This is a genomic window from Pseudomonas sp. P5_152, assembly GCF_033989915.1.
In the GTDB taxonomy this organism is placed as follows: Bacteria; Pseudomonadota; Gammaproteobacteria; order Pseudomonadales; family Pseudomonadaceae; genus Aquipseudomonas.
The window spans coordinates 2736259-2792857 of sequence record NZ_JASFAH010000002.1 but is presented as its reverse complement, the minus strand read 5'-3'; the positions used below and the strand labels follow the sequence as shown (position 1 = coordinate 2792857).

Here is a 56599-nt window from a genome sequence, read left to right as displayed (position 1 = left end):
CTTTGTCGTCATGCTGCCCGGCGACGGCGTCGAGCATGCGAACTTCGGCAATATCGTCCACGACCTGGTGCTGCTGCACAGCCTCGGGGTACGCCTGGTGCTGGTACACGGATCGCGCCCGCAAATCGAAACCCGCCTCGCCGCGCGCGGCCTGACCCCGCATTACCACCACGGGATGCGCATCACCGATGCCGCGACCCTGGAGTGTGTGATCGATGCCGTGGGCCAGTTGCGCATCGCCATCGAGGCGCGCCTGTCGATGGACATGGCGTCCTCGCCGATGCAGGGCTCGCGCCTGCGGGTAGCCAGCGGCAACCTGGTGACGGCACGGCCGATCGGCGTGCTCGAGGGGGTCGACTATCACCACACCGGCGAAGTGCGCCGGGTCGACCGCAAGGGCATCAACCGCCTGCTGGATGAGCGCTCCATCGTGCTGCTGTCACCGTTGGGCTACTCGCCCACCGGGGAAATCTTCAACCTGGCCTGCGAAGACGTCGCTACCCGCGCCGCCATTGACCTGGGGGCCGACAAGCTGCTGCTGTTCGGCGCCGAAACGGGGCTGATCGATGAACACGGTCGTCTGGTCCGTGAACTGCGCCCGCAACAGGTACCGGCTCACCTGTTACGCCTGGGTGCCAACTACCAGGCCGAACTGCTGGACGCTGCCGCGCAAGCCTGCAGCGCCGGTGTCGGTCGCAGCCACATCGTCAGTTATGCCGAAGATGGCGCGCTGCTCACTGAGCTGTTCACCCGTGATGGTGGCGGTACGCTGGTGGCCCAGGAGCAGTTCGAACTGCTGCGCGAGGCGGCCATCGAAGACGTCGGTGGTTTGCTGGATTTGATCAGCCCGCTGGAAGAGCAGGGGATCCTGGTGCGTCGCTCGCGCGAAGTGCTGGAACGCGAGATCGAGCAGTTCAGCGTGGTCGAGCGCGAAGGGATGATCATTGCCTGTGCGGCCTTGTATCAGATTGCCGACTCGGATGCCGGCGAGCTGGCGTGCCTGGCCGTGAACCCGGAATACCGGCACGGCCGGCGTGGCGATGAACTGCTGGAACGGATCGAAAGCCGGGCCCGCGCCCAAGGCCTCAAGACCCTGTTTGTCCTCACTACACGCACTGCGCACTGGTTCCGCGAGCGCGGTTTTGTGCCGAGCAGCGTTGAGCGCCTGCCGTCGGCGCGGGCCTCGCTGTACAACTACCAACGCAATTCGAAAATCTTCGAAAAAGCCCTCTGATCCCCCCGCTGATGCCCCGGCTTTTGTTGACAAAGGTCGGGGCTGACGAGCTGCCGTGTGCCCGAGTGAGAAAATATTTCAATCGATACACAAACTGTAACAATTCCCTTGGATGATGCGCGCTTCGCCCAATGAAGTCGCGTTTTTGATCGTGATTGACGATTGATTAAGGTCTATTCAAGCAAACGATCTAAGGGCACTCCGATAAATACCTTTTAGGAATTACACACTTTGTCGCTACCCTGCGTCGCTTCGGCGAGTGTGGATTTGCTATATTCCCGAATCGTATGAAAAACGATGAAATAATTCTTTTTGGGTTTATCAAAAATTCATTAACCTGAACAGACCGAATCATGCGGTTAGACCTTGGTCGTAGACATGCCTTGTTACGATTGACTTGGCGGTCACGCTCTGGCGCTAATCGCGCATCTGTGGATCCGGGGCATCAGACCCTGGACCAAGAAACACAAAAATTAGAAACGAGAGGAGTGAAACATGAACAAGTCCACCTTGGCCCTGGCAGTGGCCGTAGGGGTTGTCGCGCAGCAGGCAGGCGCCGCCGGTTTTATCGAAGACAGCAAGGCCACCCTGGGCCTGCGCAACTTCTACATCAACACCGATAACCGCGACAACAACACCAAAGCCGCTGGTGCACAGAACAAGCAGGAAGAATGGGGCCAAGGCTTCGATCTGCGCTTCACCTCGGGTTACACCCAGGGCACCGTGGGCTTCGGTCTGGATGCCATCGGCCTGGTGGGCGTGAAGCTGGACTCCGGCGGCGGCACCAACGGCGCCACCGCAACTTCCTACGGCGGCACTGTGTTCCCGAGCAAGTCCAACGGTGAAGCCGTGGACAACTTCTCGAGCCTGGGCCTGACCGCCAAGGCGAAGATCTCCCAGACCGAACTGAAACTCGGCACCCTGCAGCCAAAACTGCCGGTGATCGTGACCAACGACGGTCGCCTGCTGCCGCAAACCTTCCAGGGCGGCCAGATCACCACCAACGAGATCAAGGACCTGACCCTGGTCGGTGGTCAGATCGAGCACGCCAAAGGTCGTAACTCCAGCAACAACGAAGAACTGTCGATTGCTGGCGCCAACAGCCCAACTGCTTCGGGTCGCGACAGCAACAAGTTCATCTACGGCGGCGGTGACTACAAGATCACCAAGGACCTGACCGCACAGTACTACTACGGCAACCTGGACGATTTCTACAAGCAACACTTCCTGGGCCTGGTACACAACTGGGCAATCGGCCCGGGCGTGCTGAAGTCGGACTTCCGTTACTTCAACAGCCGCGATGACGGTGCCAACGGCAACGATCCGGCCTACTACACCACCGGTGACTACGGCACTGGCATCACCAAGGGCAAGGTCGACAACAACCTGTTCAGCGGCTTGCTGCTGTACACGGTATCCGGTCACACCTTCGGTGGCGGTTACCAGGTCAGCAACGGCGACAGCGATTTCCCTTGGCTGAACCAGGGTGACGGCTCGTCGGCTTACCTGACTACCGACATGCAGATTGCCAAGTTTGCCCGTGCTGGCGAACGTACCTGGCAAGCTCGCTACTCCTATGACTTCGCTCAAGTGGGCGCACCTGGCCTGACCGCGGGTATCGTCTACCTGCGTGGCGACGACATCGACACCTCGGGTAACGTCGGCACCAGCAAACCACAGACCAAAGTCAACGCCACTGGCGCCAGCGAGTGGGAACGCGACCTGACCGTGGCTTACGTGATTCCGCAGGGCCCGCTGAAGAACCTGGGTCTGACCTGGAAAAACGCCATGTGGCGCAACGACATCCCGGGTCAACGCGACCAGGATGAAAACCGCCTGATCGTCAGCTACTCGATCCCGCTGTTGTAACAGCGCTCGCCAGACTGATAAAAAAAGCCCCGCCAGGCATTGCGCCTGGCGGGGCTTTTGTTTGCCGGCAGACCCACCCCCGTGTGCCCGCCAGCTTCCCTCTTTACAGCAACTCAAGGCCTTCTCGAACCTTGGGCAGCAGCGTGGTCGCTGCGGGCGCGGGCGTCCAGTGAACAGATATTTAATATTCGTTACAGTTATAAATAAATCGATATTTATTCTTTTTAATTAGCAAAAATTCTAGGCACAGTGGGCTCATTCCGCACTCATCAGGAGCAGCACCATGAGCCTCAGACTGGGCGACATCGCCCCCGATTTCGAACAGGATTCCAGCGCCGGCACCATTCGCTTCCACGAGTGGCTGGGCGATAGCTGGGGCGTGCTTTTTTCCCATCCGGCGGACTTCACACCGGTGTGCACCACGGAGCTGGGGTTTACCGCCAAGCTCAAGGATCAATTTGCCCAGCGCGGGGTCAAGGCCATTGCCCTGTCTGTCGACCCGGTGGACTCACACCACCGCTGGATCGAAGACATCAACGAAACCCAGGACACCCTGGTCAACTTCCCGATCCTGGCGGACGCCGATCGCAAGGTCTCGGACCTCTACGACCTGATCCACCCGAACGCCAACGACACCCTGACCGTGCGCTCGCTGTTCGTGATCGACCCGAACAAGAAGGTTCGGCTGACCATCACCTATCCGGCCAGCACCGGGCGCAATTTCAACGAAATCCTGCGGGTGATCGACTCGCTGCAACTCACCGACCATTACAAGGTGGCCACGCCGGCCAACTGGCAGGACGGTGATGAAGTGGTGATTGTGCCCTCGCTCAAGGACGAAGCAGAGATCGCGCAGCGCTTTCCCAAAGGTTACCGCGCGGTGAAGCCGTACCTGCGCCTGACGCCGCAGCCTAATCGGTAATTCGCCAGCTCTCGTGGCGCGCCTTATAAACCCATCGCGGGCAAGCGGAACGCAATGCATCGCGCATAACCTGTGGGAGCGGGCTTGCCCGCGATGGGGCCGGACCGACCACCGCAAGCATCCGCGTGAACCAGAATCACAATGCAGGGGTTTTCAGGCCGTTTCGACGGCCTTTTTTTATGCCCGGGTAAAGGCAGTCTTGCATATTCATTTTGAGTATAAACAAATGAATAAATATGATTTATAGATATATGAATCACCTGTTAAGGTCACTTCAACACCGCGAGATCGCAAGCTGCGAATCGCCCACTACATGCAAGGAATCAAGGTAATGCTGGTCGTCTCACTCGGAGGAAGTCCCAGCCAACGCTCCCGCTCCGGAGTGCTGCTGGATCGCTCCCAGCGCTGGTTGCAACAACAGGGGGTGGAAGTGGTGAGTTACCAGGTACGGGACTTCCCGGCCGAAGACTTGCTGCATGCCCGCTTCGACAGCCCGAAGGTGATCGACCTGCTGCAACAGATTGCCAATGCCGATGGCCTGCTGATCGCCACGCCGGTCTACAAGGCGTCCTTTTCGGGCGCACTGAAAACCGTGCTGGACCTGCTGCCTGAGCGCGCCCTGAGCCACAAGGTGGTATTGCCAATGGCTACGGGCGGCAGTATCGCCCACATGCTGGCGGTGGATTACGCCCTCAAGCCGGTGCTGTCGGCGCTCAAGGCCCAGGAAATGCTGCACGGCATCTTTGCCGAAGACAATCAGATCGCCTATGGCGAAGGCAGTGCCCAGGCGAAGTTGGCACCGGAGTTGGAGCAACGGTTGAACGAGGCCCTGGAGCAGTTTTTCAGCGCCATGGCCCGCCGTCCGAAGCCGCTCGATCCACACCTGTTGAATGAACGTTTGTTGAGTGCTCGCTGGAGCATTTGAGCCCTACCCGAAGTTTGAAGTACTGGCCTTACTCGCCCGCTAACGGGCAAGCAGGTGCAGCCACAACCCCACTGCAAAAAGGAGAGCGCCATGCGCCCTGTCATTTTGCGTCGCGGTCTGGTCGCTCTGTTTGCTGCGGCTGTGTCCTTCGGCGCCATTACTCAAGCTCAGGCCGAGACGTTACGTATCGGCTATCAGAAATACGGCACCCTGGTGCTGCTCAAAGCCAAGGGCACCCTGGAGAAAAGCCTCGCCGCCCAAGGCGTCGACGTGCAATGGACCGAATTCCCCGGTGGCCCGCAACTGCTCGAAGGCTTGAACGTCGGCTCCATCGACTTCGGCGTGACCGGCGAAACCCCGCCAGTGTTCGCCCAGGCCGCCGGTGCCGATCTGCTCTATGTCGCCTACGAGCCGCCCGCTCCCCACAGTGAAGCGATCCTGGTGCCGAAGGACTCGGCGATCAAATCGGTACAGGACCTCAAAGGCAAGAAAGTCGTGCTCAACAAGGGCTCCAACGTGCACTACCTGCTGGTGCGCGCCCTGGAAGACGCCGGCCTCAAATACAGCGACATCCAGACCGTATTCCTGCCCCCAGCCGATGCCCGTGCGGCATTCGAGCGTGGCAGCGTCGACGCCTGGGTGATCTGGGACCCGTACCAGGCTGCCGCCGAACAGCAACTGCAGGCACGCACCCTGCGTGATGGCAAAGGCATCGTCGACAACCACCAATTCTACCTGGCCACCAAGCCTTACGCCGAGCAGCACCCGGCCGTGATCAAGACCCTGGTGGATGAAGTCCGTGCTGTCGGTGAGTGGTCCCAGGCCAACCCGGAGGATGTGACCAAGCAGGTGGCGCCACTGCTCGGCCTACCCGCCGACATCACCCTGACCTCGGTGAAACGCCAAGGCTACGGTGCGCACTTCCTGACGCCGGAAGTGGTCGCGGCGCAGCAGAAAATCGCCGACAGCTTCTACCAGCTCAAGTTGATCCCTAAACCCTTGAGCATCAAAGACGTGATCTGGACGCCGCCGGCGACCGTTGCCAAAACCCAGTAACCCGACTTTCCAAGGAGACCACTCCATGAGCCTTAATATTTTCTGGTTCCTGCCTACCCACGGCGACGGCCATTACCTTGGCACCGCCGAAGGCGCGCGCGCCGTTGACCATGGCTACCTGCAACAAGTCGCCCAGGCGGCGGATCGCCTGGGTTTCGGCGGGGTGTTGATCCCTACCGGACGCTCCTGCGAAGACTCGTGGCTGGTGGCGGCCTCGCTGATCCCGGTGACCCAGCGCCTGAAGTTCCTGGTCGCCCTACGCCCCGGGATCATTTCCCCGACGGTGGCGGCGCGTCAGGCGGCGACCCTGGATCGCTTGTCCGGGGGCCGGGCGTTGTTCAACCTGGTGACCGGCGGCGACCCGGAAGAGTTGGCGGGCGATGGCTTGTTCCTCAGCCACGAAGAGCGTTATCAGGCCAGCGTGGAATTCACCCGGATCTGGCGCCGCGTGCTGGAAGGTGAAACCGTCGATTACGACGGACAACACATCAGCGTCAGAGGCGCTAAATTGCTCTATCCGCCGATCCAGCAACCACGTCCACCGCTGTACTTCGGCGGCTCTTCCGAAGCGGCGCAGGACCTGGCGGCCGAGCAGGTCGAAATGGTCTTGACCTGGGGCGAGCCACCGGCCGCGGTTGCCGAGAAAATCGCGCAAGTGCGGGAGAAGGCAGCCAAGCTGGGCCGTACCGTACGCTTCGGCATTCGCCTGCACGTGATCGTGCGCGAAACCAATGACGAAGCCTGGCAGGCCGCCGACCGGCTGATTTCCCATCTGGATGACGACACTATCGCCCGGGCCCAGGCATCGTTGGCGCGCTTTGACTCGGTGGGCCAGCAACGCATGGCTGCGCTGCACGGTGGCAGTCGCGACAACCTGGAAGTCAGCCCGAACCTGTGGGCCGGTGTCGGCCTGGTCCGTGGCGGTGCCGGCACGGCGCTGGTCGGCGATGGCCCGACCGTGGCAGCACGGGTCAAGGAGTACGCGGACCTGGGCATCGACACCTTCATCTTCTCCGGTTATCCACACCTGGAAGAGTCGTACCGGGTGGCCGAACTGCTGTTCCCGCACCTCGACATCGAACGTCCCGAGTTGCCAAAAACGGGCGGTTACGTCAGTCCGTTCGGTGAAATGGTCGCCAACGACATTCTTCCCAAAGCCGCGTCCCAGAGCTGAGGCGCGCCATGAAGAAGCAAACCCTTATCCACAGTCTCGCGCCCTGGGCCCTGCCGGTGCTGTTGCTGGCGGTGTGGCAGTTGTCGGTGTCGGCGGGCTGGTTGTCGACGCGGATTCTGCCGGCTCCGATCGCGGTGATCGAGGCGGGCGTGAGCCTGGTGCAAAGCGGCGAAATCTGGAAACACCTGGCCATCAGCGGCTGGCGTGCTGGCCTCGGATTTGTCATCGGCGGTGGCATCGGCCTGGTGCTGGGTTTCATCACCGGTCTGTCAAAGTGGGGTGAACGCCTGCTCGACAGTTCGGTGCAGATGATCCGCAATGTGCCGCATCTGGCGCTGATTCCGCTGGTGATCCTGTGGTTCGGCATCGACGAGTCGGCGAAGATTTTCCTGGTGGCCCTGGGCACGTTGTTCCCGATCTACCTCAATACCTACCACGGCATTCGTAACGTCGACCCGGCGCTGGTGGAAATGGCGCGCAGCTATGGCTTGAGCGGTTTCAGCCTGTTTCGCCAGGTGATTCTGCCGGGTGCGTTGCCGTCGATTCTGGTGGGGGTGCGTTTTGCCCTGGGCTTCATGTGGTTGACGCTGATCGTGGCCGAAACCATCTCGGCCAGCTCCGGCATTGGCTACCTGGCGATGAATGCCCGGGAGTTCCTGCAGACCGACGTGGTGGTGCTGGCGATTGTGCTCTATGCGGTACTCGGCAAATTGGCCGACCTCGCGGCCCGAGGCCTGGAACGGGTGTGGCTGCGCTGGCATCCGGCCTATCAAGTGGCCAAGGGAGATGCAGCATGACGGCTCAACAACCGCCGCGCCTGCTGCGCGGGATTCCCCTGGTGGTGCGCAAGCTGCAAAAGACCTTTGGTGCGCGGCAAGTGCTGCGCGACATCGACCTGCATATTCCGGCCGGTCAGTTCGTCGCGGTGGTCGGTCGTAGCGGCTGCGGCAAAAGCACCTTGCTGCGCTTGCTCGCCGGCCTCGACCAGCCAACGGACGGACAATTGCTGGCGGGCTCGGCAGCGCTCAGCGAGGCCCGGGAGGACACCCGGCTGATGTTCCAGGAGGCGCGTTTGCTGCCCTGGAAAAAGGTCATCGACAACGTCGGTCTCGGCCTCAAGGGCAACTGGCGCCAGCAGGCCCTGGATGCCCTGGAAGCAGTGGGCCTGGCCGACCGCGCCGATGAATGGCCGGCGGCATTGTCCGGCGGGCAGAAACAACGGGTGGCCCTGGCCCGGGCACTGATCCACCAGCCGCGCCTGCTGTTGCTCGATGAGCCGCTGGGTGCCCTGGACGCCCTGACCCGGATTGAAATGCAGCAACTGATTGAGCGCCTGTGGCAGCAGCATGGTTTTACCGTGTTGCTGGTGACCCACGATGTCAGCGAAGCCGTGGCGATTGCCGACCGGGTGCTGCTGATCGAGGAGGGCGAGATTGGCCTGGACCTGCACGTCGAGTTGCCGCGCCCTCGGGTTCGCGGTTCACATCGACTGGCAGCGCTGGAAACCGAAGTGCTCAACCGAGTGTTGGCCCTGCCGGGCGTACCGCCCGAGCCGGAACCTGTTTCACCCTTGCCCACGCAATTGCGCTGGGCTCAATAACTCATCGTTCTTCCCACGACAGGAATCACCCTCATGACTATCAAAGCCATCAACGTTCGCAACCAGTTCAAAGGCACCATCAAGGAAATCGTCGAAGGCGATGTGTTGTCGGAAATCGACGTGCAAACCGCTTCCGGTATCGTCACCTCGGTGATCACCACCCGCTCGGTCAAGGAGCTGGAACTGGTGATCGGCAGCGAAGTGATCGCCTTCGTAAAGTCCACCGAGGTCTCGATCGCCAAGTTGTAAGCCGTGCGCTACGAACAACCCCGAAGGGTGTGAGCCCTTCGGGGTTTTTTTATGGGCTTGCTGGGGGATTACCAGCGCGTTTAGGCAGGTAAGGCGGCAGATACAACCCCAGGTACGCATCAAACACCCGCATCCCTTCCTCCGCCATGCGCGGGGTGATCTGCCCATGCTGCTGCACCGAGCGCGCATACACCCGATCACCCAGCTCCATGGCCAGGGCAAACACGTCGACGTCGGTGGGCAGCGCTGGCAGTGCAAAGTGCTGGTCGAAGAGGGTGTGCATCAGGTCGCCCAGTTCGAGGTCGTGCTGGCGGTCGGCCTGAGTGACTTCGGTGAGCCCGTGCTGGGCCAGGATCAACTGGCGGGCGGCGGCGTCTTCGCTGTAGATCTGCAGCATGCGTTGCTCGACCAGTCGCGACAGGTCACGCCAGCCACTGAGGGTGTCATGGTCGATAGGCGCTTGCAGGCAGGCGCGGAACGCGGCGTGGACGTCGGCCGTCAGGGCTTCGAGCAAGGCCGGGACGCTGGCGAAGAAATGGTAGACGGAGGAGGGCGGGATCTCCGCGCGCTCGGCGACACTGTAGATCGACAAACTGGCCACGCCTTCGGCGGCCAGCAGTGTGCGGGCGGCATCGAGGATCGAATCGATTCGCGCCTGGCTGCGGGCGCGGGGTTTACGAAGAGTGGCGGGCCGGGTCATTGAAGTCTCCTGCAGGGCAGGGGGCATTGTACGAGTCGGGTTGTGTGTTGTCTCGTCGGCCGCCATCGCGAGCAAGGATCTGCTACGCACGCAGTATCCGGGTGCTAAACAAGGCCCTGTGGGAGCGAGCTTGCTCGCGATGGCGGCGCTCCGACGATTCGCCAAAGGCGGCCATAAAAAAACGCCATCGGCCAATTAGGCACGATGGCGTTTTTTTTACTGCAACCGCTTACACGGTATGCAGGTACCAGTTGTACTCGAGGTCGGAGATGGAGTGTTCGAACTCCTCCAGCTCGCTCTCTTTACAGGCCACGAAGATATCGATGTATTTCGGATCGATGTACCTGGCCATGACTTCGCTGTCGTCCAGCTCGCGCAATGCATCGCGCAGGTTGTTCGGCAGGCTCTGCTCGTTCTGCTCGTAGCTGTTGCCTTCCACTGGTGCGCCAGGCTCGATCTTGTTGACCAGGCCGTGGTGCACGCCTGCCAGGACCGAAGCCATCAGCAGGTACGGGTTGGCATCGGCGCCGGCCACACGGTGTTCGATGCGCACGGCATCGGAGGAACCGGTTGGCACACGAATCGCCACGGTGCGGTTGTCCAGGCCCCAGCACGGCGAGTTCGGCACGTAGAACTGTGCGCCGAAACGACGGTAGGAGTTGACGTTCGGGCAGAGGAAAGCCATCTGCGCCGGTAGGGTCTCGAGCACACCGCCGATCGCGTGACGCAGTGCGGCGTTCTGCTCGGGATCCTCACTGGCAAAAATATTCTTGCCGTCTTTATCAAGGATCGAGATGTGGACGTGCAGACCGTTACCCGCCTGGCCTGGGTAAGGCTTGGCCATGAAGGTGGTGTCCATCTCATGGTCGTAGGCGATGTTCTTGATCAGACGCTTGAGCAGTACCGCGTAGTCGCAGGCCTTGATCGGGTCGGCAACGTGGTGCAGGTTGACTTCGAACTGCGCCGGAGCACTTTCCTTGACGATGGCGTCAGCCGGGATACCTTGCTCCTTCGCACCTTCCAGGATGTCCTGGAGGCAGTCGACGTATTCGTCGAGGTCGTCGATCAGGTAGACCTGTGTCGAGTGCGGGCGTTTGCCGGAAACCGGCGAGCGAGGGGGTTGCGGGCGACCGTTCACGTTCTCCTGGTCGATCAGGTAGAACTCCAGTTCGAAGGCGGCGCAGATAGTCAGGCCCATTTCGTCAAACTTGCGCACTACATTGGCCAGTACTTCACGCGGGTCGGCGAAGAATGGCTCACCTTCGAGTTCGTGCATGGTCATCAACAGTTGCGCGGTAGGGCGCTTTTGCCAAGGCTCATTGCACAGGGTGTCGGGGATTGGATAGCAGATTCGGTCAGCATCGCCGATGTCCAGGCCCAGGCCGGTGCTTTCCACCGTCGAACCATTGATATCCAGAGCAAATAGAGAGGCCGGCAGGTTGATGCCTTTCTCGTAAACCTTGTGGAGACTGGTGCGTTCGATGCGCTTGCCGCGCACCACACCATTCATATCCGCAATCAGAAGGTCAACGTACAGAACCTCAGGATGTTCCTTAAGGAACGCGTTCGCTTCGTTAAGCTGAACGGCACGCGGGGGTACCGACATGATGCAACACCTTTGTTGTTAAAAATATCAATCATTGATCTTTTCAGATTCCAGTCAACCCGAACGGCATGCCGAAGTCAAGCGAGGCCTTTTTTGCCCTAAAAAAGCGCTCGAAGGGCATTTTTGAGGCAGTTTGGGGCGTTTTGATCCCTTTCCCTTCGTTGCCGCCCGCAGGCTTGAGCGGGCCGTGTTGTATTTTTTACGGGGGTGTTGTGTAAAAAAATGAACAAGGCTAAGCTCGAATCAAACCCATAACAGCAATAATACCGGGGTGCTTCATGTCTCGCCTGCCGTCAATCGGCGTGACCACCTGCTCCAGGCAGATCGGTCTGCATGCGTGCCACATCAGTGGCGACACGTCCGTCCGCGCGGCGGCCAAGGGCCTGCCGGCGTTGCCGGAGCAGCTATCCCCGTCCGATATTCTGGACGTTGTGGAACCCCCTCTCTTTAGTGGCACTTCCTCCAATATAGATCCTGTTCACTATAGCGGTCCTGCGAGTACGCCGGGAACTGCTCATGATTCTGCACGCGTTGCCACTCCCTGCCCATTGATTCGCGCCGGCGTTGGTGTTCCTGCACGCACGGCTTTTGCTGCAAGTGTGCAAACCAGGCCCCAATGGCAGGTAAGCTTTAACCCGCATGGCTTGGCCATGGCCCAGACACGACAACGCGACGCGGATGCGTCAAACATCGCCTGACTCTTAATGAAGTCAGGACACTCAGCCCAGAGGCATTTATGAGTAACAACCTCGACCAGCTCACCGATTGGTTGAAAGACCACAAGATCACAGAAGTCGAATGCATGATCGCCGACTTGACCGGGATCACCCGCGGCAAGATTTCGCCGACCAACAAGTTCATTGCCGAAAAAGGCATGCGCCTGCCCGAGAGTGTGCTGCTGCAAACAGTGACGGGCGACTATGTCGAAGACGACATCTATTACGAGCTGCTCGACCCGGCCGACATCGACATGATCTGCCGTCCCGACCAGAACGCAGTGTTCCTCGTGCCCTGGGCCATCGAGCCGACCGCCCAGGTGATCCACGACACCTACGACAAGCAGGGCAACCCGATCGAGCTGTCGCCGCGCAACGTGCTCAAGAAGGTCCTCAAACTCTATGCCGACAAGGGCTGGCAGCCGATCGTGGCGCCGGAAATGGAGTTTTACCTGACCAAGCGCAGCGACGACCCGGACTATCCGCTGCAACCGCCGATCGGCCGTTCCGGGCGTCCGGAGATCGGTCGCCAGTCGTTCTCCATTGAAGCCGCCAACGAATTCGACCCGTTGTTCGAAGACGTCTACGACTGGTGCGAACTGCAGGAGCTGGACCTGGACACGCTGATCCACGAGGACGGCACGGCGCAGATGGAAATCAACTTCCGTCACGGTGACGCACTGTCCCTGGCCGACCAGATCCTGGTGTTCAAGCGCACCATGCGCGAAGCCGCGCTCAAGCACGACGTGGCCGCGACGTTCATGGCCAAGCCGATGACGGGCGAGCCGGGCAGCGCCATGCACCTGCACCAGAGCATCATCGACATCGAGACTGGCAAGAACGTCTTCTCCAATGAAGACGGGACCATGAGCCAGCTGTTCCTCAATCACATTGGTGGCCTGCAGAAGTTCATCCCTGAACTGCTGCCGCTGTTCGCCCCCAACGTCAACTCGTTCCGCCGCTTCCTGCCGGACACCTCGGCACCGGTCAACGTGGAATGGGGCGAAGAGAACCGCACCGTGGGCCTGCGGGTTCCGGATGCGGGGCCACAGAACCGTCGGGTGGAAAACCGCCTGCCGGGCGCCGACGCCAACCCGTACCTGGCGATTGCCGCGAGCCTGTTGTGCGGCTACATCGGCATGGTCGAAGGCCTCAACCCAAGCGCCCCGGTAGTTGGACGTGGTTACGAGCGACGCAACCTGCGTCTGCCGTTGACCATCGAAGACGCCCTGGAGCGTATGGAAAACAGCAAGACCATCGAGAAATACCTGGGTCACAACTTCATCACTGGCTACGTCGCGGTCAAGCGGGCCGAGCATGAAAACTTCAAGCGCGTGATCAGTTCGTGGGAACGGGAATTCCTGCTATTCGCCGTCTGACACGCCGGGTGCGGCCCACCAGCCGCACCCTCACCTCACTAGGAAGGAGCGCTTTATGACTAGCAACAACCCGCAAACCCGTGAATGGCAAAGCCTGAGCAACGACCATCACCTGGCGCCGTTCAGTGACTTCAAGCAGCTCAAGGAAAAAGGCCCGCGCATCATCACCAGCGCCAAGGGCGTTTACCTGTGGGACAGCGAAGGCAACAAGATCCTCGACGGCATGGCCGGCCTGTGGTGCGTGGCCATCGGCTACGGTCGCGACGAACTGGCGGACGCCGCCAGCAAACAGATGCGCGAGCTGCCGTACTACAACCTGTTCTTCCAGACCGCTCACCCACCGGTGCTGGAACTGGCCAAGGCGATTGCCGACATTGCCCCGCAAGGCATGAACCACGTGTTCTTCACCGGTTCCGGCTCCGAAGGCAACGACACCATGCTGCGTATGGTTCGCCACTACTGGGCGATCAAGGGCCAGCCGAACAAGAAAGTCATCATCAGCCGCAAAAACGGCTACCACGGTTCGACCGTGGCCGGCGCCAGCCTGGGCGGCATGACCTATATGCACGAACAGGGCGACTTGCCGATCCCGGGCATCGTGCACATTCCGCAACCCTACTGGTTCGGTGAAGGTGGCGACATGACCCCGGAAGAATTCGGGATCTGGGCTGCCAACCAGTTGGAAGAAAAGATTCTCGAAGTCGGTGTCGACAACGTCGGCGCCTTTATTGCCGAGCCGATCCAGGGCGCCGGCGGTGTGATCGTGCCGCCTGAAAGCTACTGGCCGCGCATCAAGGAAATCCTCGCCAAGTACGACATCCTGTTCGTCGCCGATGAGGTGATTTGTGGTTTCGGCCGCACCGGTGAGTGGTTCGGTTCCGATTTCTACGACCTCAAGCCCGACATGATGACCATCGCCAAGGGCCTGACCTCAGGCTACATCCCTATGGGTGGCCTGATCGTGCGTGACAGCGTGGTCGAGGTACTCAACGAGGGCGGTGATTTCAACCACGGCTTTACCTACTCCGGTCACCCGGTGGCAGCAGCAGTGGCCCTGGAAAACATCCGCATCATGCGCGACGAAAAAATTATCGAGCGCGTCCACGCAGAAACGGCACCGTATTTGCAAAAGCGTCTGCGTGAGCTGAACGACCACCCTTTGGTGGGCGAAGTTCGCGGAGTAGGGCTGTTGGGGGCAATCGAACTGGTTCAGGACAAGGCCACGCGCAAACGTTACGAAGGCAAGGGTGTGGGCATGATCTGCCGGCAGTTCTGCTTCGACAACGGGCTGATCATGCGCGCAGTGGGCGACACCATGATCATCGCTCCGCCGCTGGTGATCACACCGGCAGAAATCGATGAGCTGGTGGCCAAGGCACGCAAGTGCCTGGACCTGACCCTGAGTGTGTTGCAGGGCTAAGTGCTAGGCTCTGAGCGGGAGTTGTATGAACTTTCGCTCAGAGCGGTCAGAAAGCTTGGCCTTTCCTTGAAAGACCGCCATGGATGTTGCCAGACTAGCCACGGTTCCAGTCGCCCGGGTTCGGCGCGGAACAGGTGGTTCAAAAAAGAAAAATTTGGAGCATTACGCATGAAGGCACTCGGTAAAAAGCTCGCAGGCAAGACACTCCTTGCCATGTCCCTGATGGGCGTGATGGCGGGCGCGGTTCAGGCAGATGACAAAGTACTGCACGTTTACAACTGGTCCGACTACATTGCGCCGGACACCGTCAAGAAGTTCGAGGCGGAGTCGGGCATCAAGGTTGTCTACGACGTCTTCGACAGTAACGAAACCCTGGAAGCCAAGTTGCTGGCAGGCAAGTCCGGCTACGACATCGTCGTGCCGTCGAACAACTTCCTGGCCAAGCAAATCAAGGCCGGTGTCTACCAGAAGTTGGACAAGTCCAAGCTGCCGAACTGGAAAAACCTCAATACCGACTTGCTCAAGGCCGTTTCGGTCAGCGACCCGGGTAACGAGCACGCCTTCCCGTACATGTGGGGCTCGATCGGCATCGGCTTTAACGCCGAGAAGGTCAAGGCTGCACTGGGTGACGACGCACCGACCAACTCCTGGGACTTGATCTTCAAGCCGGAAAACGCCGCCAAGCTGAAAGCATGCGGGATCAGCGTCCTGGATTCGCCAACCGAGATGATTCCGGTGGCACTGCATTACCTGGGCTACCCAACCGACAGCCAGGATAAAAAACAACTGGCCGAAGCTGAAGCGCTGTTCCTCAAAGTGCGTCCTTCGATCGGCTACTTCCACTCCTCCAAGTACATTTCCGACCTGGCCAACGGCAACATCTGCGTGGCTATCGGTTACTCGGGCGACATCTACCAGGCCAAGACCCGCGCCAGTGAAGCCGGTGACAAGGTCAAGGTCAGCTACAACATTCCCAAAGAAGGTGCAGGCAGCTTCTACGACATGGTCGCCATCCCTAAAGATGCCGAGAACGTCGAAGGCGCCTACAAGTTCATGACCTTCCTGCAGAAGCCGGAAATCATGGCCGAGATTACCAACGCCGTACGCTTCCCGAACGGTAACGCCGCTGCAACCCCACTGGTCGATAAAGACATCACCGGCGACCCGGGTGTTTATCCACCGGCGGACGTCCTGGCCAAGCTGTACGCGATTGCCGACTTGCCGGCTGCGACCCAGCGGATCATGACCCGCAGCTGGACCAAGATCAAATCGGGTAAATAACAAGTAGAACCCTTGTAGGAGCGGGTGCCCGCTTGCGGTTTGCTCGCGATGAACCTGAGAGCGCCGCGGGGTGTCAGGAACCCATCGTTATCGTTGACGACCATCGCGAGCAGGCTCGCTCCCACAGGTGTATCTGCATAAAAGTTTTGCTGGATCGGTTTATCGAGGGTAAGTTGCGCGCCGGTTTTGTTGCCAGGCAGCCATGGCTGTCATGTAACGCTGGGCAACTTGGGCCCAACTATTTCAGAGGACCTCCACTTGCCTATTTCTTTGTTTCGTAAAACCATGCTGATTGGCGCCGGTCTGACACTCGCAGTCAGTGTGCAAGCCGCCCCCACCGTGCATATTTATAACTGGTCGGACTACATCGGCGAATCGACCCTGGCGGACTTCGAAAAAGCCACGGGCATCAAGCCGGTGTATGACGTGTTTGATTCCAACGAAACCCTGGAAGGCAAGTTGCTGGCCGGCCGCACAGGTTATGACGTGGTTGTGCCGTCCAACCACTTCCTGGGCAAGCAGATCAAGGCCGGGGCTTTCCAGAAGCTCGACAAGTCGCAACTGCCCAACTACGCCAACCTCGACCCGGTGCTGCTCAAGCGCCTGGAACAGAACGACCCGGGCAACTTGTACGCCGTGCCGTACCTGTGGGGTACCAACGGCATCGGTTACAACGTCGACAAGATCAAGGCGGTACTGGGGGTCGACAAGATCGATTCCTGGGCAGCGGTATTCGAGCCCCAAAACATCAAGAAACTGCAAAGCTGTGGCGTCGCGTTCCTCGACTCCGCCGATGAAATGATGCCCACAGTCCTCAACTACATGGGCCTGGATGCCAACAGCACCAACCCTGCCGATTACAAGAAGGCCGAAGCCAAGTTGCTCGCGGTGCGGCCTTACGTGACGTACTTCCACTCCTCCAAATACATCGCGGACCTGGCCAACGGCGACATCTGCGTGGCCATCGGGTTCTCTGGCGACATGTTCCAGGCCAAGGCCCGGGCAGCAGAGGCCGGCAAAGGCGTGAACATCGCCTACTCGATCCCGAAAGAGGGCGGTGCCCTGTGGTTCGACATGCTGGCGATTCCCAAGGATTCGTCCAACGTCAAAGAAGCCCATGCCTTCATCAACTACTTGCTCAAGCCTGAGGTGATTGCCCAGGTCAGCGATTACGTGGGCTATGCCAACCCGAACCCGGGGTCGGACAAATTGATGGAACAGTCGATCCGCGAAGACGAGTCGGTGTATCCGCCCCAGGCGGTCCTCGACAAGACCTACGTGTCGATCGAGCTGCCACCGAACATTCAACGTTTGATGACCCGCAGCTGGACCAAGGTCAAGTCGGGTAAATAGTGACAAAGGCTCAAACTATCCAAGGGTTCGCCCGTATTGGGCGAACCGCACTCTTTTTGTTGGGAGTTTCGTAAATGGCAGTTGCCTCCGGCGCCTACAAGAAAGCCCTCGAGGGCGACCAGACACCTAAACAGGTGCTGGTCAAAATCGACCGGGTCACGAAGAAGTTCGACGAGACGATTGCCGTGGACGATGTGTCCCTGGAAATCAAGAAAGGCGAAATCTTCGCCTTGCTCGGCGGTTCGGGTTCGGGCAAATCGACCTTGCTGCGCATGCTCGCCGGTTTCGAGCGTCCGACCGAGGGGCGGATTTTCCTCGACGGCGTGGACATCACCGATATGCCGCCGTACGAGCGGCCGATCAACATGATGTTCCAGTCCTACGCGCTGTTCCCGCACATGACCGTGGCACAGAACATCGCCTTCGGCCTCAAGCAGGACAAGATCCCGGCCGCCGAAGTCGACGCCCGGGTGGCCGAGATGCTCAAGCTGGTGCAGATGAGCCAGTACGCCAAGCGCAAGCCGCACCAGCTCTCCGGTGGCCAGCGCCAGCGTGTCGCCTTGGCCCGCTCCCTGGCCAAGCGGCCGAAACTGCTGCTGCTCGACGAACCGATGGGCGCCCTCGACAAGAAACTGCGTTCGCAGATGCAACTGGAGTTGGTGGAGATCATCGAGCGGGTCGGCGTGACCTGCGTCATGGTGACCCACGACCAGGAAGAGGCCATGACCATGGCCGAGCGCATCGCGATCATGCACCTGGGCTGGATTGCCCAGATCGGCAGCCCGATCGACATCTACGAAACCCCGACCAGCCGCCTGGTCTGCGAATTCATCGGCAACGTCAACATCTTCGAAGGTGAAGTGGTGGACGACGCCGAGGGCCATGCGCTGATCACCTGCAAGGACCTGGACCGCAACATCTACGTCGGCCACGGCATCAGCACCTCGGTGCAAGACAAGTCGGTGACCTACGCGATTCGTCCGGAAAAACTGCTGGTCACTGCCGATATGCCGACCTGCGAGCACAACTGGTCGAGCGGCAAGGTCCACGACATCGCCTACCTGGGCGGGCACTCGGTGTTCTACGTCGAATTGCCGAGCGGCAAGCTGGTGCAATCGTTCGTGGCCAACGCCGAGCGCCGGGGCCAGCGTCCGACCTGGGGTGACCAGGTCTACGTCTGGTGGGAAGACGACAGCGGCGTGGTACTGCGCTCATGAACATGCGAAAACTCAAGCGTCGACTCAGTCGAATAATTCCCGGTGGCCGCCAGTTGGTCATCGGCGTTCCTTTCCTGTGGCTGTTCCTGTTTTTCATGTTGCCGTTCTTCATCGTGTTGAAGATCAGCTTCGCCGAAGCAGACGTGGCCATTCCGCCGTACACCGAGATCTACAGCTTCGTTGAGCAGAAGCTGCAGGTGCTGCTCAACCTGGGCAACTACGCGATGCTCAGCGAGGATGAGCTGTACATTGCCGCTTACCTCGGTTCGTTGAAGATGGCGCTGATCAGCACCATTTTGTGCCTGTTGATCGGCTACCCGATGGCCTACGCCATCGCCAGTGCGCGCAAGGAAATGCAGACCGTCCTGGTACTGCTGATCATGATGCCGACCTGGACCGCGATCCTGATCCGCGTGTATGCGTGGATGGGCATCCTCAGCAACAACGGCCTGCTCAACGGCTTCCTGATGAGCATGGGCTTTATCGATGAGCCGCTGCAGATCCTCAACACCAACCTGGCGGTCTATATCGGCGTGGTCTATTCCTACCTGCCGTTCATGATCCTGCCGCTCTATGCCAACCTGGTAAAACACGACACCAGCCTGTTGGAAGCCGCGTCCGACCTGGGTTCGAGCACCTTCAACAGCTTCTGGAAAATCACCATCCCGCTGTCGAAGAACGGCATCATCGCCGGCTGCATGCTGGTGTTCATCCCGGTGGTGGGTGAGTTCGTGATCCCGGAACTGCTGGGCGGTCCGGAAACCCTGATGATCGGTAAAGTGCTCTGGCAAGAGTTCTTCAACAACCGTGACTGGCCGGTGGCGTCCGCCCTGGCGGTGGTGATGCTGGCGATCCTGATTGTGCCGATCATCCTGTTCAACCGCAGTCAGGCCAAGGAAATGGAGGGTAAAGAATGAAGCGCTTCCGTTTCTCCAGCCTGATGCTGGTAGTGGGTCTGTTGTTCATCTACCTGCCGATGCTGATCCTGGTGATCTACTCGTTCAACGCCTCGAAACTGGTGACGGTGTGGGGCGGCTGGTCGATCAAGTGGTACGTCGGCCTGCTGGATAACAGCCAACTGATGGGCTCAGTGGTGCGCTCGCTGGAAATCGCCTGCTACACCGCGATTGCCGCGGTGGCGCTGGGGACCCTGGCGGCATTCGTGCTGACCCGGATCACCCACTTCAAGGGCCGTACGCTGTTCGGCGGCCTGGTCACCGCGCCGTTGGTGATGCCGGAAGTGATCACCGGTCTGTCGCTGTTGCTGCTGTTCGTGGCCATGGCGCAGATGATTGGCTGGCCCCAGGAGCGGGGCATCGTCACCATCTGGATCGCCCACACCACGTTCTGTGCCGCCTATGTGGCGGTGGTGGTGTCGGCACGCCTGCGTGAGCTGGACCTGTCGATCGAAGAGGCAGCCATGGACCTGGGCGCGCGGCCATGGAAGGTGTTCTTCCTGATCACCATCCCGATGATTGCGCCTTCGCTGGCAGCGGGCGGCATGATGTCGTTTGCCCTGTCGCTGGACGACCTGGTATTGGCCAGCTTCGTCTCGGGCCCGGGTTCCACCACCCTGCCGATGGAAGTGTTCTCGGCGGTGCGCCTGGGGGTCAAACCCGAGATCAACGCCGTGGCCAGCCTGATCCTGTTGGCGGTGTCGATCGTCACGTTCCTGGTCTGGTTCTTCAGCCGCCGCGCCGAAGAAAACCGCAAGCGGGCGATCCAGCAGGCCATCGAAGAAAGTGCTGCCGACTCCTGGAAACAGCCGGACGCACGTCGGGCCCAGGCGCCGGAAGCGGCTTGATTCGGGAGGGTTGACCACAATCCTGTGGTCAACCCTCTACCCCGCATACACCCATCAACCCTGTGGGAGCGAGCCTGCTCGCGAAGGACGTCAGGACACCGCGCTAAGCCTGGCTTGGCGCGTCATCGTTGACGACCATCGCGGGCAAGCCCGCTCCCACAGTGGTTTTTGGTGCTCACATTTCCTGCACACCCTCAGTAGTTTTTGCTGCTCACGGATCCCGCATACACCCACCGTTGTTTACGAGACCCAAGGGGATTGGCGGATGACCTGGACGAAGTTCATCGGCTGGAACCCCGGCTCCTGATCCACCAGTACATCCGTCTTGACGTTGCCGAAGGTCGTCTGAGGACGATGGCGCAAGCCGTCGGCAAAGGCGCAGATGATGCACTCCTTGAACCCTTCACCCCGTGGGTGGGCATGCACCACCGCGCTGCGCTGCGTGCTGGTAAAGGCCGCGTAGTCCAGGCCCAGCACGTCCATCTCGACTCCGGCGGTCACCAGTGCGACGGTCGGGCGCAGGTGCTTGGGCACGCCGGGGGTGGTGTGCAGGGCGATCGACAGCCAGACCTGCTCGATGTCGTCATCGCTCAAGCCATAGGGTTTGAGAAAGGCCGCTGCGGCGTTGGCGCCGTCGACTTCAAAACGCTCATCGTCACTGCGATACCCAGCCACCAGGCCGAGGTCATGGAACATCGCGCCGACGTACAGCAACTGCGGATCGTAGGCCAACTGCTGGCGTTCGCCGCTCAAGGCACCGAACAGGAATACCCGGCGTGAGTGGTGGTACAGCAAGTCGGATTCGACGTCGCGGATGTACTCGGTGGTGGCTTTGGCCAATGCGCTGTCAGGAATCTTGATGCCGGCAATGGTGGTGCTCATGGGAGTTTCCTCATGGTGAGCGCCATGGCGGCGCTGAGGTCACCAGTCTGTTCGCCCCCCTGAAACCGGACAATCGATCCATGGCTGCAATCCCGGCCAATGAGCATGCATATCGCGCCAGCCTCGCTTGTTGGGCCTGGATTGGCTAAGTTTGAATCCAGGTTCTACGCATGCCTGTAGCTGCTACAGATCGTGTGATGGCCGATTTTCATTTCAATACCTGGAAGGCGAATTTTGCCATGAGTAAAACCGTTGCCATCGTGGTGTTCTCCGGCGTCCAGGCGCTGGACGTGACCGGCCCCATGGATGTGTTTTCCGAGGCCAACCGCTTTCTCGAGCCCGAGGAGCATTACCAGTTACAGGTGATCGGCGTCGAACAGGGTCTGCTGCCATGTTCCAACGGCCTGACCCTGCAGGCTCACCAGCACTTCAGCGCGGCGCTGCAGGCCTACGACTTGCTGCTGGTAGCCGGTGGGCCGCAATTGCCCTTTGTCGATTTTGGTCCGGCGTTCGACCATTGGCTGCGCGATGCCAGCGCCCGGGCCCGGCGCTTTGGCTCGATCTGCAACGGCGCCTTCCTGCTGGCCCGCGCGGGATTGCTCGACGGCAGGACGGTCACCACCCATTGGGGCGATGCCGCGGCGTTGGCGGCACTGTGCCCGACTACCCGCGTCGAGGCCGACCGGTTGTATGTCGAGGACGGCGAGCTGTTCACTTCGGCCGGGGTCACGGCCGGGATCGACCTGTCGCTGTACCTGCTGGCAAAGGACCACGGTCCGCAGGTGGCCTTGAGCGTGGCCAAGCGCCTGGTGGTGTTTACCCAGCGCGCGGGCGGGCAGTCGCAGTTCAGCCCGTTCCTCACGCCCTATGCCGAGGAAATCTCGCCGGTGGCGCGGGTCCAGCATTACGTGATGGCGAACCTTACGGGCGACCTGGCCATTGTCGACCTGGCAGTGGCGGCGAACATGAGTGCGCGCAACTTCTCCCGGGTGTTCACCCGAGAGGCCGGAGTGACCCCGGCCGAGTTCGTGGAGCAGGCGCGGGTGGACGCCGCCCGGGTGATGCTGGAAAGCTCGCGGGCGGCACTCAAGACCGTCGCTTACCAGTGTGGATTTCGCGATGCCCAGCACATGCGCAGCGTGTTCAATCGACGCCTGGGCGTGACGCCGCTGCAGTTCCGGCTGAACTTTTCGTCGGTGCTTTGAGAGGCTGCGCCTGCCCGCCGTGTGCCTGCAACGTCAACGCGCCGGCAATAGCTTCAAGGTGCTGCGAGTATTGGCGGTCACTTCTTCCTCGCTGAAATGCGCCTGGTGGTAGACACCCTCGATGTACGCCTCGGCCTGGTCTTGATAGTGCGCATCGAACGGCACACCGCTCTGGCCGATCGGGTTGATGGTCAGGCCGTGGGCCGGGTCGGCGAAATCGATGATGCGTCGGGTCGACGGGCCATAGGTCACGGTCCAAGGCGCCGGGCCGATTTTCGCCGAGAGGTTGTTCGGCACCTCGTGACTGCCCGGGGCTTCGAACGGGCCGACGTTAAAAATCCGCTCCAGGGGTTTCTGCGTGCCCAGCGGATGGCCGTGGGTGAGGGTGTGGGCCTTGCCCCATTGCCACTGCGTGGCGTCTGCGCCGAGGGTGGTTTTCAGGTGGGCGATACTGGCGTGCCACGCGGCCTTGACCACGTCGGCACGGGTTTCCTGACCCAGGGTGTCGCGGTTGTCCCACCAAGGGGAATCGGGGTTGGCCGCAAGCCTGGGCAGGGCGGCATCGATCACCCGGGTCGTGAGCAGAGTGTCGAAAAAACTATCGCCCAGTTCATCGTGCAGCGCCCCGTCGGCCAGGTTGAACAGGAACTGATTGAACAGCGTGGCGCTAGTCGACTCCAGCGGGTAATCACCTTGCCAGGCGTTCAGTTGATCCAGCCACTGGCGTTCCTGCGGGTCGCTGACCACCTCGCGCAATACCGGCAGCAACGGCGCCAGCAGGCGTTGACCGTAGGCGGTCGTGGTGCCCAGTTGCAGCTCCTGGGTGTTGTCCAGGTCCCACTTGAGGTTCTTGTCGCTCAGTTGCAGGTTGAGCTGTTGACCGCGATCGGCCAGGTTGTAGTAGCCGGGAATCTCCATGCCGGTCGGTGACAATGGCTGGAAGTTGGCGGAGACGATGTAGCCACGGGCCGGGTTCTCTTCCTGCGGGTTGGCACTGAACGGGTAGAAGCCGTCCTTGTCTGCCTGGTTGCTGCTGCCGTCGAGAATGAAGCCTGGCTTGACCCCTGCCGGACGCTTGGGCAGTTGCGCGGCTGCCCACCAGCCGATATCCCCCTTGGCATTGGCCCAGACGATGTTCAACCCAGGAGCCTGGACCTTGGCGGACGCGGCTCGGGCCTTGGCCAGAGTGTCGGCGCGGTTGAGTTGGTAAAAACCTTCGAGGATCGGGTTCTGGGTATCGAGGAACGCCCACCACATCGCGATTGGGGTCTTGCCGGCGCTGGCGCCCAGGACATCGTTGATGATCGGGCCGTGGGGCGATTGCCGCAGGGTCAGGGTTACGGGGGCCTGGCCCTTGACGGCAATCTGTTGCTCGCTGTTGATCAGGTCGACCCACTTGCCGCGGTACCAGACCTGGTTGGCGTTGTCCGGATTGACCTTCTCGGCGATCAGGTCGAGGTCGTCGTTCTGGAACATCGTCAGGCTCCAGCCGAAGTCCAGGTTGTGGCCAAGGAAGGCAAACGGCACCAGCGCCTGGTGGTGCCCATAGAGTTCGAAACCAGGGGCCGACAGCTGCGCTTCGTACCACACCGAAGGCGTCGCGAAGCGAATGTGCGGGTCGCCGGCCAACAGCGGTTTGCCGCTCTTGGTGCGACTGCCGGCAACTACCCAGGCATTGCTGCCCTCGAATTGCGGCAGGCCGTGCTCGGCCAGTGCCTGCTGGCTGAGGCGGGCAATGGCGTTGAGGTCTTGCCAGTCAGCGCTGCTGAGGGCCGGCGCGCTGCTGTGTTGCTGGGCCAGCACGCCTTTGGGCTGCCAGTCGAGGTCGAAGATATTCAGGTAGTCGTTGCCCAACTGATCGCGCACGTAGGTCAGCAGGGGCTCGGTGCGAAAGGCCGCGGCAAAGCTGTAGGCCATATAGCCGGCGACGCTGATGCTGTCCTGGGCGGTGAACGGCCGCTTGGCGATGCCCAGCACATCGAACTCCACGGGCGCGGCGTGCGTGTCCTGATACTGGTTGATCCCGTCCAGATAGGCCTGCAGGGCCTTCCACGCCGCAGATTCCTTATCCAGCGCGGCCACATAAGTCTCGGCACGCTCGCGAATGCGCAGGCTGCGGAACAGTTTGTCGGTATCCAGCAGCTTGGGCCCGAGCACCTCGGCCAACTCACCCCGGGACAGGCGCCGCATGATTTCCATCTGGAACAGCCGGTCCTGGGCCTGGACATAACCCAGGGCGCGATACAGGTCGATCTCGTTGCCGGCACGCAAGTGCGGGATGCCACGTTCGTCGTAGCGCACGGTCACGGAGCCCTCCAGGTGCTGCAACTGCACCTGACCCTGACGCGATGGTTGTTTGCTGTACACATACCAGCCGGCTGCGGCGGCCAGCAGCACGAGTACCAGGGCCAGTGAGCTCAGGGCGCGTTTCATGGTGACTCCTTGTTCTTGTCAGGGTACCGCCTGTCGGGGCGGTCAACATGTAGCACAGAGCCGGCGCGCCGGGCAGCCACTACTTTGAAAAGTCCGGAATGCCCTAGGGTGCGTCACTGGCCCAAGGACAGTAACAACCCACCGCCAAAGTGTTGATGGCATTCACCGGACGATCGTCGCTCAGGGCCTGCAGGATCGGCTCGATAAAGCTGTTGCTGGAGTTGCAGGTCAGGCCTTCGCTGTAGGGGCCGAAGTACGCCAGTTTGCCGCCGCGGTCCCAGATCGCTACGGCGGGGCTGGCGGGGACTTGCTCGGAGCCTGGGAGGAGTTCGAGGGGTTTGAGGTTGCTCAAGGTGCTGGGCAGTTGGCCCTGGCTGCCGGGCTTTTGCACCGCGTAGAACTGCACGCCTTGTGGCCCGTAGTGCTCGAGCAGTTCGGCGAGGTGCTGTTGATTACCGACGTTGCAGGGGCAGGCCGGGTCCCAGAAATGCACCACGCGAATCGCCCCGGGGCCGGCCAGGTGCTCGGGAAGGCGCAAGGGGTCACCGGAAAACACCGCCGTGTGCGAACTGAAGGCCCGCAGGTAGCGTCCCTGGAACCAGTCATAGGCCGCCCACAGGACGCCGGCGCATAGCAGGGCGAGCAGGGTGGCAAGCAGTGTCGTGCGGGCGTGCGGGCGCATGGGAAAGCTTCCTCGAAGGTCGCGTAGCTTGCCATGCTTGCCGCGACAGAAGAATATCGCAGGCCCATAAAGTCCGTTTCGCGCTGGAATCCCGATATGCCTGCCACCTTCAATGCCGATCATTTGCGCGCCAGCCTGCAAGCCCTGGCCTGCGCGCAGCCGTTGTCGGAGGAGGGCCGGGCCTATCAGCTGTTCTACGGCCTGGACTTTGCGGGCCGTACCCTGCGTACCGGGCTGGGGCGGTTCGAGGTCGATGGTTATGAGCTGGTCAGTCAGTTCTGGTGGCCCGAGCAGGCCAAGGCGACGCTGTTTCTGTTTCACGGTTTCTACGACCACACCGGGCTCTATCGGCATGTGATCGAGTGGGCGCTGGATCAGGGGTTTGCGGTGATTGCCTGCGACCTGCCGGGGCATGGCCTGTCCAGCGGCGAGCGCGCGAGCATCCGCGATTTTGCCGAGTACCAGGACACCCTGCAGGGGCTGTTCGTCGAGGCGCAATCCATCGATTTGCCGCAGCCGTGGCACCTGTGCGGGCAGAGTACCGGCGGGGCGATCGTGATCGATCATGTGCTCAACCAGGGACAAGACAGCCCGGCGCAGGGTCAGGTGGTGCTGCTGTCGCCGCTGGTGCGGCCGCGTGCCTGGGGTTGGTCGCACCTGAGTTACTACCTGCTCAAGCCCTTCGTCAAAGGCATCGCCCGGCGCTTCAGTGAAAACTCCAACGACCCGGCGTTCCTGCCGTTCCTGCAAGCCGACCCGCTGCAACCGCTGCGTCTGCCGACCGCCTGGGTCGGCGCGCTGGCCCGTTGGATCAAGCGTATCGAAGCGGCCCCACGCAGCCACCGGCGGCCGCTGATCATTCAAGGCCAGGCGGACATGACGGTGGATTGGCAGCACAACCTTGAAGTGTTGGCGGGCAAGTTCGATCGGCCCCAGGTGTTGAAGTTGCCCGAGGCTCGGCATCATCTGGCCAATGAAACCCTGGCGTTGCGCCAGGAGTACTTCGGGTTTCTGACCAAGCGGATCAAGGGGCGTAATCCGTAACGCCCCTGCCGGCATCGACCTTTACTGATTCAGGTTCGAGGTGCTTTGGCCTACGGCCAGGCCTGCGCGGATCGCGGCCAGTGCTGCCTGGTAATACGCCTGGCCTTCGGCCGATTCGGCAAAGCTGGCGAACTCTTCCAGTTCCGCGTCCGATAGGTCGCGATAGACATACAGCAGGGTGTTGTTCAGGTCGCTGCCGATCTGTTCCATCAGGCGCTGGCGCTGGCCGTTCAACATGCTCTGGGCCTGACCGCCGCCGAGCAGGCCGGGAATCATCTGGCTCAGGCTGTCCGCCGCCACGCCGGCGATCGCCAGGCTGACCTCGGCACCGGCTTCACGGGCCGGCAGTGCACGGGCCAGATGACCAATGATCAACTGACGGGTGTCGCTGGCTTCGATTTTCGGCAGGCCCTTGGCGTTCTTCGCCAGTTGGTCGCGCCGGGTCGCCAGCAGTTCGGCGGCAATGATCTTGCGACCCAGCGGCGATTGGAAAAACCCCAGCGCGGGCTTGGGGTCGGCGAGGTTCTTGCGCAATTGCGCTTCGGCCCGACGATCCATGGCCTGCGGCGCAAAACGCTGATTGCTGTTATTGACCAGCGCCTGGAACACCGCCGGCGGCAAGCTGCTTTGGTAGCGTTGCTGGGCGGCGCTGAGGGCATCGCTAAAATGCGCTCGCTGGTCGGGCCAACCGGCGACCTTGTACAACTGGTCGTGGCCGTCTGCCCAGGAGGGGAAAGTGCAGAGCATCAACAGTGAAAAAAGCAAACGGCGCATAAGGACTCCTGTCGGCAGGCGACTATTCTCCGGGGCCAGACACAGGTTGTCGAGAATTCGTATCATGTTCATCAGCTTATCCGACGATCCTCCGCTATGTGGTGCTGTCGGATTTGCTGGCGCAGGAATACTATGCGCGCCATGCAAATACCCTCCGATCACCCGCTGCTGTTACGTATCGTGGACGACCTCGCTGTGCGCGGCTGGTCGCAGCAGCCCATTTTCCTGCCTCAGGTTCTGACCGGAGCACTGGCGGCTGAGTGCCGTAAACGTGCGGCCGAAGGTGAACTGGCGCCGGCGGCCGTCGGGCGCGGGCCGTTTTCGGAGATTCGCGAGGGTATCCGTGGCGATCACATCCAGTGGCTGGAACCGGGCCAGGTCGAGGCGTGCGACCTTTACCTGGGCTTGATGGACAGCCTGCGCGAAGCCATGAATCGCGGCCTGTACCTGGGCCTTGAGGATTTCGAAAGCCATTTCGCGCTGTACCCACCTGGGGCGTTCTACCTCAAGCATGTCGACCGCTTTCGCGACGATGACCGGCGCATGGTTTCGGCGGTGATCTACCTCAACGACGCTTGGCTGCCGGAGCATGGCGGTCAGTTGCGCATGTACCTGGAGGAGGGCATGGAGCACGATGTGGTACCCATCGGTGGTTGCCTGGTGGTATTCCTGTCGGGTGAAGTGCCCCACGAAGTCCTGCCCGCGACCCGCGATCGCCTGTCATTGACCGGCTGGTTTCGTCGTCGCGGTAACGAGTTGTTCTGATGATGCAGAAAATCCTGGTCAGCCGCTGCCTGCTCGGCCACCGCGTACGTTACGACGGTGGGGCCAGCGGCCCGTTCGATCAATTGCAGCAGTGGATCGCCGAAGGGCGGGTGGTCGCGTTGTGCCCGGAAGTCGCCGGTGGCTTGCCCACGCCACGGGCGGCGGCGGAGATTCCCGGCGGTCAGGGTGCGCAGGTGCTGGACGGTCACGCTCGGGTGATCACCACTGAAGGCGAGGATGTCAGCGCCGAGTTCCTGTCAGGTGCACAGCAGGCCCTGGCGCTGGTGCAGCAGCACGCCATCCGGATCGCCGTGCTCAAGGCCAACAGCCCGTCCTGCGGCAATCTGCTGACGTATGACGGGACCTTCAGCGGGGTCAAGGTCAGCGGTGAAGGCGTCACCGCAGCCCTGCTGACCCGGCATGGGGTGCAGGTGTTCAGCGAGCTGCAACTGGCTGAAGCTGCGGCTGCGCTGGCTGGCCTTGCCTGACGGGCTGTGCAGATTCGCTGTGGGAGCGCGCCGGGCGGCGTTCCGTCTGCTTGCTCCCACAAGGCCCCATCGACAATTAAGGTTTTGGCGGCTGGGTCGCGTCCATGCCGAACCATTTTTCCGACAGCGCCATCAGGCGCCCATCTTTCTTGATCCGTTGCAGGGCCTGGTCGAGGCTGGCCTGGAAGGCCGGGTTGCCCTTCTGGAAGGGTATCGCCAGGCTCAGGGTCGGGCCGACCTTGGCGCCTTCCTTGACCGGCAGCCGGCTGTCGCGGATGGCATAGGGGATCAGCAGGCGATCGCTGATGGCGGCGTCGAGTTGTTTGTCGGCCACGTCCTTGAGGGGCTGCTGCGCGTCGGGGTAGCTGTGCAGGTCGATGCCTTCGACGCTGCGGGCCTGGTCGACGAACTGGCTGCCTTGCGCCACGCCCAGGGCCTTGCCGTTGAGGGCCAGGAGGGAGCCAAGCGGACGTTGTTCTTCCTGGCGCACGATCAGTTGTGCACTGGAATAGCTGTAAGGTTCGCTGAAATCGAAACGATCCTTGAGTTCCGGGGTCAGTGCTATGTGATTGATGGCGATGTCGTACTTGCCGCTCTCGACGCCTGGCAGCAGGTCCGTGGAATCGGTCACCACGAAGTCGGCGCGTACATCCAGTTCCCTGGCCAGCAGTTGGCCGAGCTCGACTTCGAAGCCGGTAAGCCGGCCGTCATCCTTGAAGTTGAACGGCGGGGTGTCGGCTTCCAGCGCAATGCGCAGTTCGCCACGGTCGTTTACATCGTCAATCAGTTCAGCATGAGCCAATGGGCTCACAAGGGGCAGCAACAGTATCAGGCCAGGCAAAAAGCGCATGGTCACTCCTTGAATTCGTTATGTGCGGCGCGCTGCTGCGGCGCGCTTTGCTATGGTGTTGAGGTCCTTCGACAACGAATCGCCACGAAGTTGTCACACTCATAAAGATTAAGCGTAAAACTGGAGAAAAGAATGAAAACCTTTATGTCACGTGCTGTTTTGGCCAGTCTGTTACTCGGTGCTTCTATGATGGCCAGCGCTGCGACCCCCGCCCCGGCTGGGGCCAAGGCGTTTATCGTCACCCCGGAAAATGGCGCCACCGTGGACAAGACCTTCAAGGTCAAGTTCGGCATTGAAGGCGTAGCGCTGGCTCCGGCGGGCGATGTCACCAAAAACACCGGCCACCACCACCTGCTGATCGATACCGGCCCGATCGCCGCAGGCCAGGTGATTCCGGCCGACGCCCAGCACGTGCATTTCGGCAAGGCCCAGACCGAAACCGAACTGACCCTGACTCCCGGCACACACACCTTGCAGCTGGAGTTGGGCGACAAAAATCACATGGCCTTCGAGCCACCGATCATTTCGGAAAAAATCACTGTGACGGTGAAGTAATCCGTCCAGGCATAAAAAAGGGAGCCCCGCGGGGCTCCCTTTTTATTGACGCTTGAGCGTTAGAACAACACGCGGCAACGAATGGTGCCGTTGATGTGTTGCAGCTTCTCCTGCGCCAGGTCCGAGTACTCGGCGTCGACGTCGATCACGACGTAGCCGACTTTCTCGTTGGTCTGCAGGAACTGACCGGAAATGTTGATGCCGTTTTCGGCGAAGACCTTGTTGATCTCGCTCATCACACCCGGGATGTTCTCGTGGATGTGCAGCAGGCGGTGCTTGCCAGGGTGAGCCGGCAGGGCCACTTCCGGGAAGTTGACCGAGGACACCGACGTACCGTTGTCGCTGTACTTGACCAGCTTCTCGGCCACTTCCAGGCCGATGTTGGCTTGCGCTTCAGCGGTGGAGCCGCCGATGTGCGGGGTCAGGATCACGTTGTCCAGGCCACGCAGCGGGCTTTCGAACTCTTCGTCGTTGGAGCGTGGCTCCACCGGGAATACGTCGATGGCGGCGCCGATCAGGTGCTTGTCCTTGATCGCTGCGGCCAGGTGGTCCAGTTCGACCACGGTGCCGCGTGCGGCGTTGATCAGGATGCCGCCCTTCTTGATGGCGCGGATTTCCTTCTCGCCGATCATCCACTGGGTCGCAGCGGTTTCCGGAACGTGCAGGGTGACGATGTCGGACATGCCCAACAGCTCGTGCAGGTTGCCGACCTGGGTGGCGTTACCCAGTGGCAGCTTGGTCACGGTGTCGTAGAAGTAAACCTGCATGCCGAGGCCTTCAGCCAGCACCGACAGTTGAGTGCCGATCGAACCGTAGCCGACGATACCCAGCTTCTTGCCCCGGATTTCGAAGGAGTTGGCCGCACTCTTGATCCAACCGCCACGGTGGCAGGAGGCGTTCTTCTCCGGGATGCCGCGCAGCAGCAGGATCGCTTCGGCCAGCACCAGCTCGGCAACGGAGCGGGTGTTGGAGTACGGCGCGTTGAACACGGCGATACCGCGTTCGCGGGCAGCGTTCAAATCCACCTGGTTGGTGCCGATGCAGAAACAGCCGACGGCGACCAGCTTCTTCGCGTGATCGAAGATCTCTTCGGTCAGTTGAGTGCGTGAGCGAATGCCGATGAAGTGCGCATCAGCGATCTTTTCCTTCAACTGGGCTTCCGGCAGAGAACCGGTGAGGTACTCGATGCTGGTGTAGCCAGCCGACTTGAGAACGTCGACAGCCGATTGGTGGACGCCTTCGAGAAGAAGGAACTTGATCTTGCTCTTATCGAGAGAAGTCTTGCTCATCTGCGTAAACCTGTATCCCGGAGAAAAATGGCAGGGAGGGGAGCAGCCCAGAGCTGACCCGAACGGCAGGAACGCCGTCACCGCAGAACAGCCTTTGGGCACTACCCTGCGGGGTCGGTATGCTAGCATATGCACCCCGCTAAACACTCATTCCTGCGACGTGAAGCGTTCTCAGGATGACCATGAATTGTTCGAGAGTTCTTTCGATGACCAATCCTGCCCTGATTGATGAGCTGAAGACCCTGGTTGAGCCTGGCAAGGTGTTGACCGACGCCGACTCCCTGAATGCTTACGGTAAGGATTGGACCAAGCATTTCGCCCCGGCCCCGACGGCTATCGTGTTCCCCAAGACCACCGAGCAGGTCCAGGCCATCGTGCGCTGGGCCAACCAGCACAAGGTTGCCCTGGTGCCGTCCGGCGGACGTACCGGGCTGTCGGCTGCTGCGGTGGCCGCCAATGGCGAAGTGGTGGTTTCGTTCGACTACATGAACCAGATCCTCGATGTGAACCTGACTGATCGCACCGTGGTGTGCCAGCCAGGCGTGGTCACCGAGCATCTGCAGAACGTGGCTGAAGAAAAGGGCCTGTATTACCCGGTGGACTTCGCCTCGGCCGGTTCCAGTCAGATTGGTGGCAATATCGGCACCAATGCCGGCGGGATCAAGGTCATTCGCTACGGCATGACCCGCAACTGGGTGGCGGGCATGAAAGTGGTCACCGGCAAGGGCGACCTGCTGGAGTTGAATCGCGACCTGATCAAGAACGCCACCGGCTACGACATGCGCCAGCTGTTCATCGGCGCCGAAGGTACCCTGGGTTTTGTGGTCGAAGCGACCATGCGCCTGGATCGCGCGCCGAAAAACCTCACTGCGATGGTCCTCGGCACCACCGATTTCGATTCGATCATGCCGGTGCTGCACGCCTTCCAGAGCAAGCTGGACCTGACCGCCTTCGAGTTTTTCTCCGACAAGGCCCTGGCCAAGGTCCTCGCTCGTGGCGACGTGCCTGCGCCATTCGAGTCAGAATGCCCGTTCTACGCGCTGCTGGAATTCGAAGCGACCACCGAGGAAGTGGCCAACCACGCCCTGGAAACCTTCGAACACTGCGTTGAACAGGGCTGGGTGCTCGATGGCGTGATGAGCCAGAGCGAATCCCAACTGCAAAACCTGTGGAAACTGCGCGAGTACATCTCCGAGACCATTTCTCACTGGACTCCGTACAAGAACGACATTTCGGTCACTGTGTCGAAAGTCCCGGCATTCCTGAAGGAAATCGACGCGATCGTCGGCAAACACTACCCGGACTTCGAAATCGTCTGGTTCGGCCACATCGGCGACGGCAACCTGCACCTGAACATCCTCAAGCCGGAAAACCTGAGCAAGGACGAGTTCTTTGCCAAGTGCGCGACGGTCAACAAGTGGGTGTTTGAAACCGTCGAGAAATACAACGGCTCGATCTCGGCCGAACACGGCGTGGGCATGACCAAGCGCGATTACCTGACCTACAGCCGTTCGCCGGTGGAAATCGAGTACATGAAAGCCGTCAAGGCAGTATTCGACCCGAATGGCATCATGAACCCGGGCAAGATCTTCGCTGTTTGAAGGTGCGGTACCTGAAGAATCCCTAAGGCAGGAGGCGGTAATGAGCTATCAGCACCAGTATGTCGACGGTACCCGTATTCATTTCCCACTGGGGAAAGTGGTGTGCATCGGGCGCAACTACGCCGAACACGCCAAGGAACTGGATAACCCGGTACCGACCGAGCCGTTGTTGTTCATCAAGCCGGGCAGTTGCGTGGTGCCGCTGGAAGGTGGTTTTGTGATTCCGACCGAGCGCGGCTCGGTGCATTACGAGGCGGAAATCGCCGTATTGATCGGCAAACCCTTGTCGACCAAGCCAAGCCGTGAAGAAGTGCTGGATGCAATCTCCGGGTTCGCCCCGGCCCTGGACCTGACCCTGCGCGACAAGCAGGCCGAGCTCAAGGCCAAGGGGCTGCCGTGGGAAATCGCCAAGTCGTTCGACGGTGCCTGTGTGCTGGCGCCGTTCGTGGTCAGCAGCACCTTTGCCGACCTGACTGATATCGGCATTCGCCTGACCATCAATGGCGAAGTCCGCCAGGACGGTAACAGCAGTGCCATGCTCAACCCGATCGTGCCGATGATCCAGCACATGGCCGGCTGCTTCTCGCTGCAGGCCGGCGACGTGATCCTCACCGGTACGCCGGTGGGCGTCGGCCCGCTGAATGTCGGGGATGAACTGGTCCTGGAACTGCCGGGTGCCGGCAGCTTCGCCAGCAGCGTGCGCTGATCGGCACAGCACTGAACCTGTGGGAGCGGGCTTGCCCGCGATAGCGGTGTATCTGACACATTGATGCTGAATGTGCCTACGCCATCGCGGGCAAGCCCGCTCCCACAGGGTCTTCCTATGCCATTAAGCTTGAATTCATCAACGCGTGATATTTCATCCGCCCGATTGCTTTTTGAGCTCGCCCCATGCGCCGACTTGCCCGCCCCAAGCCCCTTGCCCTGATCGTGTTGATCGCCGCCTTGCTGGCGTTGGCCATGCTGGGCCAGTACTACCGCCTTTACGAGCGCAGCTGGTTCAACCTGCAAGCCTGGTTGCACCCGGCCGGTGAGCATTCGATGGCGCTCAACGACTATCGAGTAGTGATCGAGGCGAAGCCGATCGAAGGCCTGGACGATGACGTCTCGGCCTTGACCTTTGATCCGGTGCGCAAAAGCCTGTTCACCGTCACCAACAAGAATTCCGAACTGGTCGAGATGTCCCTCGACGGGCGCATCCTGCGCCGGGTCGCGCTGATCGGCTTTGGCGACCCGGAAGCCGTGGAGTTCATCAGCGCCGACACCTACGTGATCAGTGATGAGCGCCAGCAACGGCTGATCAAGATTCATCTCGAAGACGACACCACCTTCCTCGACGCCGCAGATGCCGAGCAGATGACCCTGGGCGTGCACATGACCCGCAATAAGGGGTTCGAAGGCCTGGCCTACGACTCCAAGGGCAAGCGCTTGTTTGTCGCCAAGGAACGCGACCCGATGCTGATCTATGAAGTGCAGGGTTTCCCCCATTACAACCCGGAGAAATCCTACGCCGTGCACGTGATCAACAATCCCAAGCGTGATGCCGGGCTGTTTGTGCGTGATCTCTCGAGCCTGCAATACGATGAGCGCAGCGGCCATTTACTGGCGCTGTCGGACGAGTCGTTCCTGGTGTTGGAGCTGGATATCGACGGGCGGCCGTTAAGCACCATGTCGTTGAACAAGGGGCGTCAGGGCCTGCAAAAGACCGTGCCGCAAGCGGAGGGGATCGCCATGGATGACGACGGGGCCTTGTACCTGGTGAGCGAGCCGAACCTGTTCTACGTCTTCAAGAAGCCCAATCCGTAGGAGCAAGCTTGCTCGCGATGAGGCCGGCACTGCCAACATCCATGGTGCCTGGCATACCGCTATCGCGAGCAGGGTGGCGCCTGCCTCAGGCCTTGAGGATCTTCACGCCTTCGCTGGTGCCCAGCAGCAACAAGTCCGCCGGACGGGCGGCGAACAGGCCGTTGGTGACCACGCCGACTATGGCGTTGATCTGCTGCTCCAGCTCCACCGGGTTGGTGATCTGCATGTTGAAGACGTCGAGGATGATGTTGCCGTTGTCGGTCAACACGCCTTCACGGTACACCGGGTCGCCGCCCAGTTTCACCAGCTCGCGAGCCACGTGGCTGCGGGCCATTGGGATCACTTCGACCGGCAGTGGGAAATTGCCCAGCACCGGCACCAGCTTGCTCGCGTCGGCGATGCAGATGAAGGTCTTGGCCACGGCCGCAACGATCTTCTCGCGGGTCAGGGCAGCGCCGCCGCCCTTGATCAGGTTCAGGTGCTCGTCACTTTCATCGGCACCGTCGACGTAGAACTCCAGGTCGCTGACCGTATTGAGCTCATACACCGGGATCCCGTGGCCCTTGAGGCGCGCGGCGGTGGCTTCGGAGCTGGCGACCGCGCCGTCGAAGGCGCCCTTGTGCTGGGCCAGGGCGTCGATGAAGCAGTTGGCGGTGGAGCCGGTGCCGACCCCGACGATGCTCTTGTCGTCGAGTTTGGGAAGGATGAAATCGACGGCGGCCTGCGCCACTGCCTGTTTGAGTTGATCCTGGGTCATGCGGGCTCCGAGGTGCCATGAGGGGGACAGAAGGCCGGCATTATAGCGCCATGGCCGGCTAAAACCTCTGCATTCGTGTGGTCGCCCGGGCAAAAGCCGGGTTAGACTCCGTGGTCCTGCCCAACCCGCTCAGTGATGCTTTCCGATGCTTGAACAGTACGTCAAAAAGATCCTCACCTCGCGCGTTTATGACGTTGCCGTAGAAACCCCTTTGCAGACTGCCCGCCAGCTCTCCGAGCGGCTGGGCAACAAGATCTGGCTCAAGCGCGAAGACTTGCAGCCGGTGTTCTCGTTCAAGATTCGCGGCGCTTACAACAAGCTGACCCAGTTGACCGACGAAGAGCGCGCGCGCGGCGTGGTCACCGCCTCGGCGGGCAACCACGCGCAAGGCCTGGCCCTGGCGGCCAAGGTGCTGGGGGTCAAGGCGACCATCGTGATGCCCAAGACCACCCCGGAGATCAAGGTCGAAGGCGTGCGTTCGCGCGGCGGCAAAGTAGTGCTGCACGGGGATTCGTTCCCAGAGGCCCTGGCCTATTCGCTGAAGCTGGTCGACGAAAAAGGCTACGTCTACATTCACCCCTACGATGATCCGCACACCATTGCCGGGCAGGGCACGGTGGCCATGGAAATCCTGCGCCAGCATCCGGGTCCGCTGGACGCGATCTTCGTGCCGGTGGGCGGTGGCGGCCTGATCGCCGGGATCGCGGCCTACGTCAAATACCTGCGCCCGGACATCAAGATCATCGGCGTCGAGCCGGATGACTCCAATTGCCTGCAAGCGGCCATGGCCGCCGGCGAGCGGGTGGTGCTGCCGACCGTGGGGATCTTTGCCGACGGTGTTGCCGTGGCGCAGATCGGCCAGCACACCTTCGATATCTGCAAAGACTATGTCGATGAAGTGATCACCGTCAGCACCGATGAAATCTGCGCGGCGATCAAGGACATCTACGACGACACCCGCTCGATCACCGAGCCGGCCGGCGCCCTGGGCGTAGCCGGGATCAAGAAGTACGTCGAATTGCGCGGCGTCACCGGGCAGACCCTGGTGGCCATCGACTCCGGCGCCAACGTCAATTTCGATCGCCTGCGCCATGTGGCCGAGCGCGCCGAACTGGGCGAGGGCCGCGAAGCCATTATCGCGGTGACCATTCCGGAGCAGCCGGGCAGCTTCAAGGCGTTCTGCGAAGCCATCGGCAAGCGCCAGATCACCGAATTCAACTACCGCTACAACACCGGCAGTGAGGCGCACATCTTTGTCGGCGTGCAGACCCATCCGGAGAACGATCCGCGCAGTGCGCTGATCGCCAGCCTGAGCGAGCAGGGTTTCCCGGTGCTCGACCTGACCGACAACGAACTGGCCAAGTTGCACATTCGCCACATGGTCGGCGGTCGTGCGGCCCACGTGGTCGATGAAGTGATCCTGCGTTTCGAATTTCCGGAACGCCCGGGCGCGCTGTTCAACTTCCTCAACAAGCTCGGTGGGCGCTGGAACATCTCGATGTTTCACTACCGTAACCACGGCGCAGCCGACGGCCGAGTGGTCGCGGGCCTGCAGGTGCCGCACGACGAGCGCCACCTGGTGCCGGCGGCGTTGGCGGAAATCGGCTACCCGTATTGGGATGAAAGCGACAATCCGGCCTACCAGCTGTTTCTGGGCTGAACGGCTACGCTGATGCACAGGACCTGAGGGAATTGACGTATGGAAACTTTAACCGCGCTGAAAATGGCTCATATGGTGGCAACCGTGTTGCTGCTGGCCGGTGCTCTGGGCCTGGCGGTCTGGGTCTGGCGGACCCAGCGCAATGGTGATGCCACGGCGCCGGTGCGCACCTTGCAACGGCCACGGCTGTTCGTCTGGCTGCTGATGGGCCTGGCGCTGCTGAGCATGCCGTTCACCGGCTGGTGGATGGTGCACCTGATTGGTTGGCCGCTGGGGCAAACCTGGTTGCTGGCCTCCAGTGTGCTCTACACCGTGGCGGCGCTGAGTGGTTTCTGGTTGCTGGCGCGGCTCAACCGCCAGCGCACGGCGCCGGTTGGTAGCGGCAGATTCACCTTTGCCCTGGCGTTGGTCAGCTTGGTCAGCTTGATCGCGATTGCCGGCTTGATGGGTGCCAAGCCGGTTTAGCAGCTTGGTACCGAGGTGACCCTAATCGCGGGCAAGCCCGCTCCCACAGGTTTTGCCGAGTGGCATAGATTGCATGCACACCCAAGCCCCCTGTGGGAGCAGGCTTGCCCGCGATGGCATTCTCAGTCGCGCAACGAAATCACCGGCCAACCCCGCTCCCACAGGTTTTGTCGGGTGGCATAGATTGCATGCACACCCAAGCCCCCTGTGGGAGCAGGCTTGCCCGCGATGGCATTCTCAGTCGCGCAACGAAATCACCGGCCAACCCCGCTCCCACAGGTTTTGTCGGGTGGCATAGATTGCATGCACACCCAAGCCCTCTGTGGGAGCGGGCTTGCCCGCGATGGCATTCTCAGTCGCGCAGCGAAATTACCGGCCAACCCCGCTCACACAGGTTTTGTCGGGTGGCATAGATTGCATACACACCCAAGCCCCCTGTGGGAGCGGGCTTGCCCGCGATGGCATTCTCAGTCGCGCAGCGAAATTACCGGGCAAGCTCGCTCCCACAGGTTTTGTCGGGTGGCATAGATTGCATGCACACCCAAGCCCCTTGTGGGAGCGGGCTTGCCCGCGATGGCATTCTCAGCCGCGCAACGAAATCACCGGCCAACCACGCTTCTCGGCTTCGGCCCGCAGATTCGGGTCCGGATCAACCGCCACCGGGTTGGTCACTTGCTCCAGCAGCGGCAGATCATTCATCGAGTCGCTATAGAAATAACTGCCTTCCAGCGACAACCCAGTCTCCTCCAGCCAACGATTCAAGCGCGTCACCTTGCCTTCGCGAAAGCACGGTACATCGGTGCTGCGCCCGGTGTAGCGGCCCTCGTGCATTTCGCATTCGGTGGCGATCAGGGTTTCCACCCCCAGGTGCTCGGCAATCGGTGCGGTGACGAAACGGTTGGTGGCGGTGATGATTACCAACTTGTCGCCGGCGGCGCGGTGCTTGGCCAGCAGTTCCACAGCCTTGGGCAGCATGAGCGGCTCGATGCAGTCGCGCATGAAGTCGCGGTGCCATTCATCGAGCTGGGCCATCTCGGTGCGGCCGAGGATTTCCAGGCAGAAGTTCAAGTACGCGGCATTGTCCAGCTTACCGGCCAGGTAATCCTGGTAGAACTCGTCGTTGCGCGCTTTGTACGCGATGGGGTCGAGGATCTCCCGTTCACACAGGTAATCGCCCCATGCGTGATCGCTGTCACCGCCCAAAAGTGTGTTGTCCAGATCGAATAAAGCCAGGCGCATTGCAGTTACCCGCTGATAAGTCAGTAAAAAGGGGTTAAGAATACGGTCTTTTCACAAGAGTGCACATAAGGTAGGAAGCTTCGTTGCCGCCTTCACAACCTTTGTGGAACAATGCGGCGACATGCGTTTGCGAGGTTGTTGCCGTGATCGACCCCGATGGTTTCCGCCCCAATGTGGGGATCATTCTGACGAATGATGCCGGCCAGGTGCTATGGGCTCGCCGTATCAATCAAGATGCCTGGCAGTTTCCTCAAGGTGGAATCAACCCTCAGGAGACGCCGGAAGACGCCTTGTATCGCGAGCTGAACGAAGAAGTCGGCCTGGAGCGCGAAGATGTTGAAATTCTCGCCTGCACGCGCGGCTGGTTGCGCTATCGTTTGCCGCAACGTCTGGTCCGTACCCACAGCCAACCGCTGTGCATCGGCCAGAAACAGAAATGGTTTCTCCTGCGCCTGGTCTCCAACGAGCAGCGGGTGCGGATGGATTTGACCGGTAAACCGGAATTCGATGGCTGGCGTTGGGTCAGTTATTGGTATCCGTTGGGCCAGGTGGTGACATTCAAGCGCGAGGTTTATCGCCGCGCTCTCAAAGAGCTTGCCCCGCGCCTTCTAACGCGCGACTGACGACGGAGTTCGACCCCGAGCCATGCTCAATACGCTGCGCAAGATCGTCCAGGAAGTTAACTCCGCCAAGGATCTCAAGGCGGCGTTGGGCATTATTGTATTGCGCGTCAAAGAGGCCATGGGCAGCCAGGTCTGCTCGGTCTACCTGCTCGACCCCGAGACCAACCGTTTTGTGCTGATGGCCACCGAGGGCTTGAACAAGCGCTCGATCGGCAAGGTCAGCATGGCGCCCAACGAAGGCCTGGTGGGCCTGGTGGGCACGCGTGAAGAACCGTTGAACCTGGAAAACGCCGCCGACCACCCGCGCTATCGCTACTTCGCCGAGACCGGTGAAGAGCGTTATGCCTCGTTCCTCGGCGCGCCGATCATTCACCACCGCCGCGTTGTCGGCGTCCTGGTCATCCAGCAAAAAGAGCGGCGGCAGTTCGATGAGGGTGAAGAAGCCTTCCTCGTGACCATGAGCGCCCAGCTCGCCGGCGTAATCGCCCACGCCGAGGCCACCGGTTCGATCCGCGGTCTGGGGCGCCAGGGCAAGGGCATCCAGGAAGCCAAGTTCGTCGGCGTCCCGGGTTCGCCAGGCGCTGCGGTCGGTACCGCGGTGGTCATGCTGCCACCGGCGGACCTCGATGTGGTGCCGGACAAGACCATCACCGACATCGACGCCGAGCTGGGCCTGTTCAAGACCGCCATCGAAGGCGTGCGCGCCGACATGCGGGCCTTGTCGGCCAAGCTGGCGACCCAGTTGCGCCCGGAAGAGCGCGCGCTGTTCGACGTCTACCTGATGATGCTCGACGATGCTGCGCTGGGCAGCGAAGTCACCACCGTGATCAAGACCGGCCAATGGGCCCAGGGCGCGTTGCGCCAGGTGGTCACCGATCACGTCAACCGTTTTGAACTGATGGACGACGCCTACCTGCGTGAGCGGGCCTCGGACGTCAAGGATCTCGGCCGCCGCCTGCTGGCTTACCTGCAGGAAGAGCGCCAGCAAAACCTGGTCTACCCGGAAAAGACTATTCTGGTCAGCGAAGAACTGACGCCGGCAATGCTCGGCGAGGTGCCGGAAGGCACGCTGGTCGGCCTGGTCTCGGTCCTGGGTTCCGGCAACTCCCACGTCGCGATCCTGGCGCGAGCCATGGGCATCCCGACGGTGATGGGCCTGGTCGACCTGCCGTATGCCAAGGTCGATGGCATCGAATTGATCGTCGACGGCAATCGGGGCGAGGTCTACACCAACCCCAGCGACGTGTTGCGCAAGCAATTCGCCGAGGTGGTCGAAGAAGAGAAGCAACTGGCACTGGGGCTCGACTCCCTGCGCGACCTGCCCTGCGTGACCCTCGACGGCCACCGCATGCCGCTGTGGGTCAACACCGGCCTGCTGGCGGACGTGGCACGGGCGCAGAAGCGCGGCGCCGAAGGGGTGGGCCTGTATCGCACTGAAGTGCCGTTCATGATCAATCAACGGTTCCCTAGCGAAAAGGAGCAGTTGGCGATCTATCGCGAGCAACTCGCCGCCTTCCACCCGCAACCGGTGACGATGCGCAGCCTGGACATCGGCGGCGATAAGTCACTGTCGTACTTCCCGATCAAGGAAGACAACCCGTTCCTCGGCTGGCGCGGGATTCGCGTCACCCTCGACCACCCGGAAATCTTCCTGGTCCAGACCCGCGCCATGCTCAAGGCCAGTGAAGGCCTGAACAATTTGCGCATTCTCCTGCCGATGATCTCCGGCACCCACGAACTCGAAGAAGCCCTGCACCTGATTCACCGTGCCTGGGGCGAAGTGCGCGACGAAGGCACCGATGTGCCGATGCCGCCCGTGGGCGTGATGATCGAGATTCCGGCGGCGGTCTACCAGACCAAGGAATTGGCACGGCAGGTGGACTTCCTGTCAGTCGGCTCCAACGACCTGACCCAGTACCTGCTGGCCGTGGACCGCAATAACCCGCGGGTAGCGGACCTGTACGACTACATGCACCCAGCGGTGCTGCAGGCCCTGCAGACCGTGGTGCGCGATGCCCACGCCGAAGGCAAGCCGGTGAGTATTTGCGGCGAGATGGCCGGCGACCCGGCTGCGGCCGTGCTGTTGATGGCGATGGGTTTTGACAGCCTGTCGATGAACGCCACCAACCTGCCGAAAGTGAAGTGGATGCTGCGCCAGATCAACCTCAGCTGGGCCAAGGACCTGCTGGCCGAGCTGATGACCATCGACAACCCGCAAGTTATCCACAGCTCGCTGCAACTGGCGCTGAAGAACCTCGGCCTGGCGCGGATGACCAATCCGGCGGCGATCAAGCCTCTCTGAACCTGCGGCGGTGTCATCGTGGGCAAGCCCGCTCCCACAGGGTCTGGTGTTGATCACAAAATAGTGGGCCTACACAAATCCACTGTGGGAGCGGGTTTGCCCGCGATGGGGCCAGTCCAGGCAACACCACACCACCTCAAAGCCTGATCTGCACTTCCCCAAGATGCCCGCCATACGGCCCGAAACTGCGCTCCACCATCACCCGTGAACCATCCGCCTGGACAATCAGCGCGGTACTCGCGCGCGTGCCGTAGGTGGTACTGGCAATAAACACGCTGGACAGCAGGCTCTCGGTCGCCAGCCCGACCCCGGTATCCGGCAAGTCACCGAACGGTGCCGTCTGTGGATCGCCCAGCAAAGCCAGCAGCGCTTGCGGCTGCGGATCATCGAGTACTTCGCTCAGCGCCGCCTTGGCCTTGAGCAGCTTGGGCCAGGGGGTATCGAGCCCGGCGTTGGACACACCGTAGACTCCGGCCGTCAGTTGGTGCGGCGCGGTCTCTTGCGCGTTGTAGTGCCAGAGTTCCTGGCGATTGCCGATCAGCAGGTTAAAGCCGGCATACTCCAGCGATCTGCCGACAACATCGGCCAAATACTGGTCTATGGGCAATTCGCCGGTGAGAAACCGCGCCACCAGTTCGCCACGGGATTTGCGCGCCGGCGGCTGGTGCGGATTGCGGATGTTGGTCAGGGCGGCAAAACGTCCGTCTGCGCCAATGCCCAGCCAAGTGCCTCCGGCCTCCAGGTCGCGCCCGGCATGCACCTGTGGCGCTTCGGGCCATGCCGCCAGCGGCAGGCTGGGGCGGGCATAGAACTCGTCACGGTTGGCCGCGACGATCAGGGGAGTGGCATGGTCCGGGCGCCAGGCAAAAACAATCAGGCACATAAGGTGGTCCTTGTGTGTTTTTCTGCCCACTGTACGCAGACATCGCTCATCGATCCATCGTCATCCACAGTGGAGCCTGGGGCCCCGCATCCGTTACCATGCGGCTGCTTTTTTTGCGAAGCGGACAAGGACGATCATGGAATTTTTGCTCTATTTGCTGCTGGGCGCCTGTGCAGGCGTGCTGGCCGGGCTGTTTGGGGTGGGTGGCGGGATCATCATCGTGCCGGTGTTGGTGTTCAGCTTCACCTTGCAGGGTTTTGATGCGTCGGTGCTGACCCACCTGGCCGTCGGCACTTCGCTGGCCACCATCATATTCACCTCGATCAACGCGGTGCGTGAACACCAGCGCAAAGGCGCGGTGCGCTGGCCGATTTTTGCCTGGATGACCCTGGGGATCCTGCTCGGGGCCGGCTTCGGCGCGCTGACCGCCGAGGCGATCTCCGGTCCGCACCTGCAGAAGATCATTGGTGTGTTTGCCCTGGTGATCGCCGTGCAGATGGCCCTGGAGCTCAAGCCCAAGGCCAGTCGAACGGTTCCCGGCAAGTTCGGCCTGACCGTGGCCGGTAGCGTGATTGGCTGGGCCTCGGCGATCTTCGGGATTGGTGGCGGCTCGCTGACCGTGCCATTTCTGACCTGGCGCAGTGTGCCGATGCAGCAGGCCGTGGCGACGTCGTCCGCCTGCGGGTTGCCGATCGCCTTGGCAAGTGCATTAAGTTTCATGATTCTGGGCTGGCATGATCCCCTGTTGCCCGCTCATAGTCTGGGTTTCGTTTATTTGCCGGCGCTGCTGGGCATTGCCCTGACCAGCATGGTCTTCGCCCGCTTTGGCGCGCGACTGGCCCACCGGTTGTCGCCGCGATTGCTGAAAAGGCTGTTTGCCGCTTTGCTGCTGTGCGTGGGCACCAGTTTCCTGCTCTGAGGCAGGGCGCAATCCTGGCTTAATCTCGGCGTGGCAGGGTCGCGCCAGGAATTTTAGGTTTCAACTCTAACGAGGAGTCGCAATGCTGCCTTACCCGCAGATTGACCCGGTGGCCCTGGCCATTGGCCCGCTGAAAATCCACTGGTACGGCCTGATGTACCTGGTCGGCATCGGCGGTGCCTGGCTGTTGGCGTCACGCAGGTTGAACCGCTTCGATCCGACCTGGACCAAGGAAAAACTCTCCGACATGGTCTTCTGGATGTCGATGGGCGTGATCGTCGGCGGCCGCCTGGGGTATGTGCTGTTTTACGACCTGAGTGCCTACCTCGCCAACCCGACCTTGATTTTCGAGGTGTGGAAGGGCGGCATGTCGTTCCACGGTGGTTTCATCGGCGTGATGCTGGCGGCCTTGTGGTTCGGCAAAAAGAACGGCAAGTCGTTCTTCCAGCTAATGGACTTCGTCGCCCCGATGGTGCCAATCGGCCTGGGTGCCGGGCGGATCGGTAACTTCATCAACGCCGAGTTGTGGGGCAAGCCGACCGACGTGCCGTGGGCCATGGTCTTCCCGTCGTTTAGCGACCCGGCCCAGCTGGCGCGCCACCCGTCGCAGCTGTACCAGTTCGCCCTCGAAGGCGTGGCGTTGTTCGCCATCCTCTGGCTGTTCTCGCGCAAGCCGCGGCCGACCATGGCGGTCTCCGGGATGTTCGCGCTGTTCTACGGTATCTTCCGCTTTATCGTCGAGTTCTACCGCGTGCCGGACGCCCAGTTGGGCTACCTGGCGTGGAACTGGCTGACCATGGGCCAAGTATTGTGCATCCCGATGATCGTTGGCGGACTGTTCCTGATCTGGCTGGCCTATCACCGCGCACCCAAGGCACCGGCTGTCCCGGCCGCTTGACGCTTTATATTCGAAGCGCAGGGCCGCGAGCCCTGCCTTCAAGGACACAGGTAATACATGAAGCAATATCTCGATCTGGTCGCCCACGTCATCAAGAACGGCACCAAGCAAGCCAACCGCACCGGCGTCAACACCATCAGCTTCCCCGGTGCGATGCTGCGCTATGACCTGAAAGAAGGTTTTCCGGCGATCACCACCCGCAAGATGGCCTTCAAGTCGGCCATCGGCGAGATGTGCGGTTTTCTGCGCGGGGTCAACAACGCCGCCGAGTTCCGCGCCCTGGGCTGTAAGGTCTGGGACCAGAATGCCAACGAAAACGCGCAGTGGCTGGCCAACCCGTTCCGCCAGGGCGCAGACGACCTGGGCGAGATCTACGGTGTGCAATGGCGCAAGTGGCCGGCGTACAAGCAGATCCCCCTGAGCAACCCGGCCGCCATCGAGCAGACCCTGGCCCAGGGTTACCGGCAGATTGCCGAAGGCGAAGAAGACGGCCAGGCCTACGTGGTGCTGTACAAGGCCATCGACCAGGTTCGCCAGTGCGTCGATACCATCATCAAGGACCCGGGCAGCCGGCGTATCCTGTTCCACGGCTGGAACGTCGCCCAGCTCGATGAAATGGCCCTGCCGCCGTGCCACTTGCTGTACCAGTTCCACCCGAATGTCGAGACCAAAGAGATCTCTTTGACCCTCTACATCCGCTCCAACGACCTGGGCCTGGGCACGCCGTTCAACCTAACCGAAGGCGCCGCGTTGCTGAGCCTGATCGGTCGCCTGACCGGTTACACACCGCGCTGGTTCACCTATTTCATCGGCGATGCCCACGTCTACGAAAACCACCTGGACATGCTCAACGAACAGCTCAAGCGCGAGCCGTTCCCGATGCCGCACCTGAAAATCGCCGATCGTGTGCCGGAGTTCGCCAAGACCGGGGTGTACCAGCCGGAGTGGCTGGAACTGATCGAGCCGGGTGATTTCTCGCTGGAAGGTTACGAACACCACGCGCCGATGACCGCGCCAATGGCGGTCTGACAAGCAATACGCAACACCCCTGTGGGAGCGGGCTTGCCCGCGATGGGGCCGGCACAGCCAACATTTTTGGCCCCTGACCCACCGCCATCCCGGGCAAGCCCGGTTCCACAGTGTTTTGTGGTGTTCCTAGTGGCCGTGGCTGCGGCCTACGTGGGAATGTTCGACTTCCGTTGCAACCACTCCACCACTCACTTCCAGGCGCTGCAAGATCCCGCACTGTTCGATATCCGGCCCTTCGCTGCAGCGTTGGCGCAGGTCGATGAGTTGCGCCTGCAGGGCGAGCAAGCCGTCGATCCGTGCCTTGACGTGGTGGATGTGTTCGTCGATCAGCGCATTCACGCTTTCGCACTGATCCTGCGGACTGTCGCGCAAGCCCAGCAGGCTGCGGATTTCTTCGAGGGTCATGTCCAGGGTGCGGCAGTTGCGGATGAAGGTCAGGCGCTCGGCATGGGCCTGGGTGTAGACGCGGTAGTTGCCGTCGCTGCGGGCCGGTTCTGGCAGCAGGCCTTCACGCTCGTAGTAGCGGATGGTTTCGACGGCGCAATCGGTCAGTTTCGCCAGTTCTCCGATCTTCATCGCGACAATCTCCAAATGGGTGCTTGACCCTATAGTGGCTACAGGGTCTTTACTTGGCAACAGGCACCTACATGGACGCGACCTGATGAGCGATTCCCAGCACACCCACAAACCCGGTACTGCGCATGAGCACAATCATGGGGCAACACTTCAGCCGGTAAAAAAACACGACCACGCCAGCCACGCCGGCTCCTGCTGCTCCAGCGCCGCAGCGCCGGCACTGGTGCGGATCAGCGAGGCGCCCACCGACGGTGCGCGCCTGAGCCGTTTCCGCATCGAGGCCATGGACTGCCCGACGGAACAGACGCTGATCCAGAACAAGCTCGGTAAGCTGGCCGGCGTGCAGCAACTGGAGTTCAACCTGATCAACCGGGTGCTGGGCGTGACCCACGACCTGCCGAGCACGGCGCCGATCATCGAGGCGATCAAATCCATCGGCATGCTGGCCGAGCCGATCGAAGACGGCGCGCAGGCGGATGACAGTCGCGCGGCGCCGGTGAAAAAGCCCTGGTGGCCGCTGGCGCTCTCCGGCGTCACGGCACTGGCCGCCGAAGTGATCCACTTCACCAGCGCTGCGCCGACCTGGGTGGTGGCGCTGGTCGCGCTGGTGTCGATCCTCAGCGGCGGTCTGGGCACCTACAAAAAGGGCTGGATTGCCCTGAAGAACCTCAACCTGAACATCAATGCCCTGATGAGCATCGCGGTGACTGGTGCCGTGCTGATCGGCCAGTGGCCGGAAGCGGCGATGGTGATGTTCCTGTTTACCGTGGCCGAGTTGATCGAAGCCAAATCCCTCGACCGCGCGCGCAACGCCATCAGCGGCCTGATGCAGATGACCCCGGAACAGGTCACCGTGCAGCAGCCTGATGGTTCGTGGGTCGAACGAGAGGCTAAAAGTGTCGAACTGGGTGCGTTGGTGCGGGTACGTCCGGGTGAGCGCATTGGTCTGGACGGCGAAGTAGTTGCCGGCAACTCGACCATTGACCAGGCGCCGATTACCGGGGAAAGCCTGCCAGTCGAGAAGACGCTGGGCGATAAGGTGTTTGCCGGCACCATCAACCAGGCCGGCGCACTGGAGTACCGGGTGACCGCGGCCGCCAACAACTCGACCCTGGCGCGGATCATCCACGCCGTGGAAGAAGCCCAGGGCGCGCGTGCGCCGACCCAGCGTTTTGTCGACAGCTTCTCGAAAATCTATACCCCGGTGGTATTCGTCTTTGCCCTGGGCGTGGCGCTGATCCCACCGTTGTTCATGGGCGCGGCCTGGTTCGACTGGATTTACCGCGCGCTGGTGCTGCTGGTGGTGGCGTGCCCTTGTGCGCTGGTGATCTCCACTCCGGTAACCATCGTCAGCGGCCTGGCGGCGGCGGCGCGCAAAGGCATCCTGATCAAGGGTGGCGTGTACCTGGAGGGCGGCTACAAGCTCGACTTCCTGGCCCTGGACAAGACCGGCACCATCACCCACGGCAAGCCAGTACAAACCGACTACCTGGCACTGGACCCCACGGTCCAGAGCCGTGCCCAGGTGCTTGCCGCCAGCCTCGCCGGACGCTCCGACCACCCGGTATCGCTGGCCATCGCCAAGGCGGCTGTGGATAAACACTTGAGCCTGCTCGCTGTGGATAACTTCGCAGCCCTGGCCGGTCGCGGGGTGCGCGGCGAGATCGACGGCCAGGTCTACCACCTGGGTAATCATCGCCTGGTGGAAGAGCTGGGCTTGTGCTCGCCAGCGCTGGAAGAGCGACTCTTCGCCCTGGAAGAACAAGGCAAGACCGTGGTCCTGTTGCTTGATGCCTCGGGCCCGCTCGCCCTGTTTGCCGTCGCGGACACGGTCAAGGAGTCCAGCCGCGAGGCCATTGAGCAGTTGCACGCACTGGGGGTGAAAACCCTGATGCTGACCGGCGACAACCCGCATACGGCACGGGCGATTGCCGCCCAGGTGGGCATCGACCAGGCCCAGGGTGACTTGCTGCCGACCGACAAGCTCAAGGCGATCGAGGCCTTGTATGCCCAGGGGCACCGAGTCGGCATGGTCGGCGACGGGATCAACGACGCGCCCGCGCTGGCCCGGGCCGAGATCGGTTTTGCCATGGCGGCGGCCGGTACCGATACCGCCATCGAGACCGCTGATGTCGCCTTGATGGACGACGATCTGCGCAAGATTCCTGCGTTTATCCGCCTGTCTCGCCAGACTTCCCATATCCTCACGCAAAATATCGCCCTGGCCCTGGTCATCAAGGCGATCTTTCTTGGGGTAACCTTCTTCGGGCTGGCCACTATGTGGATGGCAGTGTTTGCCGACATGGGCGTGGCCCTGCTGGTGGTGTTCAACGGTCTGCGCCTGCTGCGCAAATAAATCAAGAGAGGCTGATGTGCTGAGTGCCGAGCTGAAGGCTTTTTACATGGTCGCGCGTTTGGGCAGTATTACCCTGGCGGCGAAAAAGCTCGGCCTGAGCCAACCTACGGTGACCACCCAGATTCGCCACCTGGAGAGCCAGTATTCGGTCGAGTTGTTCTACCGCGGCGGGCGCCGCCTGACCGTCAGCGAGGAGGGCGCGCGCCTGCTGCCCATGGTCAAGACGCTGCTGCAGCAGGAAGCCGACATCGAGTTTTTCCTGCGCAACAGTGGTCAGGTCCAGGGTGCATTGCGCATCGCGGCGACTGCGCCGTACTACATCCTCGACTTGGTGAAAACCTTCCGCGAGCGGCTGCCCCAGGTGGACGTTTCGGTGGAAATCGGCAACTCCCAGCAGGTCCTCGAAGCGTTGGAGGAGTACCGGGTGGACCTGGCCGCGTCCTCGCAACTGGTGGAAGACGCCCGCCTGATCCGCCGGGTGCTGGGCACCGACCCATTGGTGCTGGCCGTGCACCGCAACCATCCGCTGGCGGTGCACGATCACGTGCCGCTGAGCGCCTTGGCCGGGCATACCTTGTTAATGCGCGAGAGCGGCTCGACCACCCGCCGCCTGACCGAAGAATTGCTCGCCAGTGCCGGGGTGAGTTTTGGCCCCCTGCTGGAAATCGGCAGCCGCGAATCGATTCGTGAGGCGGTGCTGCGCAATATCGGCATCAGCATCATCGCCCGCCAGGAAGTGCCCCATGACCCGCAACTACGGGTGTTGAGCATCGAAAACGCGCCGCAGATCGCGGAATACCTGTATTGCCTCAAGGAGCGCAAGAACGCGCGGTTGCCGGCGGCGTTTCTTGGCTTGGCGCAGGAAATGGCCCCGGCCTGAAATCTTCATCGCCGGTACTGGCCTCATCGCGGGCAAGCCCGCTCCCACAGGGTTAGCAGTTGTTGACCGAGTTGTGTTCGGCCAAGGTCAACGGTGGGAGCGGGCTTGCCCGCGAAGACGATTGGACAGGCAACACATCACGTGAACCCAAATCCCCCAATACCACTATCAGCCGTTTTTGCCTCACTGCCACACGAACTACGCATTCGCTCCCTAGGATGGCCGACATCTGCTTGATGAGGTCCGTCCATGAACCACTCGAATGCAACTGCCCAGGTATTTCCCGGCACCCCGATGAAGGTGCGCGGTATCGAGAAGCGCTTCGGCGCATTCACCGCGCTGGATAACGTGTCGCTGGACGTGCAGGCCGGTGAGCTGGTGTGCCTGCTCGGTCCCTCGGGCTGCGGCAAGACCACCTTGTTGCGCTGCATTGCCGGCCTGGAGCGCCAGGATCGCGGCGAGTTGTACCTGGGTGATCGTGACGTATCCCTACTGGCCCCACAGGCGCGGGACTACGGGATTCTGTTCCAGTCGTACGCGCTGTTCCCCAACCTCAGCGTCGAAGCCAACATTGCCTACGGCCTGGCCGGCAGTGGCCGCGAGCAAGTGCGTCAGCGTGTGGCGCAGATGCTTGAGCTGGTGGGCCTGACCGGCAGCGAAAAGAAATACCCCGGCCAGTTGTCTGGCGGCCAGCAACAGCGCGTGGCGCTGGCTCGGGCCCTGGCGCCGGCACCTTCACTGTTGCTGCTGGACGAGCCGATGTCGGCCCTCGATGCCCGGGTTCGCGAGCATCTGTGCACTGAGTTGCGCCAGCTGCAGCGCAGCCTGGGCATCACCACCCTGATGGTGACCCACAACCAGGACGAGGCCATGCTGATGGCCGACCGCATCGCCGTGATGAACAACGGCAAGGTCGAGCAGTACGCCACCCCGCAGGAAATCTATAACCGCCCGGCTACCCCATTCGTTGCCGAGTTCGTCGGCCAGGGCAACTGGTTGCCGTTCCAGCGCAGCAGTGACAGCCACGCCCAGGTCGGCGGGATGCCCGTGCGCCTGGCCGATAACAGCGGCAAGGCAGCGTCCGGCCGGCTGTTCTGTCGTCCGGAAGCCGTCAGCGTCAACCCGCTGGTGCATGAGGAAAACCTGTTCCCGGCCAAGGTGCGCGAGATCACTTTCCTGGGCAATCGCTGCCGCATGAGCTTTGAGCTCAACCACCTGCCGGGCCATGCGTTGCTCGCCGAACTGGCGCCCGAAGCCATGCCGCGCCTCGGTGCCCAGGACATCATGGTTGCCCTGCCTCCGCGCAGCCTGCAGGTGTTTGCCTGATGAGCGCGCAGATGGCCCTGCCGATTCCGCACAAGCAGGTTCGGCAGACTTCCCGGGCCCAGATCGGCGATCGGATTTTTGTGCTCGGCGGCAAGGTCTTGCTCCTGTGCCTGCTCAGCGTCGCGGTGTTGATGCCGTTGCTGGCGATCTTCTGGCGCGGCTTCAGCAACGATGCCGGGCAGGGCGGTGGCCTGGTCGCCGCCCGCGAGCTGCTGACCAGCGCCAACTTTCACTGGTTGCTCGGTAACAGCTTGAAAGTGTCCCTCAGCGTCGCTGCCATCGTGGTCCCGCTGGCCTACCTGTTTGCCTACGCCCTGCAACGCACGTTGATTCCCGGCAAGCCTATCTGGCGCGGCCTGTCGCTGCTGCCGCTGATGGCGCCGTCGATGTTGCCGGGTATTGCGCTGGTCTACCTGTTCGGTAACCAGGGCCTGTTGCGTGGGCTGCTGTCGGACAATATCTACGGTTTTTGGGGCATCGTGCTGGGCGAGGTGATCTACACCTTTCCCCATGCCTTGATGATCCTGCTGTCGGCGCTGTCCCTGGCGGATGCGCGGCTGTTCGACGCTGCTTCGAGCATGGGCGCCAGTCCGTCCAGGGCCTTTCGCAGCATCACCTGGCCGGCGACCCGCCAGGCCGTGTTCGCCGCGTTCTGCCTGGTGTTCACCCTGACCATCACCGACTTCGGCGTACCGGTGGTGGTCGGTGGCGACTATCAGGTGTTGGCGCTGGAAGCCTACAAGGCGGTGGTCGGTCAGCAGCAATTCGGTCGCGGTGCGCTGATCGGTATGGTCCTGTTGGTGCCGGCACTGCTCAGCTTTGCGGTCGATGCCTGGTTGCGTCGCCGCCATGGCGACTCCATGAGCGGCCGGGCGCAAGTCTTTCAACCGGCGCCTTCGCGGCTGCGTGATGGCTGTTACCTGGGCATCGTGCTGGTGATCTGCGCCGTGCTGTTGCTGGTGTTCGGCATGGCGGTGTACTCCTCGCTGGTGAAATTCTGGCCGTACAACCTGTCGTTGTCGCTCAAGCACTATCAGTTTGGCGACACCGCCGGTGGTGGCTGGCTGGCCTACGGCAACAGCGTGAAGATGGCCCTGTGCACGGCGTTGATCGGCAGCGGGCTGATTTTCACCGGCGCCTACCTGATGGAAAAAACCCGTGGCCAGCGTGGCCTGAACCTGGCGCTGCGCATGCTCAGCTTCGTGCCGATGGCGGTGCCGGGGCTGGTCCTGGGCCTGGGCTACGTATTCTTCTTCAACCTCAACGGCAACCCGCTGCATGTGTTCTACGGCACCATGACCCTGCTGGTGGTGTGCACCATTGCGCACTACCTGACCACCGCCCAAATGACCGCCACCACCGCGCTGCGCCAACTCGACGCGGAGTTCGAAGCCGCCGCGCTGTCGCTCAAGGCGCCGCTGTACCGCCACTACCTGCGCGTCACCGTGCCGATCTGCCTGCCGGCGTTGCTGGACATCGTGCGCTACCTGTTCGTCTCGGCCATGACCACCGTCTCGGCGGCAATCTTCCTTTACAGCCCCGACACCATCCTGGCGGCGGTGGCGGTGCTGAACATGGATGACGCCGGCAACGTCGGCGGCGCGGCCGCCATGTCGACCCTGATCCTGTTCACCTCGGCGGGCGTGTCCTTGCTCCTGGCCTGGGCTTCGCGCGGTTTGCTGCGGCGCTCCCAGGCCTGGCGCCAGACCGCGCCCGGCAACTGAATCGACCCAACCCACAACCCTCTGATCCGCACCTGAAAGGAACCGCACCATGTTCAAGCCCTTGGCTCTAGCCGCTGCTGTCCTCACTGCTTTCAGCATGAACGCCTTCGCGGCGAAAACCGAACTGACTGTCTACACCGCACTGGAAGCCGAACAGCTGAAAACCTACAAGCAGGCGTTCGAAGCGGCCAACCCGGATGTCGAGATCAAGTGGGTACGTGACTCCACCGGCATCATCACCGCCAAGCTGCTGGCGGAAAAAGCCCGTCCGCAGGCGGATGCAGTCTGGGGCCTGGCGGCGTCGAGCCTGGCGATCCTCGATCAGCAAGGCATGCTGCAAAGCTACGCGCCGAAGGAGCTGGGCAAGATCGGCGGCAACTACCGCGATGCCGCCAACCCGCCAGCCTGGGTGGGCATGGACGTGTGGGCCGCGACCATCTGCTTCAACACCGTGGAAGCCGAGAAGCAGGGCCTGAGCAAGCCGGTGAGCTGGCAGGACCTGACCAAGCCTGAATACAAAGGCAAGATCGTCATGCCCAACCCGGCGTCCTCGGGTACCGGTTTCCTTGACGTCAGCGCCTGGCTGCAGACCTTTGGCGAGAAGCAGGGCTGGCAGTACATGGACGACCTGCACCAGAACATTGGCCAGTACGTTCACTCCGGTTCCAAGCCCTGCAAGCTGGCGGCGGCCGGGGAATTCCCGATCGGCATTTCCTTCGAATACCCGGCCGTGCAGTTGAAGCGCCAGGGCGCACCGCTGGACATCGTCCTGCCGAAAGAGGGCCTGGGCTGGGAAATCGAAGCCACCGCGGTCATCAAGGGCACGCCCCATGAAGAGGCTGCGAAGAAACTCGCCGACTTCTCTGCAAGCACCGCGGCAATGGAGCTGTACAAGGAAAACTTCGCCGTGCTCGCCCAGCCTGGCATCGCCAAGCCGCAGACCGAACTGCCGGCCGACTACGAGCAGCGCCTGATCAAGAACGACTTCGCCTGGGCCTCGAAAAACCGCGATGAGATCCTGACCGAGTGGCGCAAGCGGTATGACGGCAAGTCCGAGAAAGTGGCAGCCAAGTAAGCTCTCTATTGGCTGAGGGGCCCTATCGCGGGCAAGCGGAGCGCCGCCCCGCTTGCCCGCGAAGGCGGCTTTGAATTCAGGACATCTTTTAATGACACAACACAACGACCTGCTGATCGTCGGCGCCGGCATTCTCGGTTTGTCTCACGCCTATGCCGCCGCCAAACGTGGCCTCAAGGTCAGGGTCTTCGAGCGCAGCGCCACGCCTTTGGGCGCCTCGGTGCGCAACTTTGGCCAGGCCCTGGTCACCGGCCAGCCTCCCGGCCAGATGCTCGAGCTGGCCAAGGCCAGTCGCGAGATCTGGGGCCAATGGGCACAGCTCGCCGGTTTGCAGCTCAAGCGCAACGGCTCCTATTTGTTTGCCCGCACCGAAGCTGAAGAGCAGCTGTTATCAGCCTTCTGCGAAGGCCGCGCGATCGAGCACGGTTACCGCGTCGAACTGCTGCGCGGCGCGGCATTGCGTGACCTGTATGGCGGCCAGTTCAGCCATCATCGCGCGGCGTTGCATGGCCTGGACGATCAGCAACTGTATTCCCGCGAGGCCATCCCGGCCTTGATCGACTACCTGCGTCGGGAGTTGGCGGTCGAGTTCCACTTCTCGACCCTAGTGCGCGACGTCGAACCCGGGCGGGTGCACAGCACTGCGGGCAGCTTCAGTGGCGAGCAGATCATTGTCTGCTCCGGTCACGACTATCAAACCCTGCTGGCCGAGCCCATTGCCGCGCTCAAGCCACAGGTCTGTCGCTTGCAAATGCTCCGCGCCCGGCCGCTGATCGACCTCAACTTGCAACACGCCTTGCTCACCGGATTGAGCTGCGTGCACTACGGCGCTTTCGCCGACTTGCCGCAAGCGCAGGCCGTGCAGGCGCAGATTCTGCGTGAGACCCCGCACCTGCATGAACAGGGCATTCACCTGTTGATCAGCCCGACGCCCCATGGCGAACTGATCATCGGCGACTCCCACCATTACGGCAGCGATCCGTCGCCGTTCAATGCCGAGCAGGTGGATGACTGGATGCTCGAACTGGCCGAGCAGACCCTGGGTTGCAAGGTGCAGGTGGTCGAGCGCTGGCAGGGCGTCTATGGTGCTCAAGGGCCTACGCCCTTTTCGTTTCTGCAGGCCGCACCCGGCGTGCATGCGGCGTTGATGCACACCGGTGTGGGCATGAGTGTCGGGCCGGCGATGGCCGAACGTAATCTCAAGGCGATATTGGGGGAGCACTGATGGATCGCAATGAGCAGGTGATTGCCGAGGTGTTCGGCTTGTACGAGCGCTTCGGTGACAGTGACTACATCGGCGAGCCGGTGTCGCAGATCGAGCACATGTCCCAGGCTGCCGAACTGGCCATGGCCGAAGGCTTCGACGATGAAGTAGTGCTGGCGGCGTTCTTCCACGATATCGGGCACATCTGCACCGAGAATGCCGAGAACATGGGCGGCTTCGGGGTGGTCAGCCACGAACGCCTCGGCGCCGACTACCTGCGTCGCCTGGGTTTTGGCGAGCGCATGGCGCGGCTGGTGGAGTATCACGTGCAAGCCAAGCGTTACCTGACGCTGACCGAGCCTGGGTACTACGAGCGCCTGAGCGAAGCCAGCCGTCGCACGCTGGAATATCAGGGCGGAGTGATGACACCCGCCGAAGCCGAAGCGTTCAAGCAGGACCCACTGTGCGCTGTCAGTTTGCGCATGCGCCAGTGGGATGAGCAGGCGAAGGAAATGCAGGTGCCGGTGATCGACCTGGACATGCTGAAAGAGAAGGCGTTGCAGTTGCTGAGCGCTGCGTGACCGTTCGCAAAGCAATTATGTGGCTGGTCGAAATCCTCTGCGAAAGTGAACCAGCTCGGGTCTTGGTAGGTGCATCCGGTGGCACTTGTTTTGTGCATTGGAGAACTGAGTGCTGTCTAAACCAGTTATCGTAAGAGGGGGGCATTCTGTTCTAGTACTTGTTCGGCAACGCTCCCATAGAATTCCCGGGTGATACTGAAGAACTGGCTTAGCCTTCCGCCAGTGGGGATAAGGTCAATACCCGCGAGGCAATGTAGATCCATTGTCTGATCAATATGCTCATCGAAAAGCTCTTCTAACTCGTCCCACCAGCGCTTACGCAAATCTTGAAGGTAGGAGCTATTCAGATTGAGCAAATCGATTGTGTATCGAGCCCGCTCTTCTTCCTGGCTCGACAATCCGTCAGCAGGGACTACACGCCCATCGGACAAATAGGCAAAAAAATGCTTACAGTCGGGTTGATGACACGAGACGAAGCGGCCCATGTCGACCCCGCTAGATTTGCCAAGCGCGTGCCCGCCGAAAAGTTCAGCTCGTTGCGCCTTGAACGCCTGCAGATCACTCACACTATCCAGTGCACTAGCTGCCAAATTGTCGTAAGCAAAGGTTCGTTGAGGATGCTGGCTCTTGTTTTCGACATGCTCTATGTGAAAGCCCAGTCCAGCCCGGTCAGGCCGGATTTCACTATAGCAGCACAGCCCGTATTGCTCTTCTAGCAGATGGTCCAGAACTTGGCTCTTATAGCCAAAGCTACTCCAACGAGTGGTTGCCGCATCGCTGGTTGTTGGCGGACTAGCATGTGAGTTGTTCAGCTGAAAAGGGCCGTATCCACGCTTAATAACAGACCTCATCCCTTCAACGCCTGTTGTCGTCTAATGCTGCGTTGAAGTCGTTGCAACTGAGGGTGCTGTTCGCCAAGCGTTGCGATCAGTCTCTGCATCAGGTCGATTACTGGTTGTTCTTCATACCGACCCTTGTCCACCCACTCTGTGAGTCTTAATAAATCGGGCTTTTCATCAACTGGCGGCTGCGGATCGACTTGCATCACACTGTGGAGAACGCTGTTGCTCGGCTCGCCGTAGGTCATGGCAAGGGGTTGGGAAGCGACCATTTGGCCGTGGGCATCTTTGCCAATCACCCTGATATTTTCACGCCGTACGGTGCTAAGAACCTGGGGACTATGCGTCGTTACAATGAATTGCATCGCGGGGAAAGCGGCCCGC

The 56599-nt window shown here is 61.4% G+C and carries 52 protein-coding genes and 1 pseudogene (2 of these 53 running past the window's edge); 39 read left to right on the top strand and 14 right to left on the bottom strand.

What is annotated here, in order from left to right:
• From argA to QMK50_RS12750, 9 genes are all read left to right on the top strand, one after another.
• Positions 1-1234, top strand: the 3' portion of a protein-coding gene (gene argA / locus QMK50_RS12790; RefSeq protein WP_095164703.1) for an amino-acid N-acetyltransferase. The gene continues 65 nt to the left of window position 1, outside the view; the window shows 1234 of its 1299 coding nt (coding positions 66-1299); the start codon falls outside the window, past its left edge; its stop codon occupies positions 1232-1234.
• Between the two features lie 495 nt (positions 1235-1729).
• On the top strand, positions 1730-3103 hold the full coding sequence (locus QMK50_RS12785; RefSeq protein ID WP_095164702.1) for an OprD family porin: 1374 nt from the start codon (positions 1730-1732) through the stop codon (positions 3101-3103).
• A 283-nt stretch (positions 3104-3386) separates the two neighbouring features.
• Complete coding sequence (locus tag QMK50_RS12780; protein ID WP_159998489.1) at positions 3387-4025, top strand: peroxiredoxin; 639 nt, start codon at positions 3387-3389, stop codon at positions 4023-4025.
• A gap of 331 nt (positions 4026-4356) precedes the next feature.
• Entirely contained in the window at positions 4357-4950 is a 594-nt protein-coding gene (ssuE, locus tag QMK50_RS12775) for an NADPH-dependent FMN reductase (RefSeq protein WP_095164700.1), read from the top strand.
• Positions 4951-5040: 90 nt separating this feature from the next.
• Positions 5041-6006 (top strand): sulfonate ABC transporter substrate-binding protein, encoded by a 966-nt coding sequence (locus tag QMK50_RS12770; RefSeq protein WP_159998485.1) that lies wholly within the window; start codon positions 5041-5043, stop codon positions 6004-6006.
• 25 nt (positions 6007-6031) lie between these two features.
• On the top strand, positions 6032-7180 hold the full coding sequence (gene ssuD, locus QMK50_RS12765; protein ID WP_320333232.1) for an FMNH2-dependent alkanesulfonate monooxygenase: 1149 nt from the start codon (positions 6032-6034) through the stop codon (positions 7178-7180).
• Positions 7181-7188: 8 nt separating this feature from the next.
• Positions 7189-7977 carry an aliphatic sulfonate ABC transporter permease SsuC gene (gene ssuC, locus QMK50_RS12760; RefSeq protein WP_159998483.1) on the top strand — a complete coding sequence of 263 codons (789 nt, stop codon included), beginning with the start codon at positions 7189-7191 and terminating at the stop codon, positions 7975-7977.
• Entirely contained in the window at positions 7974-8780 is an 807-nt protein-coding gene (ssuB, locus tag QMK50_RS12755) for an aliphatic sulfonates ABC transporter ATP-binding protein (protein WP_095164696.1), read from the top strand. The genes ssuC and ssuB overlap by 4 nt, the downstream gene beginning before the upstream one ends.
• A gap of 33 nt (positions 8781-8813) precedes the next feature.
• The gene (locus tag QMK50_RS12750) at positions 8814-9029 is read left to right on the top strand and encodes a TOBE domain-containing protein (RefSeq protein ID WP_003213899.1); all 216 of its coding nucleotides are present in this window, start codon (positions 8814-8816) and stop codon (positions 9027-9029) included.
• Between the two features lie 49 nt (positions 9030-9078).
• Here QMK50_RS12750 and QMK50_RS12745 read toward each other — a convergent pair whose 3' ends face one another.
• Positions 9079-9729, bottom strand: coding sequence for a TetR/AcrR family transcriptional regulator (locus QMK50_RS12745; protein ID WP_095164695.1), 651 nt, complete (start codon positions 9727-9729; stop codon positions 9079-9081).
• Positions 9730-9958: 229 nt separating this feature from the next.
• Positions 9959-11335: a glutamine synthetase family protein gene (locus QMK50_RS12740; RefSeq protein ID WP_320333231.1), complete on the bottom strand. Its 1377-nt coding sequence runs from the start codon at positions 11333-11335 to the stop codon at positions 9959-9961.
• A 278-nt stretch (positions 11336-11613) separates the two neighbouring features.
• Here QMK50_RS12740 and QMK50_RS12735 point away from each other — a divergent pair.
• The 8 genes and pseudogenes from QMK50_RS12735 to QMK50_RS12700 all read left to right on the top strand — a co-directional run.
• Positions 11614-11910 (top strand): annotated as a pseudogene (locus QMK50_RS12735) (gamma-glutamyl-gamma-aminobutyrate hydrolase family protein); the annotation flags it as partial.
• 161 nt (positions 11911-12071) lie between these two features.
• Positions 12072-13430: a glutamine synthetase family protein gene (locus QMK50_RS12730; protein ID WP_095164694.1), complete on the top strand. Its 1359-nt coding sequence runs from the start codon at positions 12072-12074 to the stop codon at positions 13428-13430.
• A gap of 55 nt (positions 13431-13485) precedes the next feature.
• On the top strand, positions 13486-14850 hold the full coding sequence (locus QMK50_RS12725) for an aspartate aminotransferase family protein (protein WP_159998479.1): 1365 nt from the start codon (positions 13486-13488) through the stop codon (positions 14848-14850).
• Positions 14851-15018: 168 nt separating this feature from the next.
• Positions 15019-16131, top strand: coding sequence for a polyamine ABC transporter substrate-binding protein (locus QMK50_RS12720; RefSeq protein WP_095164692.1), 1113 nt, complete (start codon positions 15019-15021; stop codon positions 16129-16131).
• 258 nt (positions 16132-16389) lie between these two features.
• Entirely contained in the window at positions 16390-17484 is a 1095-nt protein-coding gene (locus QMK50_RS12715; protein ID WP_095164690.1) for a polyamine ABC transporter substrate-binding protein, read from the top strand.
• Between the two features lie 74 nt (positions 17485-17558).
• A complete protein-coding gene (locus QMK50_RS12710; RefSeq protein ID WP_095164689.1) occupies positions 17559-18701 on the top strand; it encodes an ABC transporter ATP-binding protein in 1143 nt (380 codons plus the stop codon).
• Between the two features lie 35 nt (positions 18702-18736).
• Positions 18737-19618, top strand: a complete 882-nt coding sequence (locus QMK50_RS12705; RefSeq protein ID WP_174244642.1) for an ABC transporter permease subunit — start codon at positions 18737-18739, stop codon at positions 19616-19618.
• Positions 19615-20505, top strand: a complete 891-nt coding sequence (locus QMK50_RS12700) for an ABC transporter permease subunit (protein ID WP_095164687.1) — start codon at positions 19615-19617, stop codon at positions 20503-20505. The genes QMK50_RS12705 and QMK50_RS12700 overlap by 4 nt, the downstream gene beginning before the upstream one ends.
• Positions 20506-20745: 240 nt before the next feature.
• On the opposite strand, the gene QMK50_RS12695 is transcribed toward QMK50_RS12700, so the two are convergent.
• Entirely contained in the window at positions 20746-21387 is a 642-nt protein-coding gene (locus QMK50_RS12695; protein ID WP_320333229.1) for an HD domain-containing protein, read from the bottom strand.
• Between the two features lie 239 nt (positions 21388-21626).
• Between QMK50_RS12695 and QMK50_RS12690 the strand changes: the two genes are divergently transcribed.
• Complete coding sequence (locus tag QMK50_RS12690) at positions 21627-22592, top strand: GlxA family transcriptional regulator (RefSeq protein ID WP_320333228.1); 966 nt, start codon at positions 21627-21629, stop codon at positions 22590-22592.
• A 33-nt stretch (positions 22593-22625) separates the two neighbouring features.
• Here the strand turns inward: QMK50_RS12690 and QMK50_RS12685 are convergent, their stop codons facing one another.
• Together QMK50_RS12685 and QMK50_RS12680 are read right to left on the bottom strand one after the other, a co-directional pair.
• Positions 22626-25025 carry a penicillin acylase family protein gene (locus QMK50_RS12685; protein WP_159998470.1) on the bottom strand — a complete coding sequence of 800 codons (2400 nt, stop codon included), beginning with the start codon at positions 25023-25025 and terminating at the stop codon, positions 22626-22628.
• Positions 25026-25128: 103 nt separating this feature from the next.
• Complete coding sequence (locus QMK50_RS12680; protein ID WP_159998468.1) at positions 25129-25707, bottom strand: DUF6436 domain-containing protein; 579 nt, start codon at positions 25705-25707, stop codon at positions 25129-25131.
• A gap of 96 nt (positions 25708-25803) precedes the next feature.
• Here QMK50_RS12680 and QMK50_RS12675 point away from each other — a divergent pair, with 96 nt between their 5' ends.
• On the top strand, positions 25804-26751 hold the full coding sequence (locus tag QMK50_RS12675) for an alpha/beta hydrolase (RefSeq protein ID WP_320333227.1): 948 nt from the start codon (positions 25804-25806) through the stop codon (positions 26749-26751).
• A gap of 21 nt (positions 26752-26772) precedes the next feature.
• On the opposite strand, the gene QMK50_RS12670 is transcribed toward QMK50_RS12675, so the two are convergent.
• A complete protein-coding gene (locus tag QMK50_RS12670; protein ID WP_095164665.1) occupies positions 26773-27525 on the bottom strand; it encodes a DUF2059 domain-containing protein in 753 nt (250 codons plus the stop codon).
• A gap of 132 nt (positions 27526-27657) precedes the next feature.
• Between QMK50_RS12670 and QMK50_RS12665 the strand changes: the two genes are divergently transcribed.
• Together QMK50_RS12665 and QMK50_RS12660 are read left to right on the top strand one after the other, a co-directional pair.
• Complete coding sequence (locus tag QMK50_RS12665) at positions 27658-28290, top strand: 2OG-Fe(II) oxygenase (RefSeq protein ID WP_162530217.1); 633 nt, start codon at positions 27658-27660, stop codon at positions 28288-28290.
• A 2-nt stretch (positions 28291-28292) separates the two neighbouring features.
• Positions 28293-28778, top strand: coding sequence for a DUF523 domain-containing protein (locus QMK50_RS12660; RefSeq protein ID WP_320334514.1), 486 nt, complete (start codon positions 28293-28295; stop codon positions 28776-28778).
• A gap of 76 nt (positions 28779-28854) precedes the next feature.
• Here QMK50_RS12660 and QMK50_RS12655 read toward each other — a convergent pair whose 3' ends face one another.
• Positions 28855-29628 (bottom strand): transporter substrate-binding domain-containing protein, encoded by a 774-nt coding sequence (locus tag QMK50_RS12655; RefSeq protein WP_095164661.1) that lies wholly within the window; start codon positions 29626-29628, stop codon positions 28855-28857.
• Positions 29629-29760: 132 nt separating this feature from the next.
• Here QMK50_RS12655 and QMK50_RS12650 point away from each other — a divergent pair, with 132 nt between their 5' ends.
• Positions 29761-30183 (top strand): DUF4399 domain-containing protein, encoded by a 423-nt coding sequence (locus QMK50_RS12650; protein WP_320333226.1) that lies wholly within the window; start codon positions 29761-29763, stop codon positions 30181-30183.
• Between the two features lie 59 nt (positions 30184-30242).
• On the opposite strand, the gene serA is transcribed toward QMK50_RS12650, so the two are convergent.
• Positions 30243-31472, bottom strand: coding sequence for a phosphoglycerate dehydrogenase (gene serA / locus QMK50_RS12645; RefSeq protein WP_095164654.1), 1230 nt, complete (start codon positions 31470-31472; stop codon positions 30243-30245).
• 206 nt (positions 31473-31678) lie between these two features.
• On the opposite strand from serA, the gene QMK50_RS12640 reads away from it, so the two are divergent.
• The 3 genes from QMK50_RS12640 to QMK50_RS12630 all read left to right on the top strand — a co-directional run bounded on the left by QMK50_RS12640 (position 31679) and on the right by QMK50_RS12630 (position 34879).
• Entirely contained in the window at positions 31679-33073 is a 1395-nt protein-coding gene (locus QMK50_RS12640; protein WP_095164653.1) for an FAD-binding oxidoreductase, read from the top strand.
• 40 nt (positions 33074-33113) lie between these two features.
• A complete protein-coding gene (locus tag QMK50_RS12635) occupies positions 33114-33779 on the top strand; it encodes a fumarylacetoacetate hydrolase family protein (protein WP_320333225.1) in 666 nt (221 codons plus the stop codon).
• A gap of 185 nt (positions 33780-33964) precedes the next feature.
• On the top strand, positions 33965-34879 hold the full coding sequence (locus tag QMK50_RS12630) for an SdiA-regulated domain-containing protein (protein WP_320333224.1): 915 nt from the start codon (positions 33965-33967) through the stop codon (positions 34877-34879).
• Between the two features lie 85 nt (positions 34880-34964).
• Here QMK50_RS12630 and rpiA read toward each other — a convergent pair whose 3' ends face one another.
• Positions 34965-35636 carry a ribose-5-phosphate isomerase RpiA gene (gene rpiA, locus QMK50_RS12625; RefSeq protein ID WP_320333223.1) on the bottom strand — a complete coding sequence of 224 codons (672 nt, stop codon included), beginning with the start codon at positions 35634-35636 and terminating at the stop codon, positions 34965-34967.
• A 145-nt stretch (positions 35637-35781) separates the two neighbouring features.
• Here rpiA and ilvA point away from each other — a divergent pair, with 145 nt between their 5' ends.
• Both ilvA and QMK50_RS12615 read left to right on the top strand, forming a co-directional pair.
• Entirely contained in the window at positions 35782-37296 is a 1515-nt protein-coding gene (gene ilvA / locus QMK50_RS12620) for a threonine ammonia-lyase, biosynthetic (protein WP_095164649.1), read from the top strand.
• Positions 37297-37335: 39 nt separating this feature from the next.
• Positions 37336-37761 carry a DUF2269 family protein gene (locus QMK50_RS12615; protein ID WP_095164648.1) on the top strand — a complete coding sequence of 142 codons (426 nt, stop codon included), beginning with the start codon at positions 37336-37338 and terminating at the stop codon, positions 37759-37761.
• Positions 37762-38343: 582 nt separating this feature from the next.
• Here QMK50_RS12615 and QMK50_RS12610 read toward each other — a convergent pair.
• Positions 38344-39000 (bottom strand): HAD family hydrolase, encoded by a 657-nt coding sequence (locus QMK50_RS12610; protein ID WP_320333222.1) that lies wholly within the window; start codon positions 38998-39000, stop codon positions 38344-38346.
• Positions 39001-39143: 143 nt separating this feature from the next.
• Between QMK50_RS12610 and QMK50_RS12605 the strand changes: the two genes are divergently transcribed.
• Entirely contained in the window at positions 39144-39623 is a 480-nt protein-coding gene (locus tag QMK50_RS12605) for an RNA pyrophosphohydrolase (protein ID WP_095083604.1), read from the top strand.
• 22 nt (positions 39624-39645) lie between these two features.
• Entirely contained in the window at positions 39646-41925 is a 2280-nt protein-coding gene (ptsP, locus tag QMK50_RS12600; RefSeq protein WP_095164646.1) for a phosphoenolpyruvate--protein phosphotransferase, read from the top strand.
• Between the two features lie 136 nt (positions 41926-42061).
• On the opposite strand, the gene QMK50_RS12595 is transcribed toward ptsP, so the two are convergent.
• The gene (locus QMK50_RS12595) at positions 42062-42808 is read right to left on the bottom strand and encodes an NRDE family protein (RefSeq protein WP_320333221.1); all 747 of its coding nucleotides are present in this window, start codon (positions 42806-42808) and stop codon (positions 42062-42064) included.
• Positions 42809-42944: 136 nt separating this feature from the next.
• On the opposite strand from QMK50_RS12595, the gene QMK50_RS12590 reads away from it, so the two are divergent.
• The 3 genes from QMK50_RS12590 (at position 42945) to QMK50_RS12580 (ending at position 45654) form a co-directional block, all read left to right on the top strand.
• The gene (locus tag QMK50_RS12590; RefSeq protein ID WP_095164642.1) at positions 42945-43727 is read left to right on the top strand and encodes a sulfite exporter TauE/SafE family protein; all 783 of its coding nucleotides are present in this window, start codon (positions 42945-42947) and stop codon (positions 43725-43727) included.
• 82 nt (positions 43728-43809) lie between these two features.
• Positions 43810-44625: a prolipoprotein diacylglyceryl transferase gene (gene lgt, locus QMK50_RS12585; RefSeq protein ID WP_159998460.1), complete on the top strand. Its 816-nt coding sequence runs from the start codon at positions 43810-43812 to the stop codon at positions 44623-44625.
• Positions 44626-44682: 57 nt separating this feature from the next.
• Positions 44683-45654, top strand: coding sequence for a thymidylate synthase (locus tag QMK50_RS12580; RefSeq protein ID WP_095164639.1), 972 nt, complete (start codon positions 44683-44685; stop codon positions 45652-45654).
• A gap of 126 nt (positions 45655-45780) precedes the next feature.
• Here the strand turns inward: QMK50_RS12580 and cadR are convergent, their stop codons facing one another.
• Positions 45781-46230, bottom strand: a complete 450-nt coding sequence (cadR, locus tag QMK50_RS12575) for a Cd(II)/Pb(II)-responsive transcriptional regulator (protein ID WP_095164637.1) — start codon at positions 46228-46230, stop codon at positions 45781-45783.
• 85 nt (positions 46231-46315) lie between these two features.
• Between cadR and QMK50_RS12570 the strand changes: the two genes are divergently transcribed.
• The 7 genes from QMK50_RS12570 (at position 46316) to QMK50_RS12540 (ending at position 55376) form a co-directional block, all read left to right on the top strand.
• Positions 46316-48586: a heavy metal translocating P-type ATPase gene (locus QMK50_RS12570; protein WP_320333220.1), complete on the top strand. Its 2271-nt coding sequence runs from the start codon at positions 46316-46318 to the stop codon at positions 48584-48586.
• A gap of 16 nt (positions 48587-48602) precedes the next feature.
• Entirely contained in the window at positions 48603-49466 is an 864-nt protein-coding gene (locus QMK50_RS12565; protein WP_095164633.1) for a LysR family transcriptional regulator, read from the top strand.
• Positions 49467-49715: 249 nt separating this feature from the next.
• Complete coding sequence (locus QMK50_RS12560) at positions 49716-50792, top strand: putative 2-aminoethylphosphonate ABC transporter ATP-binding protein (protein ID WP_320333219.1); 1077 nt, start codon at positions 49716-49718, stop codon at positions 50790-50792.
• On the top strand, positions 50792-52516 hold the full coding sequence (locus QMK50_RS12555) for a putative 2-aminoethylphosphonate ABC transporter permease subunit (protein WP_320333218.1): 1725 nt from the start codon (positions 50792-50794) through the stop codon (positions 52514-52516). The genes QMK50_RS12560 and QMK50_RS12555 overlap by 1 nt, the downstream gene beginning before the upstream one ends.
• Positions 52517-52565: 49 nt before the next feature.
• Positions 52566-53591 (top strand): putative 2-aminoethylphosphonate ABC transporter substrate-binding protein, encoded by a 1026-nt coding sequence (locus QMK50_RS12550; RefSeq protein ID WP_159998452.1) that lies wholly within the window; start codon positions 52566-52568, stop codon positions 53589-53591.
• A 91-nt stretch (positions 53592-53682) separates the two neighbouring features.
• On the top strand, positions 53683-54816 hold the full coding sequence (locus QMK50_RS12545) for a TIGR03364 family FAD-dependent oxidoreductase (RefSeq protein ID WP_159998450.1): 1134 nt from the start codon (positions 53683-53685) through the stop codon (positions 54814-54816).
• The gene (locus QMK50_RS12540) at positions 54816-55376 is read left to right on the top strand and encodes a phosphonate degradation HD-domain oxygenase (protein WP_320333217.1); all 561 of its coding nucleotides are present in this window, start codon (positions 54816-54818) and stop codon (positions 55374-55376) included. Before QMK50_RS12545 ends, QMK50_RS12540 begins: the two co-directional genes overlap by 1 nt.
• A 125-nt stretch (positions 55377-55501) precedes the next feature.
• On the opposite strand, the gene QMK50_RS12535 is transcribed toward QMK50_RS12540, so the two are convergent.
• Positions 55502-56227 (bottom strand): retron system putative HNH endonuclease, encoded by a 726-nt coding sequence (locus QMK50_RS12535; protein WP_159998446.1) that lies wholly within the window; start codon positions 56225-56227, stop codon positions 55502-55504.
• A protein-coding gene (locus QMK50_RS12530) for an AAA family ATPase (RefSeq protein WP_159998444.1) crosses the window boundary here: on the bottom strand, positions 56224-56599 show its end. It continues 1001 nt past the right edge of the window; 376 of the gene's 1377 nt are visible here — the last part of the coding sequence; its start codon lies off the right edge, out of view — the gene reads right to left on this strand; the stop codon is at positions 56224-56226. Before QMK50_RS12530 ends, QMK50_RS12535 begins: the two co-directional genes overlap by 4 nt.

Coding starts and splice junctions, on each gene's coding strand:
- QMK50_RS12690 (WP_320333228.1), top strand. CDS start 21,627: ATGAGTAAAACCGTTGCCATCGTGGTGTTCTCCGGCGTCCAGGCGCTG.
- cadR (WP_095164637.1), bottom strand. CDS start 46,230: ATGAAGATCGGAGAACTGGCGAAACTGACCGATTGCGCCGTCGAAACC.
- QMK50_RS12655 (WP_095164661.1), bottom strand. CDS start 29,628: ATGCGCTTTTTGCCTGGCCTGATACTGTTGCTGCCCCTTGTGAGCCCA.
- QMK50_RS12700 (WP_095164687.1), top strand. CDS start 19,615: ATGAAGCGCTTCCGTTTCTCCAGCCTGATGCTGGTAGTGGGTCTGTTG.
- QMK50_RS12555 (WP_320333218.1), top strand. CDS start 50,792: ATGAGCGCGCAGATGGCCCTGCCGATTCCGCACAAGCAGGTTCGGCAG.
- QMK50_RS12695 (WP_320333229.1), bottom strand. CDS start 21,387: ATGAGCACCACCATTGCCGGCATCAAGATTCCTGACAGCGCATTGGCC.
- QMK50_RS12665 (WP_162530217.1), top strand. CDS start 27,658: ATGCGCGCCATGCAAATACCCTCCGATCACCCGCTGCTGTTACGTATC.
- QMK50_RS12675 (WP_320333227.1), top strand. CDS start 25,804: ATGCCTGCCACCTTCAATGCCGATCATTTGCGCGCCAGCCTGCAAGCC.
- lgt (WP_159998460.1), top strand. CDS start 43,810: ATGCTGCCTTACCCGCAGATTGACCCGGTGGCCCTGGCCATTGGCCCG.
- QMK50_RS12670 (WP_095164665.1), bottom strand. CDS start 27,525: ATGCGCCGTTTGCTTTTTTCACTGTTGATGCTCTGCACTTTCCCCTCC.
- ssuE (WP_095164700.1), top strand. CDS start 4,357: ATGCTGGTCGTCTCACTCGGAGGAAGTCCCAGCCAACGCTCCCGCTCC.
- ssuD (WP_320333232.1), top strand. CDS start 6,032: ATGAGCCTTAATATTTTCTGGTTCCTGCCTACCCACGGCGACGGCCAT.
- QMK50_RS12750 (WP_003213899.1), top strand. CDS start 8,814: ATGACTATCAAAGCCATCAACGTTCGCAACCAGTTCAAAGGCACCATC.
- QMK50_RS12650 (WP_320333226.1), top strand. CDS start 29,761: ATGAAAACCTTTATGTCACGTGCTGTTTTGGCCAGTCTGTTACTCGGT.
- QMK50_RS12770 (WP_159998485.1), top strand. CDS start 5,041: ATGCGCCCTGTCATTTTGCGTCGCGGTCTGGTCGCTCTGTTTGCTGCG.
- QMK50_RS12740 (WP_320333231.1), bottom strand. CDS start 11,335: ATGTCGGTACCCCCGCGTGCCGTTCAGCTTAACGAAGCGAACGCGTTC.
- QMK50_RS12630 (WP_320333224.1), top strand. CDS start 33,965: ATGCGCCGACTTGCCCGCCCCAAGCCCCTTGCCCTGATCGTGTTGATC.
- QMK50_RS12595 (WP_320333221.1), bottom strand. CDS start 42,808: ATGTGCCTGATTGTTTTTGCCTGGCGCCCGGACCATGCCACTCCCCTG.
- QMK50_RS12560 (WP_320333219.1), top strand. CDS start 49,716: ATGAACCACTCGAATGCAACTGCCCAGGTATTTCCCGGCACCCCGATG.
- QMK50_RS12660 (WP_320334514.1), top strand. CDS start 28,293: ATGCAGAAAATCCTGGTCAGCCGCTGCCTGCTCGGCCACCGCGTACGT.
- ptsP (WP_095164646.1), top strand. CDS start 39,646: ATGCTCAATACGCTGCGCAAGATCGTCCAGGAAGTTAACTCCGCCAAG.
- QMK50_RS12785 (WP_095164702.1), top strand. CDS start 1,730: ATGAACAAGTCCACCTTGGCCCTGGCAGTGGCCGTAGGGGTTGTCGCG.
- QMK50_RS12615 (WP_095164648.1), top strand. CDS start 37,336: ATGGAAACTTTAACCGCGCTGAAAATGGCTCATATGGTGGCAACCGTG.
- ilvA (WP_095164649.1), top strand. CDS start 35,782: ATGCTTGAACAGTACGTCAAAAAGATCCTCACCTCGCGCGTTTATGAC.
- QMK50_RS12725 (WP_159998479.1), top strand. CDS start 13,486: ATGACTAGCAACAACCCGCAAACCCGTGAATGGCAAAGCCTGAGCAAC.
- QMK50_RS12710 (WP_095164689.1), top strand. CDS start 17,559: ATGGCAGTTGCCTCCGGCGCCTACAAGAAAGCCCTCGAGGGCGACCAG.
- QMK50_RS12545 (WP_159998450.1), top strand. CDS start 53,683: ATGACACAACACAACGACCTGCTGATCGTCGGCGCCGGCATTCTCGGT.
- QMK50_RS12590 (WP_095164642.1), top strand. CDS start 42,945: ATGGAATTTTTGCTCTATTTGCTGCTGGGCGCCTGTGCAGGCGTGCTG.
- QMK50_RS12720 (WP_095164692.1), top strand. CDS start 15,019: ATGAAGGCACTCGGTAAAAAGCTCGCAGGCAAGACACTCCTTGCCATG.
- QMK50_RS12610 (WP_320333222.1), bottom strand. CDS start 39,000: ATGCGCCTGGCTTTATTCGATCTGGACAACACACTTTTGGGCGGTGAC.
- ssuC (WP_159998483.1), top strand. CDS start 7,189: ATGAAGAAGCAAACCCTTATCCACAGTCTCGCGCCCTGGGCCCTGCCG.
- QMK50_RS12685 (WP_159998470.1), bottom strand. CDS start 25,025: ATGAAACGCGCCCTGAGCTCACTGGCCCTGGTACTCGTGCTGCTGGCC.
- rpiA (WP_320333223.1), bottom strand. CDS start 35,636: ATGACCCAGGATCAACTCAAACAGGCAGTGGCGCAGGCCGCCGTCGAT.
- QMK50_RS12580 (WP_095164639.1), top strand. CDS start 44,683: ATGAAGCAATATCTCGATCTGGTCGCCCACGTCATCAAGAACGGCACC.
- QMK50_RS12540 (WP_320333217.1), top strand. CDS start 54,816: ATGGATCGCAATGAGCAGGTGATTGCCGAGGTGTTCGGCTTGTACGAG.
- serA (WP_095164654.1), bottom strand. CDS start 31,472: ATGAGCAAGACTTCTCTCGATAAGAGCAAGATCAAGTTCCTTCTTCTC.
- QMK50_RS12780 (WP_159998489.1), top strand. CDS start 3,387: ATGAGCCTCAGACTGGGCGACATCGCCCCCGATTTCGAACAGGATTCC.
- QMK50_RS12640 (WP_095164653.1), top strand. CDS start 31,679: ATGACCAATCCTGCCCTGATTGATGAGCTGAAGACCCTGGTTGAGCCT.
- QMK50_RS12730 (WP_095164694.1), top strand. CDS start 12,072: ATGAGTAACAACCTCGACCAGCTCACCGATTGGTTGAAAGACCACAAG.
- QMK50_RS12535 (WP_159998446.1), bottom strand. CDS start 56,227: ATGAGGTCTGTTATTAAGCGTGGATACGGCCCTTTTCAGCTGAACAAC.
- QMK50_RS12680 (WP_159998468.1), bottom strand. CDS start 25,707: ATGCGCCCGCACGCCCGCACGACACTGCTTGCCACCCTGCTCGCCCTG.
- QMK50_RS12635 (WP_320333225.1), top strand. CDS start 33,114: ATGAGCTATCAGCACCAGTATGTCGACGGTACCCGTATTCATTTCCCA.
- QMK50_RS12570 (WP_320333220.1), top strand. CDS start 46,316: ATGAGCGATTCCCAGCACACCCACAAACCCGGTACTGCGCATGAGCAC.
- QMK50_RS12550 (WP_159998452.1), top strand. CDS start 52,566: ATGTTCAAGCCCTTGGCTCTAGCCGCTGCTGTCCTCACTGCTTTCAGC.
- ssuB (WP_095164696.1), top strand. CDS start 7,974: ATGACGGCTCAACAACCGCCGCGCCTGCTGCGCGGGATTCCCCTGGTG.
- QMK50_RS12745 (WP_095164695.1), bottom strand. CDS start 9,729: ATGACCCGGCCCGCCACTCTTCGTAAACCCCGCGCCCGCAGCCAGGCG.